At 70.9% G+C, this 53,820-nt stretch carries 64 protein-coding genes (1 of these 64 cut by a window edge); 9 read left to right on the top strand and 55 right to left on the bottom strand.

Translation table 11 applies throughout. The features are described from left to right. The 5 genes from alr to ABZT14_RS02375 form a co-directional block, all read right to left on the bottom strand. Nucleotides 1-934: the 5' portion of an alanine racemase gene (alr, locus tag ABZT14_RS02395; RefSeq protein ID WP_356295687.1), read on the bottom strand. Its footprint begins 350 nt before the window's first position; 934 of the gene's 1,284 nt are visible here — the first part of the coding sequence; it begins with the start codon at nt 932-934; the stop codon falls past the left edge of the window. 360 nt (nt 935-1,294) lie between these two features. Beyond that, a complete protein-coding gene (locus ABZT14_RS02390; RefSeq protein ID WP_356295684.1) occupies nt 1,295-2,776 on the bottom strand; it encodes an NAD(P)H-hydrate dehydratase in 1,482 nt (493 codons plus the stop codon). 69 nt (nt 2,777-2,845) lie between these two features. Beyond that, nucleotides 2,846-3,214: a holo-ACP synthase gene (locus tag ABZT14_RS02385; RefSeq protein ID WP_356295683.1), complete on the bottom strand. Its 369-nt coding sequence runs from the start codon at nt 3,212-3,214 to the stop codon at nt 2,846-2,848. Between the two features lie 16 nt (nt 3,215-3,230). Then, the gene (glmS, locus tag ABZT14_RS02380) at nt 3,231-5,078 is read right to left on the bottom strand and encodes a glutamine--fructose-6-phosphate transaminase (isomerizing) (protein WP_356295680.1); all 1,848 of its coding nucleotides are present in this window, start codon (nt 5,076-5,078) and stop codon (nt 3,231-3,233) included. A 38-nt stretch (nt 5,079-5,116) separates the two neighbouring features. After that, nucleotides 5,117-5,368 (bottom strand): hypothetical protein, encoded by a 252-nt coding sequence (locus ABZT14_RS02375; RefSeq protein WP_356295677.1) that lies wholly within the window; start codon nt 5,366-5,368, stop codon nt 5,117-5,119. Nucleotides 5,369-5,485: 117 nt separating this feature from the next. Here ABZT14_RS02375 and coaA point away from each other — a divergent pair, with 117 nt between their 5' ends. Then, complete coding sequence (gene coaA / locus ABZT14_RS02370) at nt 5,486-6,439, top strand: type I pantothenate kinase (RefSeq protein ID WP_356295674.1); 954 nt, start codon at nt 5,486-5,488, stop codon at nt 6,437-6,439. A gap of 39 nt (nt 6,440-6,478) precedes the next feature. Here the strand turns inward: coaA and glmM are convergent, their stop codons facing one another. The 40 genes from glmM to ABZT14_RS02170 all read right to left on the bottom strand — a co-directional run bounded on the left by glmM (nt 6,479) and on the right by ABZT14_RS02170 (nt 34,379). After that, nucleotides 6,479-7,837: a phosphoglucosamine mutase gene (gene glmM, locus ABZT14_RS02365; RefSeq protein ID WP_356295671.1), complete on the bottom strand. Its 1,359-nt coding sequence runs from the start codon at nt 7,835-7,837 to the stop codon at nt 6,479-6,481. Between the two features lie 347 nt (nt 7,838-8,184). Beyond that, the gene (gene rpsI / locus ABZT14_RS02360; protein ID WP_356295668.1) at nt 8,185-8,688 is read right to left on the bottom strand and encodes a 30S ribosomal protein S9; all 504 of its coding nucleotides are present in this window, start codon (nt 8,686-8,688) and stop codon (nt 8,185-8,187) included. Between the two features lie 39 nt (nt 8,689-8,727). After that, nucleotides 8,728-9,180: a 50S ribosomal protein L13 gene (gene rplM / locus ABZT14_RS02355; protein ID WP_356295666.1), complete on the bottom strand. Its 453-nt coding sequence runs from the start codon at nt 9,178-9,180 to the stop codon at nt 8,728-8,730. A 280-nt stretch (nt 9,181-9,460) separates the two neighbouring features. Beyond that, nucleotides 9,461-10,390 carry a serine hydrolase gene (locus ABZT14_RS02350; protein WP_356295664.1) on the bottom strand — a complete coding sequence of 310 codons (930 nt, stop codon included), beginning with the start codon at nt 10,388-10,390 and terminating at the stop codon, nt 9,461-9,463. Nucleotides 10,391-10,786: 396 nt separating this feature from the next. Further along, nucleotides 10,787-11,659: a tRNA pseudouridine(38-40) synthase TruA gene (gene truA / locus ABZT14_RS02345; protein WP_356295662.1), complete on the bottom strand. Its 873-nt coding sequence runs from the start codon at nt 11,657-11,659 to the stop codon at nt 10,787-10,789. A gap of 107 nt (nt 11,660-11,766) precedes the next feature. After that, entirely contained in the window at nt 11,767-12,303 is a 537-nt protein-coding gene (gene rplQ, locus ABZT14_RS02340) for a 50S ribosomal protein L17 (RefSeq protein ID WP_356295660.1), read from the bottom strand. A gap of 145 nt (nt 12,304-12,448) precedes the next feature. Beyond that, nucleotides 12,449-13,471, bottom strand: coding sequence for a DNA-directed RNA polymerase subunit alpha (locus tag ABZT14_RS02335; protein ID WP_356295658.1), 1,023 nt, complete (start codon nt 13,469-13,471; stop codon nt 12,449-12,451). A gap of 241 nt (nt 13,472-13,712) precedes the next feature. Beyond that, nucleotides 13,713-14,117: a 30S ribosomal protein S11 gene (gene rpsK, locus ABZT14_RS02330; RefSeq protein WP_356295654.1), complete on the bottom strand. Its 405-nt coding sequence runs from the start codon at nt 14,115-14,117 to the stop codon at nt 13,713-13,715. Nucleotides 14,118-14,214: 97 nt separating this feature from the next. Beyond that, a complete protein-coding gene (rpsM, locus tag ABZT14_RS02325; RefSeq protein ID WP_356295651.1) occupies nt 14,215-14,595 on the bottom strand; it encodes a 30S ribosomal protein S13 in 381 nt (126 codons plus the stop codon). A gap of 210 nt (nt 14,596-14,805) precedes the next feature. Further along, nucleotides 14,806-14,919, bottom strand: a complete 114-nt coding sequence (rpmJ, locus tag ABZT14_RS02320) for a 50S ribosomal protein L36 (RefSeq protein ID WP_003956441.1) — start codon at nt 14,917-14,919, stop codon at nt 14,806-14,808. A 52-nt stretch (nt 14,920-14,971) separates the two neighbouring features. Next, entirely contained in the window at nt 14,972-15,193 is a 222-nt protein-coding gene (infA, locus tag ABZT14_RS02315) for a translation initiation factor IF-1 (protein WP_003948620.1), read from the bottom strand. A 223-nt stretch (nt 15,194-15,416) separates the two neighbouring features. Beyond that, complete coding sequence (map, locus tag ABZT14_RS02310) at nt 15,417-16,253, bottom strand: type I methionyl aminopeptidase (RefSeq protein ID WP_356297011.1); 837 nt, start codon at nt 16,251-16,253, stop codon at nt 15,417-15,419. Nucleotides 16,254-16,393: 140 nt separating this feature from the next. Further along, on the bottom strand, nt 16,394-17,050 hold the full coding sequence (locus tag ABZT14_RS02305; protein WP_356295649.1) for an adenylate kinase: 657 nt from the start codon (nt 17,048-17,050) through the stop codon (nt 16,394-16,396). Further along, on the bottom strand, nt 17,050-18,363 hold the full coding sequence (gene secY / locus ABZT14_RS02300) for a preprotein translocase subunit SecY (protein WP_356295646.1): 1,314 nt from the start codon (nt 18,361-18,363) through the stop codon (nt 17,050-17,052). The genes ABZT14_RS02305 and secY overlap by 1 nt, the downstream gene beginning before the upstream one ends. 159 nt (nt 18,364-18,522) lie before the next feature. Further along, entirely contained in the window at nt 18,523-18,975 is a 453-nt protein-coding gene (gene rplO / locus ABZT14_RS02295) for a 50S ribosomal protein L15 (RefSeq protein ID WP_356295643.1), read from the bottom strand. Nucleotide 18,976: 1 nt separating this feature from the next. After that, nucleotides 18,977-19,159 (bottom strand): 50S ribosomal protein L30, encoded by a 183-nt coding sequence (rpmD, locus tag ABZT14_RS02290; protein ID WP_356295640.1) that lies wholly within the window; start codon nt 19,157-19,159, stop codon nt 18,977-18,979. Beyond that, nucleotides 19,159-19,761, bottom strand: coding sequence for a 30S ribosomal protein S5 (rpsE, locus tag ABZT14_RS02285; RefSeq protein WP_356295638.1), 603 nt, complete (start codon nt 19,759-19,761; stop codon nt 19,159-19,161). The genes rpmD and rpsE overlap by 1 nt, the downstream gene beginning before the upstream one ends. Nucleotides 19,762-19,805: 44 nt before the next feature. After that, nucleotides 19,806-20,189, bottom strand: coding sequence for a 50S ribosomal protein L18 (gene rplR / locus ABZT14_RS02280; RefSeq protein WP_356295635.1), 384 nt, complete (start codon nt 20,187-20,189; stop codon nt 19,806-19,808). A 3-nt stretch (nt 20,190-20,192) separates the two neighbouring features. Then, nucleotides 20,193-20,732, bottom strand: coding sequence for a 50S ribosomal protein L6 (rplF, locus tag ABZT14_RS02275; RefSeq protein WP_356295632.1), 540 nt, complete (start codon nt 20,730-20,732; stop codon nt 20,193-20,195). 22 nt (nt 20,733-20,754) lie between these two features. Further along, a complete protein-coding gene (gene rpsH, locus ABZT14_RS02270; RefSeq protein ID WP_356295629.1) occupies nt 20,755-21,153 on the bottom strand; it encodes a 30S ribosomal protein S8 in 399 nt (132 codons plus the stop codon). A 283-nt stretch (nt 21,154-21,436) separates the two neighbouring features. Beyond that, nucleotides 21,437-21,622: a type Z 30S ribosomal protein S14 gene (locus tag ABZT14_RS02265; RefSeq protein WP_071654790.1), complete on the bottom strand. Its 186-nt coding sequence runs from the start codon at nt 21,620-21,622 to the stop codon at nt 21,437-21,439. A gap of 2 nt (nt 21,623-21,624) precedes the next feature. Further along, the gene (gene rplE / locus ABZT14_RS02260; RefSeq protein WP_356295625.1) at nt 21,625-22,188 is read right to left on the bottom strand and encodes a 50S ribosomal protein L5; all 564 of its coding nucleotides are present in this window, start codon (nt 22,186-22,188) and stop codon (nt 21,625-21,627) included. Further along, a complete protein-coding gene (gene rplX / locus ABZT14_RS02255) occupies nt 22,188-22,511 on the bottom strand; it encodes a 50S ribosomal protein L24 (RefSeq protein WP_356295622.1) in 324 nt (107 codons plus the stop codon). Before rplX ends, rplE begins: the two co-directional genes overlap by 1 nt. Before the next feature lie 3 nt (nt 22,512-22,514). Then, nucleotides 22,515-22,883, bottom strand: coding sequence for a 50S ribosomal protein L14 (gene rplN / locus ABZT14_RS02250; protein ID WP_356295619.1), 369 nt, complete (start codon nt 22,881-22,883; stop codon nt 22,515-22,517). A gap of 106 nt (nt 22,884-22,989) precedes the next feature. Further along, on the bottom strand, nt 22,990-23,274 hold the full coding sequence (gene rpsQ / locus ABZT14_RS02245; protein ID WP_356295618.1) for a 30S ribosomal protein S17: 285 nt from the start codon (nt 23,272-23,274) through the stop codon (nt 22,990-22,992). Then, entirely contained in the window at nt 23,271-23,498 is a 228-nt protein-coding gene (rpmC, locus tag ABZT14_RS02240; protein WP_356295615.1) for a 50S ribosomal protein L29, read from the bottom strand. The genes rpsQ and rpmC overlap by 4 nt, the downstream gene beginning before the upstream one ends. Continuing rightward, complete coding sequence (gene rplP / locus ABZT14_RS02235) at nt 23,498-23,917, bottom strand: 50S ribosomal protein L16 (RefSeq protein ID WP_356295612.1); 420 nt, start codon at nt 23,915-23,917, stop codon at nt 23,498-23,500. The genes rpmC and rplP overlap by 1 nt, the downstream gene beginning before the upstream one ends. 5 nt (nt 23,918-23,922) lie before the next feature. Next, the gene (gene rpsC / locus ABZT14_RS02230) at nt 23,923-24,756 is read right to left on the bottom strand and encodes a 30S ribosomal protein S3 (RefSeq protein ID WP_356295609.1); all 834 of its coding nucleotides are present in this window, start codon (nt 24,754-24,756) and stop codon (nt 23,923-23,925) included. Then, a complete protein-coding gene (gene rplV / locus ABZT14_RS02225; RefSeq protein ID WP_356297008.1) occupies nt 24,756-25,103 on the bottom strand; it encodes a 50S ribosomal protein L22 in 348 nt (115 codons plus the stop codon). The genes rpsC and rplV overlap by 1 nt, the downstream gene beginning before the upstream one ends. A 45-nt stretch (nt 25,104-25,148) precedes the next feature. Then, nucleotides 25,149-25,430 carry a 30S ribosomal protein S19 gene (gene rpsS / locus ABZT14_RS02220; RefSeq protein WP_356295607.1) on the bottom strand — a complete coding sequence of 94 codons (282 nt, stop codon included), beginning with the start codon at nt 25,428-25,430 and terminating at the stop codon, nt 25,149-25,151. A gap of 12 nt (nt 25,431-25,442) precedes the next feature. Then, a complete protein-coding gene (gene rplB, locus ABZT14_RS02215) occupies nt 25,443-26,279 on the bottom strand; it encodes a 50S ribosomal protein L2 (RefSeq protein ID WP_356295604.1) in 837 nt (278 codons plus the stop codon). A gap of 39 nt (nt 26,280-26,318) precedes the next feature. Then, nucleotides 26,319-26,738: a 50S ribosomal protein L23 gene (rplW, locus tag ABZT14_RS02210; protein ID WP_356295601.1), complete on the bottom strand. Its 420-nt coding sequence runs from the start codon at nt 26,736-26,738 to the stop codon at nt 26,319-26,321. Next, a complete protein-coding gene (gene rplD, locus ABZT14_RS02205; protein WP_356295599.1) occupies nt 26,738-27,388 on the bottom strand; it encodes a 50S ribosomal protein L4 in 651 nt (216 codons plus the stop codon). Before rplD ends, rplW begins: the two co-directional genes overlap by 1 nt. A gap of 5 nt (nt 27,389-27,393) precedes the next feature. Then, a complete protein-coding gene (rplC, locus tag ABZT14_RS02200) occupies nt 27,394-28,047 on the bottom strand; it encodes a 50S ribosomal protein L3 (protein ID WP_356295596.1) in 654 nt (217 codons plus the stop codon). 14 nt (nt 28,048-28,061) lie between these two features. Beyond that, nucleotides 28,062-28,370: a 30S ribosomal protein S10 gene (gene rpsJ, locus ABZT14_RS02195; RefSeq protein ID WP_016473429.1), complete on the bottom strand. Its 309-nt coding sequence runs from the start codon at nt 28,368-28,370 to the stop codon at nt 28,062-28,064. A 644-nt stretch (nt 28,371-29,014) separates the two neighbouring features. Beyond that, on the bottom strand, nt 29,015-29,824 hold the full coding sequence (locus ABZT14_RS02190; RefSeq protein WP_356295593.1) for an ABC transporter permease: 810 nt from the start codon (nt 29,822-29,824) through the stop codon (nt 29,015-29,017). Further along, nucleotides 29,821-30,687, bottom strand: a complete 867-nt coding sequence (locus tag ABZT14_RS02185) for an ABC transporter permease (protein WP_356295590.1) — start codon at nt 30,685-30,687, stop codon at nt 29,821-29,823. The genes ABZT14_RS02190 and ABZT14_RS02185 overlap by 4 nt, the downstream gene beginning before the upstream one ends. Then, on the bottom strand, nt 30,684-31,661 hold the full coding sequence (locus ABZT14_RS02180; RefSeq protein WP_356295587.1) for an ATP-binding cassette domain-containing protein: 978 nt from the start codon (nt 31,659-31,661) through the stop codon (nt 30,684-30,686). Before ABZT14_RS02180 ends, ABZT14_RS02185 begins: the two co-directional genes overlap by 4 nt. Before the next feature lie 195 nt (nt 31,662-31,856). Beyond that, complete coding sequence (locus tag ABZT14_RS02175; RefSeq protein ID WP_356295584.1) at nt 31,857-33,617, bottom strand: penicillin-binding transpeptidase domain-containing protein; 1,761 nt, start codon at nt 33,615-33,617, stop codon at nt 31,857-31,859. A 465-nt stretch (nt 33,618-34,082) separates the two neighbouring features. After that, nucleotides 34,083-34,379, bottom strand: a complete 297-nt coding sequence (locus ABZT14_RS02170; protein WP_356295582.1) for a hypothetical protein — start codon at nt 34,377-34,379, stop codon at nt 34,083-34,085. Between the two features lie 168 nt (nt 34,380-34,547). Here ABZT14_RS02170 and ABZT14_RS02165 point away from each other — a divergent pair, with 168 nt between their 5' ends. Further along, nucleotides 34,548-35,054, top strand: a complete 507-nt coding sequence (locus ABZT14_RS02165) for a DUF3515 family protein (RefSeq protein WP_356295579.1) — start codon at nt 34,548-34,550, stop codon at nt 35,052-35,054. Between the two features lie 168 nt (nt 35,055-35,222). On the opposite strand, the gene ABZT14_RS02160 is transcribed toward ABZT14_RS02165, so the two are convergent. Continuing rightward, nucleotides 35,223-36,944 (bottom strand): phospholipid carrier-dependent glycosyltransferase, encoded by a 1,722-nt coding sequence (locus tag ABZT14_RS02160; protein WP_356295576.1) that lies wholly within the window; start codon nt 36,942-36,944, stop codon nt 35,223-35,225. Between the two features lie 119 nt (nt 36,945-37,063). Here ABZT14_RS02160 and rsmI point away from each other — a divergent pair, with 119 nt between their 5' ends. From rsmI to ABZT14_RS02145, 3 genes are all read left to right on the top strand, one after another. Continuing rightward, the gene (gene rsmI / locus ABZT14_RS02155) at nt 37,064-37,972 is read left to right on the top strand and encodes a 16S rRNA (cytidine(1402)-2'-O)-methyltransferase (protein WP_356295573.1); all 909 of its coding nucleotides are present in this window, start codon (nt 37,064-37,066) and stop codon (nt 37,970-37,972) included. 453 nt (nt 37,973-38,425) lie between these two features. Beyond that, nucleotides 38,426-38,719: a hypothetical protein gene (locus ABZT14_RS02150; RefSeq protein WP_356295570.1), complete on the top strand. Its 294-nt coding sequence runs from the start codon at nt 38,426-38,428 to the stop codon at nt 38,717-38,719. Between the two features lie 224 nt (nt 38,720-38,943). Then, nucleotides 38,944-39,831, top strand: a complete 888-nt coding sequence (locus ABZT14_RS02145; protein ID WP_356295568.1) for a TatD family hydrolase — start codon at nt 38,944-38,946, stop codon at nt 39,829-39,831. On the opposite strand, the gene ABZT14_RS02140 is transcribed toward ABZT14_RS02145, so the two are convergent. Beyond that, on the bottom strand, nt 39,825-40,238 hold the full coding sequence (locus ABZT14_RS02140; RefSeq protein WP_356295565.1) for a DUF1992 domain-containing protein: 414 nt from the start codon (nt 40,236-40,238) through the stop codon (nt 39,825-39,827). The two genes, ABZT14_RS02145 and ABZT14_RS02140, sit on opposite strands and share 7 nt — an antisense overlap. Before the next feature lie 69 nt (nt 40,239-40,307). On the opposite strand from ABZT14_RS02140, the gene rsmA reads away from it, so the two are divergent. The 3 genes from rsmA (at nt 40,308) to ABZT14_RS02125 (ending at nt 42,778) form a co-directional block, all read left to right on the top strand. Next, nucleotides 40,308-41,195 carry a 16S rRNA (adenine(1518)-N(6)/adenine(1519)-N(6))-dimethyltransferase RsmA gene (gene rsmA / locus ABZT14_RS02135; protein WP_356295563.1) on the top strand — a complete coding sequence of 296 codons (888 nt, stop codon included), beginning with the start codon at nt 40,308-40,310 and terminating at the stop codon, nt 41,193-41,195. Next, nucleotides 41,192-42,121, top strand: a complete 930-nt coding sequence (locus tag ABZT14_RS02130) for a 4-(cytidine 5'-diphospho)-2-C-methyl-D-erythritol kinase (protein ID WP_356295560.1) — start codon at nt 41,192-41,194, stop codon at nt 42,119-42,121. The genes rsmA and ABZT14_RS02130 overlap by 4 nt, the downstream gene beginning before the upstream one ends. A gap of 153 nt (nt 42,122-42,274) precedes the next feature. Next, on the top strand, nt 42,275-42,778 hold the full coding sequence (locus ABZT14_RS02125) for a hypothetical protein (RefSeq protein WP_356295558.1): 504 nt from the start codon (nt 42,275-42,277) through the stop codon (nt 42,776-42,778). Between the two features lie 307 nt (nt 42,779-43,085). Here ABZT14_RS02125 and ABZT14_RS02120 read toward each other — a convergent pair whose 3' ends face one another. The 3 genes from ABZT14_RS02120 to ABZT14_RS02110 all read right to left on the bottom strand — a co-directional run bounded on the left by ABZT14_RS02120 (nt 43,086) and on the right by ABZT14_RS02110 (nt 45,422). After that, complete coding sequence (locus tag ABZT14_RS02120; protein WP_356295555.1) at nt 43,086-43,661, bottom strand: WHG domain-containing protein; 576 nt, start codon at nt 43,659-43,661, stop codon at nt 43,086-43,088. After that, nucleotides 43,654-44,520, bottom strand: a complete 867-nt coding sequence (locus tag ABZT14_RS02115) for an alpha/beta hydrolase (RefSeq protein WP_356295552.1) — start codon at nt 44,518-44,520, stop codon at nt 43,654-43,656. Before ABZT14_RS02115 ends, ABZT14_RS02120 begins: the two co-directional genes overlap by 8 nt. 122 nt (nt 44,521-44,642) lie before the next feature. Then, nucleotides 44,643-45,422 (bottom strand): SDR family NAD(P)-dependent oxidoreductase, encoded by a 780-nt coding sequence (locus ABZT14_RS02110; protein WP_356297005.1) that lies wholly within the window; start codon nt 45,420-45,422, stop codon nt 44,643-44,645. A gap of 394 nt (nt 45,423-45,816) precedes the next feature. Here ABZT14_RS02110 and ABZT14_RS02105 point away from each other — a divergent pair, with 394 nt between their 5' ends. Next, nucleotides 45,817-46,773, top strand: coding sequence for a phosphotransferase (locus ABZT14_RS02105; protein WP_356295549.1), 957 nt, complete (start codon nt 45,817-45,819; stop codon nt 46,771-46,773). Nucleotides 46,774-46,803: 30 nt separating this feature from the next. Here ABZT14_RS02105 and ABZT14_RS02100 read toward each other — a convergent pair whose 3' ends face one another. The 5 genes from ABZT14_RS02100 to ABZT14_RS02080 form a co-directional block, all read right to left on the bottom strand. Then, nucleotides 46,804-48,012, bottom strand: coding sequence for a serine hydrolase domain-containing protein (locus ABZT14_RS02100; RefSeq protein ID WP_356295546.1), 1,209 nt, complete (start codon nt 48,010-48,012; stop codon nt 46,804-46,806). Nucleotides 48,013-48,145: 133 nt separating this feature from the next. After that, nucleotides 48,146-48,946, bottom strand: a complete 801-nt coding sequence (locus tag ABZT14_RS02095; protein ID WP_356295543.1) for an ABC transporter ATP-binding protein — start codon at nt 48,944-48,946, stop codon at nt 48,146-48,148. Continuing rightward, on the bottom strand, nt 48,943-49,686 hold the full coding sequence (cbiQ, locus tag ABZT14_RS02090; RefSeq protein WP_356297002.1) for a cobalt ECF transporter T component CbiQ: 744 nt from the start codon (nt 49,684-49,686) through the stop codon (nt 48,943-48,945). Before cbiQ ends, ABZT14_RS02095 begins: the two co-directional genes overlap by 4 nt. A gap of 56 nt (nt 49,687-49,742) precedes the next feature. Then, nucleotides 49,743-50,852: an energy-coupling factor ABC transporter permease gene (locus ABZT14_RS02085; RefSeq protein WP_356295540.1), complete on the bottom strand. Its 1,110-nt coding sequence runs from the start codon at nt 50,850-50,852 to the stop codon at nt 49,743-49,745. 496 nt (nt 50,853-51,348) lie between these two features. Further along, nucleotides 51,349-53,580 carry an MMPL family transporter gene (locus tag ABZT14_RS02080; RefSeq protein ID WP_356295537.1) on the bottom strand — a complete coding sequence of 744 codons (2,232 nt, stop codon included), beginning with the start codon at nt 53,578-53,580 and terminating at the stop codon, nt 51,349-51,351. Nucleotides 53,581-53,820 lie beyond the last annotated feature (240 nt).

Below are 53,820 nucleotides of genomic sequence, written 5' to 3'. Positions count from 1 at the left end.
GCACCTGGGCCCGGCCGGAGGCGTGCCGGGGCACCCCGTCCGCGTACCCGACCGGCACCAGGGCGAGTTGGGTGGGCTCGGCGGTGCGGTACTGGTGACCGTAGGAGACGCCGTGACCGGCCGGTACCGCCTTGACCAGGGCCACCGAGGCGGCGAGCCGCATCACCGGGCGCAGCCCCCAGTCGGCGGAGGTGCCCAGCTCCGGTGAGGGGCACAGCCCGTACAGGGACACCCCGGTACGGACCAGGTCGAAGTGGGACCGCGGCAGGGTGAGGGTGGCCGGCGAGTTCGCCAGGTGACGCACCTCGGGGCGGATGCCGGCCCGCTCGGCGTACGCCAACGCCTCACCGAACGCGTCCAGTTGGAGTGCGATGGAGGGGTGCCCCGGCTCGTCGGCACAGGCGAAGTGCGACCACAGTCCGGTCACCCGCACGGTGCCCTCGGCCTCGGCCTCCCGGGCCCGGCCCACCAGTCCCGGCCAGTCGGCGGGCTGACAGCCGCCACGGCCCAGCCCGGTGTCCGCCTTCAACTGCACCCGTGCGGTACGGCCGCTGGCGCGGGCGGCGGCCACGATCTCCTCCAGGGCCCACATCCCGCTGACGCCCAGGTCCACCTCGGCCTCGATCGCCTGCCGCCAGGGCCCACCCGGGGTCCACAGCCAGCACATCAGCCGGCCGGTGTCGCCGGCCGCGCGGAGGTCCAGCGCCTCCTGGGGGGTCGCGGTGCCGAGCCAGGTGGCGCCGGCCTCCCGGGCGGCGGCGGCACAGGGCAGCAGCCCGTGCCCGTAGGCGTCGGCCTTGACCACCGCCATCAGTTCCGCACCCGAGGCACGGGCTTTGAGCGTACGGACGTTGGCGCGCAGCGCACCCAGGTCGACCTCGGCCCGAGCGCGTGCGAGCGGTGCGGTGACCTGGGGTTCTGGCTGACTGTTCACCCGCCCAGTGTCGCAGGCGCGTCCGGCCGTCACGGCCCGGGCACACGTGACATGCGGGACACCCCTGGTCATCGGCGACACCGGCGGAGGCCGCGAGGGCGAGGGGGCGCCCAGCCGCCGAGGTTCCCGCCCCGTCCCGGATCAGGGGCCGGGCGGGGACCTGGTCGCCGCCCAGCGCCCTCCGACCCACCGTGGCCGCGACCTCTTGGCGGGTGTACGAGCGACCTGCCGTGGCCGGCTTCCGACCCGGCCGGGCCCCCACGACCGGGCCCGTCTCGGCTGCCGGTGTCCGGGCCGCGCGTGATCCGCGCGCCGCACCCACGCTGGACGCGGCCCCACCGCCCGCACCAGCGGACCGGTTCAGCCGTCCAGGCCACCGGTCAACTCGGCCCAGGCGGCCGGCAGTGCCTCGGCCACCTCGGTGGCGCCTCCCGGGTGTCGGGCCAGCCGGCCGGCCACCCCGTGGAGGTAGGCGCCGACCCCGCCCGCCTGGTAGGCGCTCAGGCCGGTGGCCAGCAGGGAACCGGCCAGCCCGGACAGCACGTCACCGCTGCCGGCCGTGGCCAGCCAGGGGCTGCCGGTGGGGTTGACCAGCACCGGGCGTTCGTCGGGCGGGGCCACCAGGGTGGTCGACCCCTTGAGCAGCACCGTCGCCCCGGTACGCCGTGCCAACTCCCGTACCGAGGACAGCCGTTCGGCCTCCACCCGCTCCCGGGGCACCCCCAGCAGCGCCGCCGCCTCCCCGGCGTGCGGGGTCAGCAGGGTCTCTCCGGTACGGGCCCGCAGGGCGTCGACACCGGCCAGGCGCAACCCGTCCGCGTCCACCAGCAACGGCGGCTCCTCCGCCAGGAGTTCGGCCACCGCCTCCCGGGCCTCCGGCCCGTCGCCCAGCCCCGGGCCCACCACCCAGGACTGCACCCGGCCCGCCCGGCTGGGCCGGCCCCGGGCCACCAGGGTCTCGGGGTGGGCGCGCACCACCTCGTCGGCGCCCTCGCCCACGAAGCGCACCGCTCCGGCGCCCCCGCGCAGAGCACCGGCCACCGCCAGCAGGGCGGCCCCGGGGTAGCGGGCGGAGCCGGCGACCACTCCGACCACACCGCGCCGGTACTTGTCGCTGTCCTCCCCGGGGCGGGGCAACAGGGCCGCCACGTCGGGGTGTTGGTAGGCCACCGCCGCCGTCCGCTCCGGGGGGAGGAAGGGGTCCAGGCCGATGTCCACCAGCCGCAGCGCCCCCATGTGGCTCCGGGCCGGATCGACCAGCAGCCCCGGCTTGTGGGTGCCGAAGGTGACCGTGGCCGCCGCCCGTACCGCCGCGCCGTGCACCTCCCCGGTGTCGGCGTCCACCCCACTGGGCAGGTCCACCGCCACGATCGGCACCCCGGCGCGTTCGGTCAGCCACACCAGGTGCTCCGCGTCGGGGCGCAGCCCTCCCCGGCCACCGATGCCCACGATGCCGTCCACCACCAGGTCGGCGCGTTGCAGCAGCGCCTCCACCGGCGCCGGTTCACCCCCCACGCTGGCCTCCGGCCCGGCCACCGCCCGTCCTCCGGCGGCGCGCAGCGCCCTCAGCCCCCCGGCGTGGGTGCGCTCGGGCGACAGCAGTACGGCGGTGACCCCGGCCCCCCGGCGGGCCAGGCCGGCCCCGGCGTAGAGGGCGTCACCGCCGTTGTCACCGCTGCCCACCAGCAGCACGACGCGGCTGCCGTAGGTGCGGGGCAGCAGTCCACGGCAGGCGGCGGCCAGCCCGGAGGCGGCGCGGGCCATCAGGGTCCCCTCGGGCAGCCGGGCCATCAGCTCGCCCTCGGCGGCCCGTACGGTCTCGACCAGGTACGCGGTTCTCATGTCCCCCAGTGTGGCGAACCCAGGCCCGGCGCCGCCCGGTTGGCGCGCCCACCCGTGGGGCGGCCCCGGTCAGGCCTCGGCGATCACCACCGCCGAGGCGACCCCGGCGTCATGGCTGAGCGACAGGTGCCAGTGCCGTACTCCCAGCTCCTCGGCGCGGGCGGCGACCGTGCCGTACACCCTCAGTTCCGGCCGGCCCCCGGGGGCGGTGACCACCTCGGCGTCCGTCCAGCGCAACCCGGCCGGGGCGGCCAGCGACTTGGCCAGCGCCTCCTTGGCGGCGAACCGGGCGGCCAGCGAGGCCACGCCCCGGCGTTCCCCGTCCGGCAGCCACAGTTCCCGTTCCACGAACAGCCGCCCGGCCAGCGAGGGCGTGCGGTCCAGGGCGGAGGCGAACCGGTCGATCTCCGCCACGTCGATGCCCACCCCGACGATCACCGCGTCTCCCTGTGGGTCACTCCACCGTCACCGACTTGGCGAGGTTGCGGGGCTGGTCCACCTCGTTGCCCCGGGCCGTGGCCAGCTCGCAGGCGAACACCTGCAGGGGCACGGTGGCGACCAGGGGTTGGAGCAGGGTGGGGGTGGCCGGGACGCGGATCAGGTGGTCGGCGTACGGTTCCACCGCCTCGTCGCCCTCCTCGGCGATCACGATGGTGCGGGCGCCCCGGGCACGGATCTCCTGGATGTTGGAGACGATCTTGTCGTGGAGTACCGAACGGCCACGGGGCGAGGGCACCACGACCACCACCGGCAGGTCCTCCTCGATCAGGGCGATCGGCCCGTGCTTCAGCTCGCCGGCCGCGAAGCCCTCGGCGTGCATGTACGCCAGCTCCTTGAGCTTCAACGCCCCCTCCAGGGCCACCGGGAAGCCCACGTGCCGGCCCAGGAACAGCACGGTGTCCTTGTCGGCGAGGGCCCGGGCCAGTTGGCGCACCGGCTCCATGGTCTCCAGCACCCGTTCCACCTCGGTGCCGATCTCGGCCAACTGCCGTACCACAGAGGCCACTTCGTCGCCCCACTTGTGGCCCCGGGTCTGCGCCAGGTACAGCGCGACCAGGTAGCAGGCCACCAGCTGGGTCAGGAAGGCCTTGGTGGAGGCGACCGCCACCTCCGGGCCGGCGTGGGTGTACAGCACCGCGTCGGACTCGCGGGGGATGGTGGAGCCGTTGGTGTTGCAGATGGCCAGCACCTTCGCGCCCTGTTCCCGGGCGTGACGCAGCGCCATCAGGGTGTCCATGGTCTCCCCTGACTGGGAGATGGCGACCACCAGGGTGCGCGGATCCAGGATCGGGTCGCGGTAGCGGAACTCGCTGGCCAGCTCGGTCTCGCAGGGCAACCGGGTCCAGTGCTCGATGGCGTACTTGGCGATCATCCCGGCGTGGAAGGCGGTGCCGCAGGCGACGATCACCACCTTGTCCACCTCCCGTAGCACCGAGTGCGGGATACGGACCTCGTCCAGGGTCAGCTCGCCGGAACCGTCGACCCGGCCCAGCAGGGTGTCGGCGACCGCCTTGGGCTGCTCGGCGATCTCCTTGAGCATGAAGTAGTCGTAGCCGCCCTTCTCGGCGGCCGAGGCGTCCCAGTCCACGTGGTACTCGCGCACCCGCCCGGCCGCGCCGTGGAAGTCGGTCACCGTGACCTGGTCCCGGCGCAGCTCCACCACCTGGTCCTGGCCCAGCTCCACGGCCTGCCGCGTGTGGGCGATGAAGGCCGCCACGTCGGAGGCCAGGAACGCCTCCCCGTCCCCCACCCCGACCACCAGCGGCGAGTTGCGGCGGGCCCCCACCACCACGTCGGGGGCGTCGGCGTGCACCGCGACCAGGGTGAACGCCCCCTCCAGCCGCAGACACACCTGCCGCATGGCCTCGGCCAGGTCGTCACAGGAGGAGTAGTTCTCGGCCAGCAGATGGGCCACGACCTCGCTGTCGGTGTCGGACAGCAACTCGTGGCCCCGGTCGACCAGTTCGGCCCGCAGGGCCGCGAAGTTCTCGATGATGCCGTTGTGCACCACCGCCACCCGGCCCGAGTTGTCCAGGTGCGGATGGGCGTTGGCGTCGCTGGGTCCACCGTGGGTGGCCCAGCGGGTGTGGCCGATACCGGTGGTGCCGGACGGCAGGGGCCGGCCCGCCAGCTCCTTGTCCAGGTTGGCCAGCTTGCCGGCCTTCTTGGAGGCGGCCAGACCACCGTCGGCGAGCACGGCCACCCCGGCCGAGTCGTAGCCCCGGTACTCCAGCCGGCGCAGGCCGGCGGTCACCACATCGAGGGCGGACCGCCCTCCCACGTACCCCACGATGCCGCACATGGGCGGCAGCCTACGACGCCCCCCGACAGGCCGGCGATTCAGCCCTCCTCGGCGAGCCGCTCCCGGGCCTCCTCCAGCAGGGCCAGGTACTCCGCCTCCTCGCAGCGGGGCTTGCTGCCCAGCCGGTAGGAGTCCAGGGCGTCGTCGGGATCCTCGCCCAGGTCCTCGTCCGGCAGGTCGTCGTGCAGGTCGCCCCATATCCGGGCGGAGGCCAGCTCGTTCGGCATGGCCTGACGGGGGACGCGTCTTCGCTGTCCGGCGGCCCGGACGCGGCGTATGAGGTGGCTCATGAGGCGCAAGGTAGTGGGTGACGAGGACGGCCGTACAGAGGTGCGGACGGACCCGATCCGGTCCGTCCGGGCGGACCCGGGGAGAAGGCCCACCGGCGGCCCGCGCACAATGGCCGGGTGTCCACCAAGCCCTACGTCGACCTCACCCGCGCGGAGTGGAGCGCCCTGCGCGAGCGCACCCCCCTGCCCCTGGACGCCAAGGAGGTGGAGCAGCTCCGCGGACTGGGCGACGTCATCGACCTGGACGAGGTGCGGGACATCTACCTGCCGCTGTCCCGGCTGCTCAACCTCTACGTGGCGGCCACCGGCCGGCTCCGCAGCGCGCTCAACAGCTTCCTGGGCGACGAACTGGGCGGGAAGAACATCCCCCGGGGCACGCCCTTCGTGATCGGGCTGGCCGGAAGCGTGGCGGTGGGCAAGTCGACCACCGCCCGACTGCTCCAGGCCCTGCTGGCCCGCTGGCCGGAACACCCCCGGGTGGAGCTGGTCACCACCGACGGATTCCTGCTGCCCAACACCGAGTTGGAGCGCCGGGGGCTGATGCACCGCAAGGGCTTCCCCGAGTCGTACGACCGCCGGGCCCTCACCCGGTTCGTGGCCGAGGTGAAGTCGGGCAAGCGCGAGGTGTCCGCGCCGGTGTACTCACACCTGATCTACGACATCGTGCCCGGGGAACGGCTCACGGTGCGCAACCCGGACATCCTGATCGTGGAGGGGCTCAACGTGCTCCAGCCGGCGCTGCCGGGCAAGGACGGGCGGACCCGGCTGGCGCTGGCGGACTACTTCGACTTCTCGGTGTACGTGGACGCCCACATCGAGGACGTCCACCACTGGTACCTGGACCGGTTCGTGAAGCTGCGCCGGACCGCCTTCCAGAACCCGGACTCCTACTTCCGCCGCTACACCGAGGTCTCCCAGGAGGAGGCACTGGACTACGCCCGCACCACCTGGCGCACCATCAACCGCCCCAACCTGGAACAGAACATCGCCCCCACCCGGGGCCGCGCCACCCTGGTCCTGCGCAAGGGCCCGGACCACAAGGTGCGCCGGCTGTCCCTACGGAAGCTGTGACGGGGAGCCCTACTCCGGGTGCCCGCCCGGGGCACCGGGTCAGCCCAGGGCGCTCTTGACCACGTCGGCCAGCCGACTGGCGACCGTACGGGCCTGTTCGAGGTCGGCGGCCTCCACCATCACCCGCACCAGCGGTTCGGTGCCCGAGGAGCGCAGCAACACCCGTCCGGTGTCGCCCAGTTCCCGCTCCGCCTGGGACACCGCGGCACTGACCTCGCCCGAGGTGTTCACCCGCGACTTGTCCACGTCCGGCACGTTCACCAGGACCTGCGGCAGCCTCCGCATCACCCCGGCCAGCTGGGCCAGCGTCCGGTTGGTGGCGCTCAGCCGGGCGGCCAGCATCAGCCCGGTGAGGGTGCCGTCCCCGGTGGTGGCGTGGTCCAACACGATGACGTGGCCGGACTGTTCGCCGCCGAGGGAGTAGCCGCCGCGCTTCATCTCCTGGAGCACGTAACGGTCACCCACCGCCGTCTGGAGCAGGGTGATCCCCTCCCGCTCCATGGCCAGCTTGAAGCCCAGGTTGGACATCACCGTGGCGACCACGGTGTTCCGCCGCAGGGTGCCGGCCTCCTTCATGCCCATGGCCAGCACGGCCAGGATCTGGTCGCCGTCCACCTCGTTGCCCTCGGCGTCCACGGCGAGGCAGCGGTCGGCGTCCCCGTCGTGCGCCACCCCGAGGTCGGCGCGCTGCTCGACCACGGCGGCCCGCAGCCGCTCCAGGTGGGTGGAGCCGTAACCGTCGTTGATGTTGAGCCCGTCCGGGTCGGTGCCGATGGTGGTCACCTCCGCTCCGGCACGGGCGAACGCCTCCGGGGAGACCCGGGCGGCGGCCCCGTGCGCCCCGTCGATCACCACCCGCAACCCGTCGAGCCGGTTGGGGAGTACGCCGATGAGGTGGGCCACGTAGTTGTCGAAGCCCTCGTCGTAGTCCCGCACCCTCCCGACTCCGGCACCGGTGGGGCGGTTCCAGGACTGCCCGGAGTGGTGCCCGTGGTACAGGGTCTCGATGCGGTCCTCCAACTCGTCGGCCAGCTTGTGGCCGCCCCGGGCGAGGAACTTGATGCCGTTGTCCGGCATGGGGTTGTGGCTGGCCGACAGCATCACCCCGAGGTCGGCGCCGAGGGACCCGGTCAGATAGGCGACCGCCGGGGTGGGCAGCACCCCGACCCGCAGCACGTCCACCCCCGCGCTGGCCAGCCCGGCGACCACGGCCGCCTCCAGGAACTCCCCCGAAGCGCGGGGGTCACGCCCCACCACGGCGACCGGGCGGTGCCCCTCGAACGTGCCGGCCTCCGCCAGCACATGGGCCGCCGCCACGGAAAGGCCCATCGCCATCTCGGCGGTCAGCCCCTCGTTGGCCGTGCCGCGCACCCCGTCGGTACCGAAGAGTCGTCCCACTGTGTTCCTCCGAGTCTGGTGTCGTGTGCGTACGGCCCTGACGGGCTGGTCCGCCGTGGACGGGGTCGGCCCCTGGTCGGTGCGGCTCACCGAGGGCCCTCCCTCGCGTCGCGGGCTCTCCCGGCGCGGCGATTCCTCCCATGGTGCCTGGCCCGCCCCGGTGTGGGGCACGCTGGTCGACCCCGGGCGAGGCGCCGGGCACCGGGTACGGGCGGCGACCGGGGGACTCCCCCGTTCCGGGCCACCCAACGGAGAACGCCCCGGCGGCGGATGCCACCGGGGCGTTCACGCCACGGCCACCGGGGTGGGACCCCGGGTGGCCGGACGGCGTACGGCGAGTACAGCGATCAACGCTTGCTGTACTGGGTGCCCTTACGAGCCTTCTTGAGACCGGCCTTCTTCCGCTCCACGGCACGGGCGTCCCGGGAGAGGAAGCCGGCGCGCTTCAGGGGGCCACGGTTGTTGTCGACGTCGGCCTCGTTCAGCGCGCGGGCCACACCGAGGCGCAGCGCACCGGCCTGGCCGGAGATGCCGCCGCCGTTGATGCGGGCGACGACGTCGTAACGACCGTCCAGCTCCAGCACCTTGAAGGGCTCGTTGACTTCCTGCTGGTGCACCTTGTTGGGGAAGTACCCCTCCAGGGTGCGGCCGTTGATCTTCCACTGGCCGGAGCCGGGGATGATCCGCACACGCGCCACGGCGTTCTTGCGACGCCCGGTGCCGGCGGCCGGCTGGGGGTCACCGAAGGCGGAGGGGAGGGACTCGGAGGTGTACTCCTCCGCCGGGGTCTCGGTGGTGTATTCCTGCACCTCGTCCGTCTCGGAGAGGTTCTCGACGGTGGTCTCGGCCACGATTCTCCTCAGATTCTTCTCGTCTTAGGGTGGCCGGACTTACCGCGCGACCTGGCTGATCTGGGTGATCTCGAACGGTACGGGCTGCTGCGCCCCGTGAGGGTGCTCCGGGCCCGCGTAGACCTTGAGCTTGGAGAGCATCTGGCGCCCGAGGGTGTTCTTGGGGAGCATCCCCTTGACCGCCTTCTCGACGGCCTTCTCGGGGTTCTTCGCCAGCAGCTCGTCATAGCGGATGGACCGCAGGCCGCCCGGGTATCCCGAGTGGCGGTAGGCCATCTTCTGGGTCCGCTTGTTGCCGGACAGGTGCACCTTGTCGGCGTTGACGATGATGACGAAGTCACCAGCGTCAACGTGCGGCGCGTACACCGGCTTGTGCTTGCCCCGCAGAAGGGTGGCGGCCTGGGAGGCCAGCCGGCCCAGGACAACGTCCTGGGCGTCGATGACGTGCCACTGGCGCTGAACGTCGCCGGGCTTAGGGCTGTACGTACGCACGGTTGTAGCCTTCGCTTTTTCAGTGAGAGTGGTCCTGACAAGGCCACCGCCGGACTTCCAGGCTAGGACCGCACGTCGGTGACGCGGCCGAGTGCCGGTCGCCGGTCATCGGCAGGCAGGCCGGTGTAAGAGCCCCTCACGTGAGAATGAGCAACCCAATACACACAACGAAACTGGAGACTACCGGCCGGTGTGGCCGTGGGTCAAAAGCGCCCCCGACCGGCAACCGGCGGGAGCCCGGGACGACCCTTCGCCCCGGGCTCCCCAGCACCGGTACGGGTCAGTCGCGCTGGGCGCCGACCGGGAGCTTCCGCAGGTCCAACGTCTTGCGCTGGTTCTGGTCGAAGGCCCAGTCCAGCATCCGGGCGGCGTCCTGGTACCGCTTCGTGCTGTTGAGAATCACCCCGGTCACGGTCCTGCCGTCCCGGGTGGCGGCGAAGACCAGGCAGGGCCCGGCCTTGGTGCCGGTACCGGTCTTGATTCCGGTGACCCCCTTGTAGGAACCGAGCAGGGTGTTGGTGTTGGTCCAGGTGTAGACCCGGCCGTTGGTGGCCTTCTGCTTGGTGGTCACCGTCTTGGCCACGTCCCGCAGCGTCTTGTGCTTCAACGCCTGGCCGGCGATCTTGGCCAGGTCACCGGGGGTGGTGTAGTTCTTTCCGCCCTGCGAGATGCCGTCGAAGCTGTCGAACCGGGTGTTCTTCAGGCCCAGTTGCCGGGCCTTGGCGTTCATCTTGCCGATGAAGGAGGCGGTCCGCTTCTTGACGGTGTCGCCCTTGCCGAAGGCGTCGGCCAGGGCGTACGCGGCGTCACACCCCGAAGGCAGCATCATCCCGTACAGCAACTGCCGCACGGTCACCTTGTCCCCGGTCCTGAGGTCGGCGGTGCTGGCCCCCTCCCGGGCGACGTAGTCCCGGTAGGTCTTCTTGACGGTGACCTTCCGGCTCAGATCCGGCTTGCCGTCCAGCACCACCGTGGCGGTCATCACCTTGGTGGTGCTGGCCATCTGGCGCCGGGTGTCGGCGCCCTTGCCCCACAGCTTCTTCCCGCTGTCACCGTCCGCCAGGTACGCGCCCTTGGCCACCACGCCGGAGGGCGGGGCCGCCTGCGCGGGCGCCACCAGCACCCCGGTCGCCACCAGTGCGCCGGTCACCGCGACGGCACCGCCGCCGAGGCGCAGTCCCCGCTTGCTGATCTTCAACTGCCGCTCCATGCTCTCTCGTTGCTCCCACCGGCGGGCCGGGGCCGACGACGGAACGCCGACGCCTCCCGGGCCCCCGGAGGAGACGGCCGGTCGACCGTGGACGCGCCGCCCTGGCCGCCTCGCCATGGACACGGGGTTGGACGTACCGGAACGGAGAACGGTTGTCCCGACTCCCGCCCGGACCGACTTCTTCGCACCACCTTCACCCCACACCGCGCTCGCCCAGCACCCACACCACTCCACAAATCGCCTCACCCTATCCCGAACCCCACACAGGTCATGACCGACCGAGAACGTGAGGCACACCCAGGAAAAGGACCGTCAACTCCCCGGTACGGGAACGGCACGAGCGGCCCCACCCCGGAGCGGCACGGGCCCACAGGTCCCACGGGTCCCGCCCACCGCTCAGCAGCAGCCCGAACTCCCCGGCAACGTACGGCGGTTCCGCGCCTCCCGGTTGCGGGCGGCCAACCGGTCGTCTGGCGGGTAACCCACCTCCTCCAGGGTCAGCCCGTGGGGCCGCACCACATGGACGGCCGAGTCCCGTACCCCGGCGGCCAACACCTTGGCCGGCCAGTCCGGCGGGCGGTGGCCGTCCCCGACGAACAGCAGCGCCCCCACCAGGGAGCGCACCATGTTGTGGCAGAAGGCGTCGGCCCGCACCGTCGCCTCCACCACCCCGTCCACCCCGCGTTCCCACCGCAGTTCGCGCAGGGTACGGATGGTGGTGGCCCCCTCTCGGCGCTTGCAGTACGCCGCGAAGTCGTGCTCCCCCAGCAGGCCCCGGGCCGCCTCGTTCATGGCCTGCACGTCCAACGGCCAGTTGTGCCACAGCACATGCCCCCGCCGCAGCGGGTCCACCCCGCCCGGATGGTCACTGACCCGGTACGCGTACCGCCGCCAGATCGCCGAGAAACGGGCGTCGAAGTGCTCCGGCGCCCGCCGGCAGGACCACACCCGTACGTCCATCGGCAGCCGCCCGGCCAGCCGGCGCCGCAGCCGCTCCCCCTCCTCGGCCCACTCCTCCTCCGGCAGGTCCACGTGGGCCACCTGCCCCCGGGCGTGCACCCCGGAGTCGGTCCGCCCGGCCACCGTCAGCTCCGGTGCCTCGGCACGCCGCAGCACCACCCGCAGCGCCTCCTCCAACTCGCCCTGCACGGTGCGCCGCTGGCGCTGGCGGGCCCAGCCGGAGAAGTCACGGCCGTCGTACGACAGATCCAACCGCACCCGTACCAGTCCGGGGCCTGGGGTGCCGTCGTGCGTTCCGGGGGCGTTCACGGTGCTCCTCGTACTCCTGGGTGCTCGACTACTCGCTGCTCGACCGACGAAGAACGGGCCCGCCCCCCGTGAGGGGAGACGGGCCCGTCCACCGGCTGGGGCCGGAATCAGGCGTCCTTGGACTCCTGGGTGTCCTCGGCGTCCTCGGCCTTGTCGGCCTGGGGCTCCTCGGTCTTCTTGACGCTCGCGGCGGCCTCGGCCCCCGCGGCCTCCTTGTCCTTGGCGGCGTCCTTGGCGGCACGCTTGGTGGCGCCCTCCGCCTCGCCGACCGCCTTCTGCTGCACGGTCAGGGCCTCGACCAGCTCGATGACCGCCATGGGGGCGTTGTCGCCCCGACGGTTACCGATCTTGGTGATGCGGGTGTAGCCACCGGGACGGTTCTCGTAACGCGGGCCGATCTCGGTGAACAGGGTGTGGACGACACCCTTGTCCTTGACCGAACGCATCACCTGGCGACGGTTGTGCAGGTCGCCCTTCTTCGCCTTGGTGATCAGCCGCTCGGCGACGGGACGAAGACGGCGCGCACGCGCCTCGGTGGTGGTGATGCGGCCGTGCTCAAAGAGAGCGGTGGCCAGGTTGGACAGCATCGCCTTCTGGTGGGAGGCGCTGCCGCCCATCCGGGCGCCCTTGGTGGGCTTCGGCATTCTCTTTCTCCTTGTGCTCTGCACCGGCCGTACCAGGTACCGGTGTCAGGTCGACGAGGCGGTCGCCCCGCCGAAGTCAGCTGAGCCCTGCGGCTCGCGCCCGGGTCCCGGCCACCACTGTCGGCGACCGGGACCCCGGAACGTCTCAGTACTGCTCGGTCTCCACGAAGCCCGCGTCCGCGTCGTCGTCGGCGCCGAAGGCGTCGGCGGCGGCGGTCGGGTCGAATCCGGGCGGGCTGTCCTTGAGGGCCAGGCCCATGCCGGCCAGCTTCGCCTTGACCTCGTCGATCGACTTGGCGCCGAAGTTGCGGATGTCCAGCAGGTCCGCCTCGCTGCGGGCGACCAGCTCGCCCACGGAGTGGATGCCCTCGCGCTTGAGGCAGTTGTAGGAGCGGACGGTCAGCTCCAACTCCTCGATGGGCAGCGCCAGATCGGCGGCCAGCGCGGCGTCGGTGGGCGAGGGGCCCATGTCGATGCCCTCGGCGTCCACGTTCAGCTCGCGGGCCAGACCGAACAGCTCGACCAGCGTCTTACCGGCCGACGCCATGGCGTCCCGGGGGCGCATGGCCTGCTTGGTCTCGACGTCCACGATCAGCTTGTCGAAGTCGGTGCGCTGCTCGACACGGGTCGCCTCGACCTTGTAGGTGACCTTGAGCACCGGGGAGTAGATGGAGTCCACCGGGATACGGCCGATCTCCTGGCCCACCTGCTTGTTCTGGACGGCGGAGACGTAGCCGCGACCGCGCTCGACGGTCAGCTCCATCTCCAGCTTGCCCTTGCCGTTGAGGGTGGCCAGCAGCAGGTCGGGGTTGTGCACCTCCACACCGGCCGGCGGCGCGATGTCGGCGGCGGTCACCAGACCGGGGCCCTGCTTGCGCAGGTACATCACCACCGGCTCGTCGTGCTCCGAGGAGACGACCAGCTGCTTGATGTTGAGGATCAGGTCGGTGACGTCCTCCTTCACCCCCGGGACGGTGGTGAACTCGTGCAGCACACCGTCGATGCGGATGCTGGTGACGGCGGCACCGGGGATCGAGGAGAGGAGCGTACGGCGGAGGGAGTTGCCGAGGGTGTAACCGAAGCCCGGCTCCAGGGGCTCGATCACGAACCGGGAGCGGAACTCGTCGACGACCTCTTCGGTCAGTGAGGGACGCTGAGCGATCAGCATGGGGTTTAGCCTCCAGTCTTCGGCACCCGCTATTTGATGCCGAGCTGAGCCCCGGGGGTTCCCGGGGTCACTTCCCAGGGTACGGCCGTGGCGCCGGCGCCCTCAGGGGCGAAAGCACCACTCCGTACCCACCCGCCGTTCTCGGCGGGACGGGTCCCGGCCACTCCCGAAGTCGCGGGGAGGACCGGAACCCGAAGACGTCGAGGTCCGCCGCCCCGGTCAGGGCGGCGGACCCGTCACATCAGACCCGGCGCCGCTTCGGGGGACGGCAGCCGTTGTGCGGGGTGGGCGTGACGTCCTGGATGGACCCGACCTCCAGGCCGGTGGCCTGGAGGGAGCGGATCGCGGTCTCACGACCGGAGCCGGGGCCCTTGACGAAGACGTCCACCTTGCGCATCCCGTGCTCCTGCGCACGACGGGCGGCGTTCTCGGCGGCCATCTGCGCGGCGTACGGGGTGGACTTGCGGGACCCCTTGAAGCCGACGTGGCCGGCGGAGGCCCAGGAGATCACGTTCCCGGTGGGGTCGGTGATCGAGACGATGGTGTTGTTGAACGTGCTCTTGATGTGGGCGTGCCCGTGAGCGACGTTCTTCTTTTCCTTGCGGCGCACCTTCTTGGCGCCCGCTGTACGGCCCTTCGGAGGCATATGGATCTACTCCCTGGGAGGTGGTCGGTCCTACAACACGGACCGCGAGGTCATGCGGCGACCGGGAACCCCGGACCGCAGGTGCGTCCGGTGTGGACTACTTCTTGCCCGGCTTCTTCTTGCCGGCGATGGCGCGACGCGGGCCCTTGCGGGTACGCGCGTTGGTCTTGGTGCGCTGACCACGAACCGGGAGGCCCCGGCGGTGACGCAGGCCCTCGTAGTTGCCGATCTCGACCTTGCGGCGGATGTCGGCCTGGATCTCCCGGCGGAGGTCACCCTCGACCCGGAGGTTGTTGTCCACGTAGTCGCGGATCTTGACGAGGTCTTCCTCGGCCAGGTCGCGGACGCGGGTGTCGGGGTTCACCCCGGTGTTCTTGAGGGTCTCCTGGGAACGGGTACGACCGATACCGAAGACGTAGGTGAGAGCGACCTCGACGCGCTTTTCGCGCGGGAGATCTACGCCTGCGAGGCGTGCCATATACGTGGCTCCTGATGCTTGGCGGAGGTCTTCCACAGCACCACTCCCGAAAGCCGGAGCTTGTGCGGGCCGGGTCCCCGGCCTCCGACCGGGGGTGTCGTCCCCGCCGATCCGGCTCCCGGAGGGCCGGCCCGACGGATACGGGTGGCTGTGTATGTGTTGTCTCGTGCGCGTCGCGCGAAGAGGTGCGAGAGGCGAGGCGGTACTACGTCAGCCCTGGCGCTGCTTGTGGCGCAGGTTGTCGCAGATGACCATGACCCGACCGTGACGGCGGATCACCTTGCACTTGTCGCAGATCTTCTTGACGCTCGGCTTGACCTTCATGAAATTGAGGTTCTCCGGGTCAGGCCCGCACCCTGATGAGGTGAGGCGCGATCTACTTGTAGCGGTAGACGATCCGCCCGCGCGTCAGGTCGTAGGGAGACAGCTCCACCACGACCCGGTCGTCGGGAAGGATACGGATGTAGTGCATCCGCATCTTGCCGCTGATGTGCGCGAGAACCTGGTGCCCGTTCTGGAGCTCCACCTTGAACATCGCGTTCGGGAGAGACTCGACGACGGTGCCCTCGATCTCGATGGCCCCTTGTTTTTTGGCCATGCTTGAGCGCTTCACCTTCCGGGATCGGCTACCTGGATCGATCCGCCCGAGACCGTCCCCGAACGTGGACAGGACGTCGACGAACGGGAACATGGATGGACCGACGAGCCAGTCTAGAGTAAGGCCCCCGGAAAGACGAATTCGGGGAGTCTCCCCCGCAGCCAAGATCCTTAAGCCCACCAGGGAAGATCCGGTCACTCACGGACCGATCGGACGTGCGCGCTCAGCCCAGCGGGTCGGGAGCGGTGGTGATCCCCAGCTCCCCCAGCATCGCCTTGCCGCCGTCGGGGGCGGTCAGCACCAGCGGCCCCTCCTCGGTGAGCGCGATGGAGTGCTCCCAGTGCGAGGACCAGGAGCCGTCGTCGGTCTTCACCGTCCAGTCGTCGGACAGTACGTGGGTCCTCGGGGTGCCCAGCGTCAGCATCGGCTCGATGGCCAGGCACATCCCGGGCACCAGCTTGGGCCCCCGGCCCCGGCGCCGTTCCACGTAGTTGAGGACGTGCGGATCCATGTGCATGGCGCTGCCGATGCCGTGGCCGCCGTACTCCTCGACGATGCCGTAGGCACCGGAGGAAGGCCGGGGCTGGCGTCGTACGTAGCTCTCCACCGCCCGGGAGATGTCCACCAGCCGGTTGCCCTTGCGCATCGCGGCCAGGCCGGCCCACATCGAACGCTCGGTGACCCGACTCAGCTCGACGACCTCGTCGGAGTGCCCCTCCCCCACCAGGACGGTGATCGCCGCGTCCCCGTGCCAGCCGTCGATGACGGCGCCGGCGTCGATGGACAGCAGGTCCCCGGACCTGAGCACGTCGTCCTCGCTGGGGATGCCGTGGACGACCACGTCGTTGACGGAGGTGCAGATGTTGCCCGGAAAGCCGCCGTAGCCCAGGAAGTTGGGCTTGGCCCCGTGGTCGGCCAGCACCTTGGCGGCCACCCGGTCCAGGTCCTTGGTGGAGGCGCCCGGTACGGCCGCCTCGGCGCACGCGCGGTGCATCGCGGCCACCACCAGCCCCGCCTGACGCATCTTCGCGATCTGCTCGGGGGTCTTCAGCTCCACCATGGGGCGGCGTCCGCCTTCCTCACTTCGTTCCACGGCCCCTGTCCGTGTCCCGGGGCCGGTGTCGGTTCCGGCAGTCTCGACAGTACGGCCGTGGCGCCCGGGTGGACACCACGGCCGTGCCGTCTCGTGTGGCGGGGGGTCTAGCCGCGCACGCCCGTCAGCGCGCTCATCGCCCGCTCGGTCACGTCCGCGACCTTCCCCAGCGCGGAGATGGTCACGACCAGCCCCTGCGCCTTGTAGTAGTCGATGATCGGCTCGGTCTCACTGTGGTAGACCTCCAGCCGCTTGCGGACGGTGTCCTCGCTGTCGTCGTCGCGCTGGTACAGCTCACCACCGCAGACGTCGCACACCCCGTCGACCTTGGGCTTGTTGTACTCGACGTGGAAGATGTGCGCGCTGTCGTTGCGGCAGCTGCGCCGGCCGGCGATCCGCTTGACGACCTCCGACTCCGCCACTTCCAGGTCCAGCACGGCGTCCAGCCGCTGCTGGGAGTCCCGCAGCATCTCGTCCAGCGCCTGGGCCTGGACGAGGTTGCGCGGGAACCCGTCGAGCAGGAACCCCGCCGTCGCGTCCGGCTCGCCCATCCGGTCCTGCGCCATGCCGATGGTGACCTCGTCGGGCACGAGCTGGCCGGCACGGATGTACTCCTGTGCCTTCTGACCGAGTTCGGTGCCCTGGCTGATGTTCGCCCGGAACAGGTCACCGGTGGCGATATGCGGGATAGACAGGTTCTCGGCAAGGTACGCGGCTTGCGTTCCCTTACCGGCGCCAGGCGGTCCGACGAGGACGATTCGCATTACCGGAGGAACCCTTCGTAATGGCGTTGCTGAAGCTGACTCTCGATCTGCTTCACGGTCTCCAGACCCACACCCACGATGATGAGGATGCTGGTCCCGCCGAACGGGAAGTTCTGATTCGCGTTGAACAACACCAGTGCGACGGTGGGCACCAGGGCGATCAGACCCAGATACAGCGAACCGGGCCACGTGATGCGGTTCAACACGTAGCTCAGGTACTCCGCGGTGGGCCGACCAGCACGGATGCCCGGGATGAAGCCACCATACTTCTTCATGTTGTCGGCGACTTCCTCGGGGTTGAAGGAGATCGCCACATAGAAGAAGGCGAAGAAAACGATGAGCAGGAAGTACGTGGCGATATAAATCGGGTGGTCACCGGTGACGAAGTGGGAGGAAATCCAGTTCGCCCAGCCCGCCTTCGAACCGCTGAACTGAACGATCAACGCCGGAATGTAGAGCAGCGAGGAGGCGAAGATGACGGGAATCACACCCGCCTGGTTCACCTTCAGCGGGATGTAGGTGGAGGTACCGCCGTACGAACGGCGCCCGATCATCCGCTTCGCGTACTGCACCGGGATGCGACGCTGGGCCTGTTCCACGAAGACCACCAGGGCGACCATCGCCAGACCGCAGAGGATCACCGCGCCGAACTCGATCCAACCGTCAGCGAGCTTGCCCTGCTTCTTGATGGCCCACAGCGCGCCGGGGAAGCCGGCCGCGATGGAGACGAACATCAGGATGGACATACCGTTGCCGATACCGCGGTCGGTGATCAGCTCACCCAGCCACATGATGAGGGCGGTGCCCGCGGTCATGCAGATGATCATGGTGACGGTGGTGAACACCGAGTCGTTCGGAATGATCTCGTCACGCAGCTGGCACTGCGGGAAGAGGGTGCCACTGCGCGCGGTCGCCACCAGGCCGGTGCCCTGCAACACCGCCAGCGCCACGGTCAGATAGCGGGTGTACTGGGTGATCTTCGCCTGCCCGGCCTGGCCCTCCTTCTTCAGGGCCTCCAACCGGGGAATCACCACGACCAGCAGCTGCAGAATGATGCTGGCGGTGATGTACGGCATGATCCCGAGCGCGAAGATGGTCAGCTGCAGCAGCGCGCCACCGCTGAACATGTTCACCAGGCCGAACAGCCCCTGGCTGCCTTCGGCCTCCTTCATGCACTGGTTCACGTTCTCGAAGCTCACACCCGGGACCGGGATGTGTGCCCCAAGGCGGAACAGCACCATGATGGCGAGCGTGAACAGCAACTTCTTGCGCAGGTCGGGCGTCTTGAACGCCCGGGCGAACGCGGTGAGCACGGTGCCTCCTGCGCCCCCCGCGTGATGCGAGAGGTGACGGTCTTGTGGTTCGACAGATATGGACAGCGCCCGACACCTTACCGGCGAGAGCGCCCCCCGTGGAACGACCAACCGGGGACGCCCGTTCCTGGACGTCCCCGGTGGGTCACATCAAGCGGTTCAGGCCAGCTCGCTGACACTACCGCCGGCAGCGGTGATCTTCTCCCGGGCGGACCCGGAGAAGGCGTTCACCGAAACCTGCAGAGCCACCGAGATCTCGCCGGTGCCCAGCACCTTGACGGGCTGGTTCTTGCGCACCGCACCCTTGGCGACCAGGTCCTCGACGGTGACCTCGCCACCCTCGGGGTACAGCTTGGCCAGCCGGTCCAGGTTGACGACCTGGTACTCGGTGCGGAACGGGTTCTTGAAACCCTTGAGCTTCGGCAGCCTCATGTGGAGGGGCAACTGCCCACCCTCGAAGCCTGCCGGAACCTGGTAACGGGCCTTCGTGCCCTTGGTGCCACGACCAGCGGTCTTACCCTTGGACGCCTCACCACGACCCACACGGGTCTTGGCGGTCTTGGCGCCAGGGGCGGGCCGGAGGTTGTGGACCTTCAGCGGCTTGTCCGCCATGTCAGTCGACCTCCTCGACCGTCACGAGGTGCCGCACGGTGTGCACCATGCCGCGGAACTCGGGGCGGTCCTCCTTCACGGACACGTCGTTGATCCGCTTCAGACCAAGGGTCCGCAACGTGTCCCGGTGGTTCTGCTTCGTCCCGATCACGGAACGGACCTGGGTGATCTTGAGCTGCGCCATCACGCACTCACCCCGGCCCGGGCCCGCAGCAGAGCGGCGGGCGCCACGTCCTCCAGCGGCAGGCCACGGCGGGCGGCGATCTCCTCGGGGCGCTGCAGGCCCCGCAGAGCGGCCACCGTGGCGTGCACGATGTTGATGGGGTTGTCGGAGCCGAGCGACTTGCTCAGCACGTCGTGGATGCCCGCGCACTCCAGCACGGCACGCACCGGGCCACCGGCGATCACACCGGTACCGGGCGAAGCCGGCTTCAGCAGCACGACACCCGCGGCCTCCTCGCCCTGGATCGGGTGAGGAATGGTGCCCTGGATGCGGGGGACCTTGAAGAACTTCTTCTTCGCTTCCTCCACACCCTTGGCGATCGCGGCCGGCACCTCCTTGGCCTTGCCGTAACCGACACCCACGGTGCCGTCACCGTCGCCCACCACGACCAGCGCGGTGAAGCTGAAGCGACGACCACCCTTCACAACCTTGGCGACTCGGTTGATCGCGACAACGCGCTCAACATACGCGGTCTTCTCGGCGGCAGCGCCGCCGTCCCGGCCCTTACGGTCCCGCCGCTCGCCGCCACCGGCGCCGCCACCGCGGCGCTGGGGTCCAGCCATTGGAATTACCTCTCTCGTTTACGTCCGCTAGCTACGGGACCGACTCAGAACTTGAGTCCGGCCTCGCGGGCGGCATCGGCCAGAGCGGCGACCCGCCCCGCGTACTTGTTGCCGCCGCGATCGAACACCACCGTCTCGATCCCCGCCGCCTTGGCACGCTCGGCGACCAGCGAACCGACCTGCTGGGCCTGCCCGCTCTTGTCGCTGTCGCCACCGCGGATGGAGCTGTCCAGGCTGGACGCGGAGGCCAGGGTGTGGCCCGCCACATCGTCGATCACCTGCGCCACCATGTGACGGTTGGAACGCGTCACCACCAGGCGCGGACGCTCGGCGGTACCCGAGACCTTCTTCCGAATCCTGATGTGACGGCGCTGGGTGGCGGCCCGCTTGCGCGCGTCGCCCTTAGCGATCTTCACGCCAAATGCCATGGCTTACTTACCCGCCTTTCCGACCTTGCGGCGGATGACCTCGCCCGCGTACTTGACGCCCTTGGCCTTGTACGGGTCGGGCTTACGCAGCTTGCGGATGTTCGCGGCGACCTCGCCGACCTTCTGCTTGTCGATGCCCGAGACGCTGAACTTGGTCGGGGACTCGACGTTGAACGAGATGCCCTCGGGGGCCTCGACCAGGATCGGGTGGCTGTAGCCCAGGGAGAACTCCAGGTTGGAGCCCTTGGCCTGGACGCGGTAACCCACCCCGCTGATCTCGAGGTCCTTGCTGAATCCCTGGGTCACGCCAGTGATCATGTTCGCCACCAGCGTGCGGGACAGACCGTGCAGGGCCTTGTTCCGGCTCTCGTCGTTGGGGCGGGAGACGACCAGGGGGCCGTCCTCGTCCCTGGAGATGTCGATGGGCGCGGCGACGGTCTGCGAGAGCGACCCCTTGGGGCCCTTCACGGCGACCGTACGGCCATCGATGGTGACGTCCACACCGGCGGGAACCTGGATGGGGAGCTTGCCAATACGTGACATGAGCTGTACCTCCGTTCCCGAACTACCAGACGTAGGCGAGGACTTCCCCACCCACGCCCTTCTTCTGAGCCTGCTGACCGGTGAGGAGCCCGTGGGAGGTGGAGATGATCGCCACGCCCAGGCCGCCGAGCACCTTCGGCAGGTTGGTGGACTTTGCGTAGACCCGAAGACCCGGCTTCGAGATCCGCTTGATGCCGGCGATCGAGCGCTCGCGGTTGGGGCCGAACTTCAGCTCCAGGACGAGGTTCTTGCCCACCTGGGCGTCCTCGGTCTTCCAGCCGGTGATGTAGCCCTCCTGCTGGAGGATCTCCGCGATGTGCGACTTGATCTTGCTGTGCGGCATCTCGACGGTGTCGTGGTACGCCGAGTTCGCGTTCCGCAGACGAGTCAACATGTCTGCGATCGGATCGGTCATGGTCATGTGATGGCCTTCGGCCTCTCTCGCCGGGGTTTCCTGTCTGCGCTGTCCTTCTCCCCGTGCAGGGACGGGACAGGTGTAGCGCGGGGACCTACGGCGTAGTAAGCGACTTCGTGTGGACCTCGATCGGGTCCACGTGCGGTCACGGGCGGCGGGGCGCCCCACCACAGGCTAGGCCATGTGGAGCGGGCATCCCGCCGTCCGGCTGCTTACCAAGAGTCCGGCGGACCGTCGGCCGGCCCAACTCCCCCCGGCACCAGGCCGGTTGGGGCGGGGCCGGCGACGGTCACCAGGAACTCTTGGTGACGCCCGGCAGCTCGCCGCGGTGCGCCATCTGGCGAAGGCACACACGGCAGAGGCCGAACTTGCGGTAGACGGAGTGCGGCCGACCACAACGCTGGCAGCGGGTGTACGCGCGCACACCGAACTTCGGCTTGCGAGCGGCCTTGGAGATCAGAGCCTTCTTCGCCATGGTCAGTTCTCCTTGAACGGGAAGCCGAGGTGACGCAGGAGAGCGCGGCCCTCATCGTCGTTGGTCGCCGTGGTGACCACGGTGATGTCCATGCCCCGGACCCGGTCGATCTTGTCCTGGTCGATCTCGTGGAACATGACCTGCTCGGTGAGACCGAAGGTGTAGTTGCCACGGCCGTCGAACTGCTTCGGCGACAGACCCCGGAAGTCACGGATACGCGGCAGCGCAAGCGACAGCAGCCGGTCCAGGAACTCCCACATCCGGTCACCGCGCAGGGTGACGTGGGCACCGATCGGCTGACCCTCACGCAGCTTGAACTGCGCGATGGACCTGCGTGCCTTGGTGACGGCCGGCTTCTGACCGGTGATCGTGGTGAGGTCCTTGATGGCCCCCTCGATCAGCTTGGAGTCGCGGGCGGCGTCGCCCACACCCATGTTGACCACGATCTTGGTCAGCCCGGGGATCTGCATGACGTTCTCGTACGAGAACTGCTCACGCAGCTTGCCCTGGATCTCCTCGCGGTACCGCTGCTTCAGGCGCGGCATGTTGCTGGTGGTGGCAGTCATCAGATGTCCTCACCGGTCCGCTTGGCAACGCGGATCTTGTTGCCGTCCTCGTCAAAGCGGTAACCGATACGGGTGGTGACCTTCTGGCCGTCCTTCTCCACCACGAGCTGAACGTTGCTCACGTGGATGGGGGCCTCGGTGGTCACGATGCCGCCGGTCTTGGAACCGCGCGCGGTCTGGCCGGCCTTGGTGTGCTTCTTGACCCGGTTGACACCCTCGACCAGGACGCGGTCCTCGCGGGGGTAGGCCACGATGACCTTGCCCTGCTTGCCCCTGTCCTTACCGGTGATGACCTGTACCAGGTCGCCCTTCTTGATCTTCATCGGTTACAGCACCTCCGGCGCGAGCGAGATGATCTTCATGAACTTCTTCTCGCGCAGCTCACGGCCCACCGGGCCGAAGATACGGGTGCCGCGGGGGTCGCCGTCGTTCTTGAGAATGACGGCGGCGTTCTCGTCGAAGCGGATGTACGAACCGTCGGGGCGCCGGCGCTCCTTGACGGTGCGCACGATGACGGCCTTGACGATGTCGCCCTTCTTCACGTTGCCACCGGGGATCGCATCCTTGACGGTGGCGACGACCACGTCACCGATGCCCGCGTAGCGGCGCCCGGAGCCACCGAGCACACGGATGCAAAGGATCTCCTTCGCACCAGTGTTGTCGGCGACACGCAGTCGCGACTCCTGCTGGATCACGTCTATCTCCTGATCGTCTGCCGGTTCCCGGCGGGGCGGACCTCGGGGGTGCCGCCCCGCCGAGCCTGGCGGAACTGGTCCTGAGGGAAGCTCAGGAACTCCTGAATTACTTCGCCTTCTCGAGGATCTCGACGATGCGCCAGCGCTTGGTCGCGGACAGCGGACGGGTCTCCATCAGAAGGACCCGGTCGCCCACGCCAGCGGAGTTCTGCTCGTCGTGCGCCTTGAGCTTGTTGGTACGGCGGATGACCTTGCCGTACAGGGCGTGCTTGACGCGGTCCTCGACGGCGACGACAACGGTCTTGTCCATCTTGTCGCTGACCACGAGACCCTCACGGGTCTTGCGGAAGCCACGCTGGTTCTGGGTTTCAGTCACATTCTTCTCGCTCATGAGGCGCTCTCCACCGTCTCGATGCCCAGCTCACGCTCGCGCATCAGGGTGTAGATCCGGGCGATGTCCTTGCGGACGGCCTTCAACCGACCGTGGTTCTCAAGCTGTCCGGTCGCCGCCTGGAAGCGGAGGTTGAACAGCTCCTCCTTGGCCTCGCGCAGCTTGCCGACGAGCTCCTCGTCGTTCAGCTCACGCAGATCGGACGCCTTGGTTCCGGCCGCCATCACGACTCACCTGCCTCGCGCCGGACGATCCGGCACTTCATCGGAAGCTTGTGGGAGGCACGGATCAGCGCCTCCTTAGCGACCTTCTCGTTCGGGTAGGACAGCTCGAACATCACCCGTCCCGGCTTGACGTTCGCGATCCACCACTCCGGCGAACCCTTACCGGAACCCATGCGGGTCTCGGCGGGCTTCTTGGTCAGCGGGCGGTCCGGGTAGATGTTGATCCAGACCTTGCCGCCACGCTTGATGTGACGGGTCATCGAGATACGAGCGGCCTCGATCTGACGGTTGGTCACATAGGCGCCGGTGACGGCCTGGATGCCGTACTCGCCGAAAGCAACCTCGGTGCCACCCTTCGCCATGCCCTTGCGCTTGGGGTGGTGCTGCTTGCGGTGCTTGACCCTGCGCGGGATCAGCATGTCGGTCAGGCCTCCTTCCCGGCAGCGCCGGTGTTCTCCGCGGCGGCGGGAGCGGCGGCGGCCTCGGCCTTGGGGGCCTCGGCTGCCGGGGCGCTCTGCTGCTGCGGCTTACGGCCACGGCCGCGCTCGCCGCCCCGACGGGGACGGTCGTTGCCGCCGCGCGAGGGGCGGTTGCCCGCACGGGCGGCGGCGTTCTCGGCGCGCACCTCGGCGATGTTCTTGACGTCGCCCTTGTAGATCCACACCTTCACGCCGATCCGGCCGAAGGTGGTGCGGGCCTCGAAGAAGCCGTAGTCGACGTTCGCCCGGAGGGTGTGCAGGGGCACGCGGCCCTCGCGGTAGAACTCGGAGCGGGACATCTCGGCGCCGCCGAGACGGCCACCGCACTGGATCTTGATGCCCTTGGCGCCGGCCTTCATCGAGGTCTGCATGCTCTTGCGCATCGCACGACGGAAGGAGACACGGGAGGACAGCTGCTCGGCGACGGCCTGGGCCACCAGCTGAGCGTCCGTCTCCGGGTTCTTCACCTCAAGGATGTTGAACTGGATCTGCTTGCCGGTGAGCTTCTCCAGGTTGCCCCGGAGCCGGTCGGCCTCCGCGCCACGGCGGCCGATGACGATGCCCGGCCGGGCGGTGTGGACGTCGACCCGCACCCGGTCGCGGGTGCGCTCGATCTCCACCTTGGAGATGCCGGCCCGCTCCATGCCCTGGGTGAGCATACGGCGGATGGCGACGTCTTCCTTGACGTAGTCCTTGTAGAGCTTGTCGGCGTACCACCGGGACTTGAAGTCGGTGGTGATGCCGAGTCGGAACCCGTGCGGGTTTACCTTCTGGCCCATTACCGGGTTCCTTCCTTGCTGCTGACGACCACCGTGATGTGGCTGGTCCGCTTACGGATCCGGTAGGCACGGCCCTGGGCGCGCGGCCGGAACCGCTTCAGGGTCGGGCCCTCGTCGACGTACGCCTGCGAGATGAACAGGCTGTCGGCGTCGGTGTGGTCGTAGTTGTGCGCGGCGTTGGCGATGGCGCTGTCGAGCACCTTGCCCACCGGCACGCTCGCGGCCTGCGGGGCGAAACGCAGGACCGCCTGAGCCTCCGTGGCGTTCATGCCACGGATGAGGTCCACCACACGGCGGGCCTTCATGGGCGTGACGCGGATGTACCGCGCCTGGGCCCTGGCTTCCATGGTTGTCCCTTCGGTGTCAGTCATGAGGTCTTCGCACTCCGCCGGTCAGCGACGCCGCGACTTGCGGTCGTCCTTCACGTGGCCGCGGAAGGTACGGGTCGGCGCGAACTCGCCGAGCTTGTGGCCGACCATCGACTCGGTGACGAACACCGGGACGTGCTTGCGGCCGTCGTGTACCGCGATCGTGTGGCCGAGCATGGCCGGGACGATCATCGAGCGGCGGGACCAGGTCTTGATGACGTTCTTGGTGCCTGCCTCGTTCTGCACGTCCACCTTCTTGGCGAGGTGGTCGTCGACGAAGGGCCCCTTCTTGAGACTGCGCGGCATCTAAACCCGCTCCTAGCGCTTCTTGTTCGTCTTGCGGCGGCGGACGATGTACTTGTTGCTGGCCTTCTTCGGCGAGCGCGTACGTCCTTCCTTCTGACCCCAGGGGGAGACCGGGTGACGGCCACCGGAGGTCCGGCCCTCACCACCACCGTGCGGGTGGTCGATCGGGTTCATCACCACACCACGGACGGTCGGGCGGACGCCCTTCCAGCGCATACGGCCGGCCTTGCCCCAGTTGATGTTCGACTGCTCGGCGTTGCCGACCTCGCCCACAGTGGCGCGGCAGCGGACGTCGACCAGCCGGATCTCACCGGAGGGCATACGGAGGTGGGCCATGCGGCCCTCCTTCGCCAGCAGCTGCACGGAGGCGCCGGCGGAGCGGGCGAACTTCGCGCCGCCGCCGGGCCGCAGCTCGATGGCGTGGATGACCGTACCGACCGGGATGTAGCGCAGCGGCAGGTTGTTGCCGGGCTTGATGTCGGCGCCCTGGCCGTTCTCCACCCGGTCGCCCTGGCGCAGGCCGGCCGGAGCGAGCACGTAGCGCTTCTCGCCGTCGGCGTAGTGCAGCAGCGCGATGCGCGCGGTGCGGTTCGGGTCGTACTCGATGTGCGCGACCTTGGCCGGCACGCCGTCCTTGTCGTGACGACGGAAGTCGATCACGCGGTAGGCGCGCTTGTGGCCACCGCCCTGGTGACGAACGGTCACACGACCGGCGTTGTTACGGCCGCCCTTGCTGTGCAGCGGGCGGACCAGCGACTTCTCCGGCGTGGACCGCGTGATCTCGACGAAGTCGGCGACGCTGGAGCCACGACGGCCCGGGGTCGTCGGCTTGTACTTGCGGATACCCATTTCTCAGTCCTCGTCCGATATCGGACGACCAGACCTCCGTCAGGAGGTCGGGCCGCCGAAGATGTCGATACGGTCGCCCTCGGCAAGGGTCACGATGGCGCGCTTGGTGTCGGCGCGCTTGCCGTAACCGGTGCGGGTGCGCTTGCGCTTGCCCTGCCGGTTGATGGTGTTGACCCCGATGACCTTGACCGAGAAGACCGACTCGACGGCCTGCTTGATCTGGGTCTTGTTGGTGCGCGGGTCGACGATGAACGTGTACTTGTTCTCGTCCAGCAGCGAGTAGCTCTTCTCCGAGACGACGGGCTTGATCAGCACGTCGCGGTGGTCGGTGAACGCCTTGCTGGGCGGGACCTGGACGGTCTGCTTGCCGTCCCGGGCGATCCGGGCGGCCTTCGCCGCGCGGGCCGCCTTGGCCGCCTTCGCGGCCTTGGAGGCGATGCTCGGGTGTCGCGTAGCCATCAGGCGGCGCTCCCTTCGGTCTTGGCGGCCTTGGGACCGGCCACGAAGGACTCGAAGGCGGCCTGGGTGAAGACCACGTCGTCGGAGACCATCACGTCGTAGGTGTTCAGCTGGCCCGGCTCCAGGATGTGCACCTGGGGCAGGTTGCGAGCCGACAGCCAGGACGTCTTGTCCTCACGGTCGATGACCAGCAACACGTTCTTACGGTCGCTGAGCTTGCCGATCAGGTCCTTGGCGGCCTTGGTGGAGACGTCACCGTCCACGACACCGGTCACCACGTGAACGCGGTCGTGCCGGGCGCGGTCGGTGAGGGCGGCGCGCAGAGCGGCGGCCTTCATCTTCTTCGGGGTCCGCTGGGAGTAGTCACGCGGCACGGGGCCGTGCACCACGCCACCGCCGGCGAACTGCGGTGCGCGGGTGGAGCCCTGACGGGCGCGACCGGTGCCCTTCTGGCGGTACGGCTTGCGCCCACCACCACGGACCTCGCCACGGGTCTTGGTCTTGTGCGTGCCCTGTCGGGCCGCGGCCAGCTGTGCGACGACGACCTGGTGGATCAGCGGGATGCTGACCTTGGCGTCGAAGATCTCCGAGGGGAGTTCGACGGTCCCGGTCTTGTCGCCTGCCGGCGAAAGGATGTCAATGGTGCTCATTTACCTCAAGCCCCCTTGGCCGCGGTACGGACCAGGACGAGGCCGCCGTTCGGACCGGGAACCGCGCCCTTGATGAGCAGCAGACCCTTCTCCGCGTCAACGGCGTGGACGGTCAGGTTCTGGGTGGTGACCCGCTCGTTGCCCATGCGACCGGACATCTTCATGCCCTTGAACACGCGCCCCGGGGTGGCGCAGCCACCGATGGAGCCCGGCTTGCGGTGCACGCGGTGCGCGCCGTGGCTGGCCTTGCCGCCGTGGAAGCCGTGACGCTTCATCACACCGGCGGTGCCCTTGCCCTTGGACTTGCCGGTCACGTCCACCTTCACGCCGGCCTCGAAGGACTCGGCGGTGATCTCCTGGCCGAGCGTGTACTCGCTGGCGTCAGCGGTACGCAGCTCCACCAGGTGGCGGCGGGGGGTGACGTCGGCCTTGGCGAAGTGGCCCTTGAGGGGCTTGTTCACCTTGCGCGGGTCGATCTCGCCAAAGGCGATCTGGACGGCCTCGTAGCCGTCGCTGTCTGCGGTGCGCACCTGGGTCACGACACAGGGACCGGCCTTGACCACGGTGACCGGGACGACGCGGTTGTTCTCGTCCCAGACCTGGGTCATGCCGAGCTTCTCGCCCAGGACGCCCTTGATCTGCTTCGTTTGGTTAGCCATCTCTACCGCGCCCCTCAGAGCTTGATCTCGATGTCGACGCCGGCCGGCAGGTCCAGGCGCATCAGCGAGTCAACGGTCTTGGGAGTCGGGTCGAGGATGTCGATCAAGCGCTTGTGGGTGCGCATCTCGAAGTGCTCGCGCGAGTCCTTGTACTTGTGCGGCGACTTGATGACGCAGTACACGTTCTTCTCAGTGGGCAGCGGCACCGGGCCCGCGACCGACGCACCAGTGCGGGTCACCGTCTCGACGATCTTCTTCGCCGAGTTGTCGATGACCTCGTGGTCGTAGGCCTTGAGCCGGATGCGGATCTTCTGTCCCGCCATGGCTACTTCGTAGTCCTGTCTCTCGTCACGCTCTGGAACCTGGTGGGCACCCCGACCCCTTCCCGACCCACGCGGTCGGGCGTGTCGCACCCCTCCTCGGAGTTCACCAAGGGGGTTTCCGTGAGGAAGGGTTGGGGGAAGTTCCCACCGGTGCCTGGTCGGAGCCCCTCCCGCGCTTCCCGGAAGATTCCCGTACTTCCGCCCCTGATGAGAGGCGACGAGTACGTTGGGACTCGCTTCCAGTCCCCCCGGCGGGAGGCGCACGGCATCGGCACTCAACCGAGCAACCGGGACAGTGTGCCACAGCGGCAACGGCGCCGGCCAATCGGGTACCACAGGGCCGACCAGCAACGGAAACCCGGCCCCCCACCCCGGCCGACCGGGGTGTGAGCACCCTCACGTCCACGCGCACCGGGCGGCCCGTCTCCCGCGACCTCCAGCGCCCTCCCCGATCCGGCGCACCCGCGAACTGACGTACCCCTCCGACCAGTTCGCCTCCGACCGACCGGGCCGGACCGACCGGAGGACGACGACCGCACGGGGGCCAAGAGACGACCGCACGGCGACCGCATGGCGCACCGAACGGCGCACCGCGTGGCAGCCCCGATCACCGCCCCCTCAACTCCGGGCGCGGGACGGGGGGTTCAGCGCGGGCCCCGTCGGCGGTACCCCCGGACCGCGAGGCTGGCGAAGACCAGGGTGAGGCCCAGGATCCAGGCGAGGGACTCCAGCAGCGGCTCGGCCACCGGCCCGGAGTGGGCGAAGCCCCGCATGGTCTCGACCACACAGGAGACGGGGTTGACCTCGGCCAGCGGCTGCGCCCAGCCCGGCAGGTCCCGCAGCGGTACGAAGCCGGTGGACAGGAAGGACAGCAGCAGGAACACCGCGTTCATGCTGGCGCCGACCGACTCGGCCGACCTGGCCCGTACCGCCAGGGCCACCACCAGCCAGGCCAGGGCACTGCCGAAAAGCAGCGGCAGCAGGAAGTACCCCAGGACGGACAACGGGCCGGTGTCGAACCGGAAGCCCATCACGAAACCGACCAGGGTGACGATCAGCAGGCTGGCGAGGTTGCGGGCCGCGTCCCCGAGGATGCGCCCGGTCAGCGGGGCCGACCGGGCCATGGGCAGGGTGCGCAGCCGGGCGTCGAAGCCGGTCTGGAGGTCGGTGTGGGCCGCCGTACCGGTGGCCAGGGCGGAGAAGGCGATGCCCATCACCGCGAACAGGGGCAGGGACTCGTCGACGTAGCCCCGGTAGCTGCCGTTGTCGTCGATCAGCGCCCCGAAGCTGGCGGTCATCAGCATCAGCAGCAACAGGGGCAGCAGGGTGGCCGTGCCCAGCGCGGTGGGGCTGCGCAGGGTCAGTCGTACGGACCGTACGGTCATGATCCAGCTGTCGGTGAGGAGTTGGGCGCGGGGAGCGGGCGCCCCCGTCACCGTGGGGGTCGTCGTCATCGGTTCCTCCCGAGGGCGCGGCCGGCCAGCGGTACGCAGACCAACAGGCCGCCGGCCAGCCAGGCGAGGGCGATCAGCAGGGTGTCCGCCGGTGCGGCGCCCTCGTCGGTGAGCGCGCGGAGCGCGTCGGCGACCCGGCTGATGGGCTGCTGGGTGACGACCGGTTCCAGCCAGTCGGGGAAGGCCTCGCTGGGCACGAAGGCGTTGGACAGCAACAGCAGGGGGAAGAAGATCAGGTTCGCCAGGACGCTCACGCTCTCCGCTCGGGCGATGGCCAGGCCCATGGTGGCGAAGCCGACGCAGACCACCAGCGCGAAGGCGAGGGCGAACAGCAGGAAGCCGAGGGCGCCCCAGGCACCGTGGAAGCGGAAGCCGACCAGCAGCCCGAAGAGGGTGAGGGCGACGGTGGCGGCGAGTACCCGGCACAGTTCGGCGCCGACCAGGCCCAGCACCGGTGAGCTGCGGGCCACGGACATGCCGCGCAGGCGTCGGACCATCCCGCCGGTGACGTCCTCCACGGCCAGGATGGCGGCGGACATCGCGGCGAACAGGATGGCCTGGATCACCACGGCGGGCAGCAGGTACTGCTCGTAGCCCAGACCGGTACGGCGTTCCACGACCTTGCCGAAGACCACGAAGAACAGGAAGGCGAACACCAGCGGGAGGACGAGCGCGCCCATCAGGGAGGCGGGGCGCCGGCTCATCAGCAGCAGGTGCCGGCGGGCCAGCAGCGCGCTGTCGACCAGCAGGGAGGGGCGGGTGACCGTACCGACCGTGGGTCGGGCTCCCTGGGCGCCCGGGGCGACCTCGGTGTCCCTGGCCTCCCTGGCGCCGTGGGGACTCTCGGGGCTCTCGGGGCTCATGCGGTGCCACCCCCCGGGGCCGCCCCGGCGCGGTCGGCCTGGTCCTCGGCGCCGTGTCCGGTCAGCTGGAAGAACACGTCGTCGAGGGTGGGCCGCCGGAGGGTGAGGTCGTCGACGGTGACCTCGGCCGCGTCCAGGTGCCGTACGACCTCGATGAGGGTGCCGGAACCGTGGGTGGCCGGCACGGTCAGCCCGTCGTCGACCGTGGTGACCGGGCCGAGCGGGGCCAGCGCGGTGGCGATGCGTTCCCGGTCCCGGTCCTCGGCGACGGCCAGGTGGCAGACGGAGCCGCCGACCCGCTTCTTCAGCTCCTCGGCGGTGCCCTCGGCCGCCACCCGGCCACGGTCGACGACCACGATGCGGTCGGCCAACTCGTCGGCCTCGGCGAGGTACTGGGTGGTGAGCAGGATGGTCATGCCCTCGTCGCGCAGACCCCGGACCACCTCCCACAGCACCGAGCGGCTGCGGGGGTCGAGGCCGGTGGTGGGCTCGTCCAGGAAGAGGACGGCCGGGTCGCCGATGAGGGAGGCGGCCAGGTCCAGGCGACGGCGCATCCCCCCGGAGAAGGTGCCGGTACGGCGCAGGGCGGCGTCGGTCAGCTCGAAGCGGGCCAGCAGGTCCTCGGCCCGCTGCCGCGCCGTTCGCCGTCCGAGTTTGAGCAGCCGGCCGAACAGTTCCAGGTTCTCCCTGGCGGTGAGGTTGGCGTCCAGGGCCGCGAACTGGCCGGTGAGTCCGATGAGTGCCCTCACCTCGTGGGGGCTGCGCACCACGTCGTACCCGGCCACACTGGCGTGCCCCTCGTCCGGGGTGAGCAGGGTGGTGAGTACGTCGATGGTGGTCGTCTTGCCCGCACCGTTCGGTCCCAGTACGCCCAGGATGGTGCCCCGCTCCACGCTGAGGGAGAGCCTGTCCAACGCGGTCACCGAGCCGTACCGCTTGGTCAGCTCGTGCGCTTCGATCATTGCCGCCGTCATGCGAAGTTAGGTTAGCCTAACTTCACCTGTGCGTCATGGTCCCTCCCGAGGCCCCGAGGGCGCCCCGACCCCCGACTCCCCCGCCCGTACGGCGAACCCGGGCCGACCGCCCGAGGGCCAGCTCGGGAACCGCCCGGACACGACGACGGGGTGCCCGGGTACGAGACCCGGGCACCCCGTCGGGCGTCGAAACGGTCAGCTACCGGAGAGCACGTTCCGTACCACCGGGCCGGCGTTGTCACCGCCGTGACCCGAGGAGGGCACCACGGCCGCCACCGCGAGGTCACCCCGGTACGCGGTGAACCAGGCGTCGGGCTTCTTCTGGCCGTCCACCTCGGCGGAGCCGGTCTTGGCGCCGGCACCGGACAGCCCGGCCATCGCCTTGGCCGCCGTACCGCTGCTCGCGGTCAGCCGCATCAGCCCCTGCAACTCCTGGGCCACCTTCGGCTTCATGGCGCGCGGCGCCTTGGCCAGGGTGCGGTTGTCCAGGGAGGGGGACACGATCACCGGCTGCCGGAAGGTGCCGGACTGTACGGTCGCCGCGACCGAGGCCATGGTCAGCGGGTTCATGCGCACCCCGCCCTGGCCGATCAGCGAGGCGGCCATCTGGGCACCGGACTGGGTGGGGACCCGGCCGTCGAAGGTGGAGGTGCCCACCTGCCAGTTGAGGCCGATACCGAACACGTCCCGCGCCTCCTTGCCCAGGTCGTCCGGGGACAGCTTCTTGGCCTGGGTGATGAACGCGGTGTTGCAGGAGCGGGCGAAGCTCTGGGAGAAGGTGCCGCCCTTGATCTGGAACTTGTCGAGGTTCTGGAACTTCCAGCCGCCGAAGGTGGCGTACTTGGGGCAGGGGTGGGCGCGGCCCGGGGAGGCCAGCCCCTTGTCGAGCAGCATCGCGCTGGACACCACCTTCATGGTGGAGCCGGGCGCGTAGGAGCCGTTCAGGGCGGTGTTGAAGCCGCCCGCCGGCGCGTTGGCGACCGCGAGTATCTCGCCGGTGCTGGGCTTGACCGCCACCACCGCCGCCTTGGACTTGCCGGCCACCGCGCGCTCGGCGGTCTTCTGCAGGTTCAGGTCGATGGTGGTCTTCAGGGTGCCGGGAGTGCCCTTGGAGTGCTCGCGGAGGGTCAGCCCGGCCTTGCCCTTGCTGTCCACGACGTGGGTGGTGACACCGGGCTCGCCGTCGGTCTTCTTGCCGTAGCGCTTCCTCAGGTCGGCCAGTACGCCCGCCAACGAGGGGTGGTCCTCCTTGGTCAGCTCCTTGCCCGAACGGTCCACGGCCTTGATCGGAGGGGTGCCGGTGGCGTCGGTGGTGATCCGCTCCCCGGACTTCAACTTGGGGTGCAGCACGGAGGGTTGCCACCGCACGACCGGGTCGCCGCTGCCCTTCTTCCGCACCACGGTGAGCGAGGAGTCGTAGGACCAGTTGGCGGCGCCGCGCGCGGAGACCCCCTCGCCGGCCTCGCCCGTCTCACCGGCGTCTCCGCCCTTGCCGGCCAGCTTCAGGGAGGCGGTGACCGCGAACGGCACGGTGGTACGGGGCTGCTTGGCCGCACTCAGGGCGGCCTGGTCGGCGTCGTCACCCTCGGCCTTGTTCGCCTTGTCGTCCTTGTCGTCCTTCGGGGTGGCCACCGCCGGCTTCTGACTGAGCGTCACCTTGGCGAGCCTGGCCTCCTTGGACAACCGCGACAGCGCCTTGGCGGCGGCCGGCCGGTCGTCGGTGAGGCGCGCGGCCTTGGCGGTGTCCCCCGCACCCCAGGCCTTGAGGAAGTCACTCGCGGTGGTGCGCACCTCGGTGGCGGTGAGCGGTCCGGTACGGGGCTTGTCCTCGGACCCGCCCCCTCCCAACGGAGAGTTGGCGCTGTCGCCCCCCTTGCCGTCACCGCTGACCACGGTGTACGCCCCGATGCCGGTACCGGCCACCACCAGGGCCACCGCCCCACCGATCAGGGCCATTCTCCGATTGTCACGCATACCTTCTGCTGCCCCTCCACCCCTGCTGTTGACCCTGGCCCCGTTGCCCCTCGACCAGGTCCCGTAGGAGGGCACACTAGAGCACCAAAACGTCCAACTGGCCCCCCAATCCCGGATAGTGACCTACCTGACCGTCACCTACCGATCGGTCACCCGTAACCGCTCCCCGAGCCCCCCTCTGCCCCCGGCTCCCACCACCGCCCGGGCCCCTCCGGGACCAGCCGTCACAGCGGCCACGAGCGCCCTCGTCGGGTGGCCGGCACCGGGGACGGGGAGCACGCCGAACCGGACGACCACGCGGGCGGTCGGGGGCTCACGGACCGCTTTCCACAGGCCGTTGATGATCGCCGGGTTCGCCCTCCGGGGCGCATTGTTCCGCGGCACGATTCCGCCCCGTACTCCTGGCTGCTGAGTACGGGGCGAACTGGCTGCTGTGACGCCGGGATATCAGTCGTACGTAACGGCGCGATATGCCTTGGAGTCGTTGGTGGCGATGTAGACCTCGGCCTTGCCGTTCTTTCCGTCGGTGTAACCGGAAACGTTCCAGACTTCGCAGCCACCGGCCTTCTGCCGACGGACGCTGCCGATTCGCTGGTCGTCATAGACCTTGTCGAACTCGTACAGGGCGTAGGACTTGGTGCCGGTCTCCTTGGTGGAGACGCACACCTTTACCTTTCCACCACTGGAGTACTTGGCGTGGGAGTAGTAGACCCCGTTGACCGCGTAGAAACCGCTGGTCCCCACCTTGTCCCATTCCCCCGCTCCCCGAGGACCGGGCACGCCATCGGCGGTGGCGGTGGGAGCGAGAACCGTCATGGCCGCGGTAGCGGCTAACGCGCACACAGGCAGGATTCGACGGTGTGTTTTCATCATGAGCGGGACCATGTCACGCAGAGGTGAACGGAAGCAACCATGAATCGGCGGCTGTTGGCTGGGCTGGCCACGGCGACGTGTGCGGCGGTCGGGCTCACGTGGTGGCTGGCCATCGGTGACGAATCCGTGCCCGTAGCCGGTACGCCACGGGGGGACGACGCCCGTTGCGAGAAGGTGCTGGACAGGCTGCCGCGTGACCTCATGGGTGAGTCACGTCGATCCACCACCAACCCGGGAACGGCGGCGTGGGGCGGCAAGGGACAGGTCCGGCTCCGGTGCGGACTCCCACCGACCGCCCCGTCCCCGAACCAGTGCTTCCGCGTGAGCGGCGCCGACTGGGTTGTCGACGAGCCCAGTCTTGCCAACGGCGTGTGGAAGGCCGTGTCGTACGGCACTGATCCAGCGGTGCAGGTGCGGTTCCCGGGCGCGGACGCGTCGGGTTCGGCGTGGGTGGAGGTCTCGGAGGCGCTGAAGCCGCTGAAGAGCACCGGCCGCCGCTGCATCGACAACGAGGACGTGCCGCTGCCCTCGCCCGACCATCACTGAGCCGCGCCTCGTGGTCCGAACAGCGCTGGTCGTGCCGGGAGTTGCGTCCTCAGACGCCGGAACGGTCCGCCCTCGCCGGGTGGCCGGCACCGGGTACGGGAAGCACGCCGAACCGGACGACCACGCGGGCGGTCGGGGGCTCACGGACGCGGGTAGCCCGCTCCCCATCTAGACCCAGGTATCGAGCCACATCCTCGACCGCCAGGAGTCGGTGGGGATCATGTGGCCGGTGTAGAGCGGCCAGAAGTAGACGAAGTTCCAGGCGATCAGCAACAGCAGGGCGCCGATCTGGATCAGGGCGACCGTTCTGCGGCGTTCGCTGGACCCCGGTGGTCCGGCCAGGGCTCCGAGGGCCATGGCCAGGGCCAGGCAGAGGAACGGCACGAACACCACGGCGTAGAAGTAGAAGATGGTCCGCTCCTGGTACAGGAACCAGGGCAGGTAGCAGGCACCCAGCCCGCACAGGATGGCGCCGGCGCGCCAGTCGCGGCGCATCAGCCAGCGGTAGGCCACGTAGACCAGGGCGGCGCAGCCGGCCCACCACAGCAGGGGCGTGCCCAGGGCGAGGACCTCGCGGGCGCAGCCGCCGGAGGCGTCACAGCCGTGCTCGCCGGGCTTGTAGGACTTGTAGAAGTACGAGACCGGCCGTCCGGCGACCAGCCAGCTCCAGGGGTTGGAGTCGTAGGTGTGGCCGGAGGTGAGGTTGACGTGGAACTTGTAGACCTCCTGCTCGTAGTGCCACAGGCTGCGCAGGGAGCCGGGCAGCCAGCCCCAGGGGCCGGAGGCGCCCTCGTTCTCGGCCCAGTCGCGGTAGTAGCCGCCCTTGGTGGCGAACCAGCCGGTCCAGGAGGCGAGGTAGACCAGCAGGGCCACCGGGATCAGTGAGGTGAAGGCGGGCAGGGTGTCGCGGCGCAGGGTCGCCAGGTGGGGGCGGGTGGCTCCGGCGGTACGGCGGGCGCCGGCGTCCCAGAGGACGGTCAGCAGTCCGAAGGCGGCCAGGACGTAGAGGCCGTTCCACTTGGTGGCGCAGGCCAGGCCGAGGCAGATCCCGGCGGCCAACCGCCAGGGGCGCCAGCCCAGGCCCAGCCGGTCGGCGACCTCGGGGTCGGGTCTGGCCTCGCCGTTCTCGTCCTCCGGCAGCGCCTTGGCCAGGCGCTCTCGGCTGCGGTCGCGGTCGATCAGCAGGGCGCCGAAGGCGGCCAGCACCCAGAACATCACCACCAGGTCGAGCAGGGCGGCCCGGCTCATCACGAAGTGCAGCCCGTCCACCGCCATCAGCGCGCCGGCCAGGCAGCCGAGGGTGGTCGAGCGGAACAGTCGGCGGCCGATGCGGCAGAGCATCAGGACCGACAGGGTCCCCAGGACCGCCGTCATGAAGCGCCAGCCCAGGGGGTTGAGGCCGAACATGGCCTCCCCCAGGGCAATGATCCACTTCCCCACCGGGGGGTGGACGACGTAGGAGGCCTTGTCGGAGAGCGGGATGCTCTGGGGGTCGCCCAGGATCTGGTCGTCGGCCTTCTTCGGCCAGGTGCCCTCGTAGCCCTGCTGCCACAGGGACCAGGCGTCCTTGGCGTAGTAGGTCTCGTCGAATATCAGGGCGTGCGGGGACCCCAGGTTGTGGAACCGCAGTACGCCGGCGACCAGGGCCACCAGCAGCGGGCCCAGCCAGGCGTAGCTGCGGGCCCACAGCAAGGCCGCCGTGGGGGAGAACCCCCACCAGGAGCCCGGGTCGGGCTTCGGGAACGGAGGTACCAGTCGCTCGCGTACGCCCAGGCGTGCCGGTGTGCGATACCCGAAGCGACCCAGCCTCCGCTGCCAGGGGGGTTGGGGGTCCGGGTCGGATCCGGGCCGTACCTCGGCGGCGGTGTCACTGGTCGTCACGCCGCACATCGTAGGGAACGGGGAGGGGCCGTGGTGCCGGCGCGGGGGTTCGGCGCCCCCGCACGGTACGGTCGCCGGCCTCGTCACCGACGTTCGGACGGCCCCGGCGGCCCTGCCAAGATGGGGGCGTGACCGAACGCGAGACACCGACCACGCACGCCCCCGAACCCCACCCCGAGGGGCTGTTGGTCCTGGCCGGCACCCCGATCGGCGAGGTGGCCGACGCCCCGCCCCGGCTGGCCGGGGAACTGGCCGAGGCGGACGTGGTCGCCGCCGAGGACACCCGGCGGCTGCGGCGGCTGACCCAGGCCCTGGGGGTACGGACCGGGGGCCGGGTGGTGTCCTACTTCGAGGGCAACGAGGCCGCGCGTACCCCGGAGTTGGTGGAGGCGCTGCGTACCGGGTCGCGGGTGCTGCTGGTGACCGACGCCGGGATGCCCTCGGTGTCCGACCCCGGCTACCGGCTGGTGGCGGCGGCCGTGGAGGCAGGGGTGCGGATCACCGCCGTACCGGGTCCGTCGGCCGTGCTGACGGCGCTGGCCCTGTCCGGGCTGCCGGTGGACCGGTTCTGCTTCGAGGGGTTCCTGCCCCGCAAGCGGGGTGAGCGGCGGGCCCGGCTGGAGGAGGGCGCGGAGGAGCGGCGGACCCTGGTGTACTTCGAGTCGCCCCGGCGGCTCGCGGAGACCCTGCGGATGATGGCCGAGTCCTTCGGCCCGGAACGCAGGGCGGCGGTGTGCCGGGAGTTGACCAAGACCTACGAGGAGGTCCGGCGCGGTTCGCTGGAGGAGTTGGCGGACTGGGCGGAGCCGGGTGTGCTGGGCGAGATCACGGTGGTGGTCGAGGGCGCCGCGCGGGGTGGTCCGGTACGTCTGGAGCCGGCCGCCCTCGCCGAACGGGTCGCGGTACGGGAGGAGGCCGGGGAGCACCGCAAGGAGGCGATCGCCTCGGTGGCCCGGGAGTTGGGGCTGCCCAAGCGGGAGGTCTTCGACGCCGTGGTGGCCGCCAAGACCGGGTCCGGGAAGGGCCAGGCCGGCTAGGACGGGCCGGCTGGGGCACGGTGCGGACCGCTGGGCGGGGACGCGCGGGTTCTGGCTCCGCGCCTCGCCAGGTGGGCGCCCCGCGGGTGGTCGTAGCCGGTCGCGGTCGTTGACGCGGCGCGGCGGGCCCCCTGCCCCTGCTCCGCCCTGCGGCACAGGGCGCACGCGCTCGCCTCCTCCCCTCTCCCCCGAGGTCCGTTACGGCACCTCCCGGGGCCCGAGGGTGGGCGGCCGTAAACGCCGAAGCCTCGAACGCCGACGAGAAAAGGTCGGCGCGGAAGCCAACCGGCGGGTAAAGGGCTACCGTGAAAAGCAAAGGTTCGGGCAGTTTCACCGACCGCTGTCTCACCGGCTCGTCAAATGTCTCCCAACAAGGAGAAGGGCGGCTGCTTTTCCCCTGGTTTCGGAGTCCACTGGGAGTGAGCCCTCCGAGAAAGCCGGAAGGAGCCAGGCATGAGCGACTCCCCTTCCCCCACTCCACCGCCGACCAGGTCCACCTCCCCTCCGCTGGCGCACGAGGAGTACTCCTTCGCCTGTATGCGCTGCGGGTTCGCGTGGGAGACGGCCTACGACATCAAGCATCTGCGCGGCGTGGACGGCACCCCTCTGGTCGTCTACTACGTACAGGGGGAACGGGTGCCGTCACCCCTCACCCACCCACGGTGCGCGTTCTGTGACGGCACCAAGGTGCGGATCATGGAGGCGGGAAAGGTCTCCGCCCTCAGAAAGGCGCAGCCCTGGAGCTGATCGGAAATCGCGGGGCCGAGAACACGGGCCCCGTCATTCCGGCGGGGAAGGATCTCCACGCCCTTCCGCAACACGTGAACTCCGGGAAACGGGCCGGGAATACGGACGCCCCGATCGGGAAACCGACCGGGGCGCCTGCCGTGCGTCCGGGCACCGGTACGGCCTCCCGTCGGACGTCCGGCCCGACGCGGTGGGGGCCGGGTGGGGCGCCGTATCATCGCGCCATGTCCCGCGCGTCCACCCGTGATTCCGACCGTTCCCCGCAGCCACCCCCGTTGCCGGAGCCGCTGGCGGTGCCGGTGGCCGACTCCCACACCCACCTCGACATGCAGCGGACCGAGGTGGGCGAGGCGCTGGAGGCCGCCGAGCGGGTCGGGGTACGCACGGTGATCCAGGTGGGCTGTGACGTGGAGCGTTCCCGTTGGGCGGCGGAGGTCGCCGCCGAGTGGCCCCGGGTGTGGGCGGCGGTGGCGCTGCACCCCAACGAGGCGCCCCGGCTGGTGCACGGTACGGAGGAGTCCTGGGACGGTCCCCGGCCGGCCGGTGGGCAGGCGGCTCTGGACGAGGCGCTGGCGGAGATCGAGAAGCTGGCGGCCCTGCCCCAGGTGCGGGCGGTCGGCGAGACCGGGCTGGACTACTTCCGTACCGGTGAGGAGGGGATCGCCGCCCAGCAGCGGTCCTTCCGGGAGCACGTGGCGCTGGCCAAGCGGTACGACAAGGCGCTGGTGATCCACGACCGGGAGGCGCACGCGGACGTACTGCGGGTGCTGGAGGAGGAGGGCGCCCCGGAGCGCACCGTCTTCCACTGCTACTCCGGCGACGCGGAGATGGCCCGGGTGTGCGCGGCCCGGGGGTACTTCATGTCCTTCGCCGGCAACGTGACCTTCAAGAACGCCCAGCCGCTGCGGGACGCCCTGGCCGTGGCCCCGCCGGAACTGGTGCTGGTGGAGACCGACGCGCCCTTCCTGACACCGGCGCCCTACCGTGGCCGGCCCAACGCCCCGTACCTGATCCCGGTGACCCTGCGGGCCATGGCGGAGGTCAAGGGGATGTCGGAGGCGGAGTTGGGCACCCACGTGGCGGCCAACACCGCCCGCGCCTTCGGTTACTGAGCGGCCCGCCGCCGGACCCGGTCCCGCCAGCGGGAGACCACGTCCTCCTCGTCCAGGAGTTCCAGCCGCAGGGGCGGGCCCTCCAGGGGTTGCCGCCGGGCCTGCTCGACACGGGTGTTGATCTCCCGGACCAGCTCGCGGACCCGGCGTTCGGAGGGCGCCTCCAGGGCGGCCCGCTCCGCTTCCTGGGCGTCCCGGCGCAGTTGGAGGCTGGGCGGCAGCGCGGACAGGCCCTCGCGGGCCATCTTGCGGCGCACCCACCACAGCTCGTCGTAGGGCTGGTCGGCGTCGGGGAGGGGCTTGCCGGCTCCCGGCAGGTCGTCGAAGGCGCCGCGCTCGCCGGCCTCCCGGATCTGCCGTTCCACCCAGGACTCGAAGTCCAGGCCCGGGGGCTTGCGTTCGGTCATCAGCGCCTCCCTCGTGGTGGGGGGTTCCACGGTACCGGCCCGCTGGTGGCGGGTGAGAAACTACCGCCTGTGAACCAAGTCCCCTCCCCCGACTCCGACGCCCTGCTGGGCCCCTCCGAGGTACGTGAGCTGGCCGGCGCCCTGGGTGTGCGGCCCACCAAGCAACGTGGCCAGAACTTCGTGATCGACGCCAACACGGTGCGCCGCATCGTACGGACGGCCGAGGTGCGGCCCGAGGACGTGGTGGTGGAGGTCGGGCCGGGGCTGGGCTCGCTGACCCTGGGCCTGTTGGAGGCGGCCCGCCATGTGACGGCGGTGGAGGTCGACGACCTGTTGGCCGGGGCCCTGCCGGCCACCGTGGCGACACGGCTGCCGCACCGGGTGGACCACTTCTCGCTGGTGCACCAGGACGCGTTGCGGGTCACCGAGCTGCCCGGGCCGGCACCGACCGCCCTGGTGGCCAACCTGCCGTACAACGTGGCGGTACCGGTGCTGCTGCACATGCTGGCCACCTTCCCCACCCTCGAACGGGTCCTGGTGATGGTGCAGTCCGAGGTCGCCGACCGCCTGGCGGCCACCCCCGGTTCCAAGGTGTACGGGGTGCCCTCGGTGAAGGCCCGCTGGTACGCCGACGTACGCCGGGCCGGGGCGATCGGCCGCACGGTGTTCTGGCCGGCGCCCCGGGTGGACTCCGGGCTGGTGGCCCTGACACGTCGGGAGCCGCCGGCCACCTCCGCGTCCCGGCAGGAGGTGTTCGCCCTGGTGGACGCCGCCTTCGCGCAGCGCCGCAAGACACTGCGGGCGGCCCTGACCCAGTGGGCCGGCTCGGCGGAGGCGGCCGAGCGCGCCCTGACGGCGGCCGGGGTGTCCACCCGGGCGCGGGGAGAGGCGTTGACGGTGGAGGACTTCGCCGCCATCGCGGCACAGCGGCCGAGGGCCGGAGAGGGAGCGGCGTGAGCGTCACGGTACGGGTGCCGGCCAAGGTCAACGTCCAGCTGGCGGTGGGGGGCGCGCGCCCGGACGGCTTCCACGAGCTGGCCAACGTCTTCCTGGCGGTGGGGCTGTACGACGAGGTGACGGCCACCGAGTCCACCGCGCTGGAGGTGGTCGTCGAGGGGCGGGACGCCGACCGGGTGCCGGCCGACTCCTCCAACCTCGCCGCCCGGGCGGCCACCGCGCTGGCACACCGGCTGGGGCGGGAGCCGACGGTACGGCTGCGCCTGGTGAAGGACATCCCGGTGGCCGGGGGGATGGCCGGGGGCAGCGCGGACGCGGCCGGCGCCCTGTTGGCCTGCGACGCCCTGTGGGGTGCCGGCCTCAGCCGTACCGAACTGCTGGGGATCTGCGCCGAGTTGGGCTCGGACGTGCCGTTCAGCCTGGTCGGAGGCGCCGCCCTGGGCCGGGGTCGGGGCGAGCGACTGACCACGCTGGAGGTGGGCGGGCCCCTGCACTGGGTGTTCGCCGTCGCGGACGGTGGCCTGTCCACCCCCGAGGTGTACCGGGAGTGCGACCGGCTGCGGGACGCCTCCGGTCAGGGCGCCGGGGTGGCCGACGTCCCCGAACCCCAGGCCTCGCCCGCCCTGCTCGCGGCCCTGGCCTCCGGGGACGCTCCCGCCCTGGCGGGGCTGCTGGACAACGACCTCCAGCCGGCCGCCCTGTCCCTGCGCCCGTCCCTGCGCCGGACCCTGGAGACGGGGCGGGAGGCCGGTGCCCTGGCGGGTCTGGTGTCGGGGTCGGGGCCCACCTGCGCCTTCCTGGTCGCCGACGCGGAGGCCGGCCGGACCGTGGCGGCGGCCCTGGAGTCCTCGGGTCACTGCCGTACCGCCCGTCACACGCTGTCACCCGCCGAGGGAGCGCGTCTCCTGACCGCCCCGTCACGCTGAGGGGCACGCCCGGGGCGCGCTCCGGGGGCACCGGGCACGCGTCCGCGGGAGGACCACGGGACCGTTCCGTCACCGTCCGTGGCGTCGGCAACTCGCCCCGGAACGCGTAGCCTTGAACGACATCGTGACCGTCTGCTCGCGGGAGGCCATGCCATGACGAGTGTTCCGCTCAGTCTTCAGCGGGAGAACGAGGCCACGACACAGGACGACCTCTCGCTGCGACTGGGGAACCACGTCACGCGCTGTGACTCCTCCCTGCTGGCCACGAGCGACAGCCCGCACACCGCCCGGGGGGTACGCGAGGGCCTGGCCGACCTGCTCGGTCAGTGGCTGGCCCAACTGGAGCCCCTCCGTGCCCGGTCGGGCACCGTGTTCCTGCCCTTCGCCCTGTACGACCAGTGCTCGGGCTGGCTGAGGGTGACCTCCTTCGACAGCCGTACGGCGGTGGTGGAGGTCGGTTGGAGCGGTATCGAGGGGTGGAGCTTCCAGCCCTCGGACTTCGCGTCCACCGCCCGTGCGATGACGGACTTCGAACCCTCCCTGGGGACCGCCCTGCGCTGCGGGTTGGGGGAACTGATCGCCACGGTGCGGCAGAACCACGAGGACGTTCGGCTGGGCTTCCGCCGCCCTCGCGGCGACCCGGCCCCCGAGCGCTAGAAGCGTGTCGCTCGCCCCCGCGAGGTCCGTTCGGCCCCCGGGAGGTGAACGCGCCCTGGTGGCGTGTACCGCCGTCGGACAGCGCGAGGCGGAGGAGGCGATGCGGGCGCATCGGCGACCCAGACCGCCTTAGCGACCACACGGCGACCACACGGCGAGGTACGCGCCACCGGCGGGGGTGCCGCGCCCCGCCGTGGCTGGCGTCGTCACGAACCCCTCGGCGTCCGTCGCGGTCGCGAGAGGGCGGAGCCGGGGTTCGTCGCCCAACTCGCCCGCGCACGCCGCCACCTGGACGGGGACGCGGCTGTCAGGCGCCGGCGCCGCCACCGTGGTCAGGCCGGGGCAGTCCGGCCAGGACCATGTCGACCAGCAACTCGTAGCTGCGGTCCAGGCCCTGCGCCAACTGGAAGCCCCCGGCCGCCTCCAGCACGGCGAAGCCGTGCGCGGCGGAACGTACGCAGCGGGCCACGTGCACCGTGTCGTCCTCGTCCAGTCCGTAGCCGCGCAGGGAGTCGGTGAGGACCCGCAGCAGCCGGTCCCCCGCCTCGGCGGTGCCCGGGCGGGGCCGCTGCACCAGCGCGGCGTACCGGTGGGGGTGGTCGACCACGTAGCCACGGTAGGCCCGCATCAGCCGGCGGAGAGCCTCGTCCCTGGAGTGGCCCAGCACCGCGCCGGCCACCCGCCCGGACAGCTCGTCCAGGACCCGGACCGACAGCAGGGTGCGCAGTTCCTCCAGCCCGCCGACGTGCTTGTACAGCGAGGGTGTGGAGACCCCGGCGGCCTGGGCCACCGCCGCCAGGGTCAGCGCCTCCGGCCCCTTGCGGTCGACCAGTCCCAGGGCGTGGTCGACCACGGCGTCCCTGCTGAGTCCGGCCCTAGGCATCGGTGACCTCCGCGAGGAACGGCAGCAGGGCGTCGGCCACCCGGTCCGGGACCTGGGAGTGGGGGTAGTGGCCGGTCCCCTCGATCATGGCCACCCGGGCGCCGGCCGGAGCCGGCCCCTCGGGGACGGTACGGGCGATGCCCTCGGCCTCCTTGGCGGGGTCGGGGAAGTCCGGGTCGAGGTCGCCCATCACGATCAGGGCGGGGCGGGTCAGCCGGGACAGCGCCGCCTCGGCGTCGGCGGGCGAGGCCATGCCCATGGCGGAGGCGGCGGCCATCCGTCCGGGCTCGGCCAGGTTGTCCAGGGTCCGGCGGAGTGCCGCGTCGAAGTCGTCCGGCCGTGGGCCGGGGTTGGCGTGCCGGAGGAACCGTCCCCACATCCGGGTGCTGCGCAGGGTCATGGCGGTGGCCAGCAGGGCGATGCCCTTCAGGAAGCGGGGGTTGAGGTCGCGGACCGCGACGCGGGGCTTGCGGGTGCCGGGGCCGAGTCCGACCACGGCCCGTACCCGTGCGGGTTCCCGGTCGGCGGCGATCACCGCCGAGCCGGCCGCGAAGGAGGCGCCGACCAGGACGGCGGGGCCGCCCAGGTGCCGTACCAGGGCCAGCAGGTCCTCGGCGGTGTCGGTACGGGTGTGGCGGGGCCAGCCGGTGCTGGAGTCGCCGTGGCCGCGCAGGTCGACGGTGGCCACCCGGTAGCCGGCGTGGACGAGTCGGGGCGCCAGGTGCCGGTAGGCGGAGCGCAGGTCACCGAGTCCGGGGGCGAGGACCACCAGCGGGCCCTCGCCCTGGACGTCGTAGCCGAGGATGCCCTCGTCGCGTCGTAGGTGCTGGGTGGTGTGGGTGCTGGCCATGGTCGTCATCCCGCCTCCTGGCTGGCCGCGCTGACTATGATCCGTCACCAAAAAGCTAATGGCATTAACTTGTGGCCGTCAAGAGCCCACCCACGCTCGTGGTGCACAGGACGGCCGGTGCCCGGAGTCGGTCAGTCGGAGAGCGCCCGCTTGAGCCCCAGGTTGCTGACCGACAGCCCGCCGTCCACCGGCAGGCTGATACCGGTGATCCAGGCGGCGTCCTCGGAGGCTAGGAAGGCCACGGCGGCGGCGATGTCCTCCGGCCGGCCCACCCGACCCAGCGGATAGTGCTCGGCCGCGCGCTCCAGGGCCTCCTGCCGACCGATCCAGTTGGGGGTGTGGACGGTTCCCGGGGCCACCAGGTTCACCCGTACCCCCTGGGCGGCGTACTGGCCGGCGAGGGTGCGGGTGAAGCTCTCCAGCCCGGCCTTGGCGGCGCTGTAGGCGTGCTGGCCGAAGTCCATGGCGGCGTTCACCGAACCGATGTTGACGACCGAGCCCCTCCCCTCGGCCAGCAGCAGGTACGGCAGGGCGGCCCGGCAGCAGCGCAGCGCCCCGTACAGGGTCACGTCCAGGTTCTTCGCCCACTGCTCGTCGGTCTCCTCGATCAGCGACCCGGGGTCGGGGTCACCGTCGAAGGCGTTGTTCACCAGCAGTTCCAGGCCGCCGAGTTGGGCACCCGCCCGCCGTACCACCTCGTCCACGGCCTCCCGGTCGCGGACGTCGCAGACCTCGCCCCGGGCCCACCCCCCGTCCGCGCGGATCGTCGCCGCCACCGCCCGGGCGCTGGCCTCGTCCCGGTCGGTCACCAGGACCCTGGCCCCCTCGGCGGCCAGGCGTACCGCGATCGCCTCTCCGATGCCCCTGCCGGCACCGGTCACCAACGCCCGGTAACCCCGGAGACGGCCCACCTCCGGGGGCTCGTCCACCGTGTCCGGCGCCAACTCGCCGACGGTGAGGTCGGGTTCGGGCAGGTCGGGAACCGGAACGTCGGGGATGGCGACCGGCTCCGGCGCCACCGGTTCCGGCGCCGGTGTCGGCGCGGTGGCGACGACGGTGCCCGTGGGGTCCGTCGTACCCGGCTCGGAGGCGGGCGTGTGCTGGTGCGCGGCACTGTGGCTGGCGGCTTCCCTGTGTCCCATCCCTCGACCCTAAGGGCACCCGGCGGCTGTGCGTCCGGTTCGGGGAGACCCGGGGCCCGAACTCGCGGTGTACACCCGGCCGTTGGCCCCGGTACGGGGAACGCCCGCGACCACGGCGCCGTCCGCGAACGGGGACTAGCCTGCCGCCGTGGGGGAGAACCGGATGAGCGCGGACGCCGACCTCCAGGACTGGAGCGCCACCCGTTCCTGGGTGGAGGAGGGCCTGTCCGAGGGGGAGCGCGTCGACGGGGTCGTACGGCTGCGCGGCGGCTGGACCTCGACGATGCGCCGACTGGACGTCCGGGGCCCGACCCGGCGCCGTTCCCTCGTCCTCCGGTCGTTCGTCAGGCCCTTCTTCGTCCGGCACGCGGAGGGCCTGCTGACCCGTGAGGCGGAGGTCCTACGGTTCCTCGCGGACACCGGGGTGCCCGCGCCCACCCTGCTCGGGGTGGACCCGACGGCACGCCGGTGCACCCATCCCTCGTTGCTGATGTCCCTCCTGCCGGGGTCGGTCCGCCTGGACGACGCCGGCGCCGAGGGCCGCGCCGAGGCGCTGGCCCGGCAACTGGTCCAGCTCCACCGGCTGCCGGTGGCCGGGGACCGACGGCCCCGCGCCTACCAGGCCTGGGCCTCCCCCGAGTCGGTGGTCGTACCCGCCGGCACCGAGCGGCCGGACCTCTGGCGGCGGGCCGTCGACGTCATCCGCCAGAATCCCCCCGCCTTCCGGGGGTGCTTCCTGCACCGGGACTTCCACCCCGGCAACGTCCTGTTCACCGGTGACGCCTCCGACCCCCGGGTCAGCGGTGTCGTCGACTGGGTGGAGACCTCCTGGGGGCCGGCCGACCTGGACGTGGCCCACTGCTCCACCGCCCTCGCCCTGTTGCACGGGGTGGAGGCGGGGACGGGGTTCGCCGACCGCTACCTCGCCGCCGGCGGCGGCCTGGCCGAGGAGGACGGCGCCCACCTCCACTGGCGTGTGCTGGACGCCCTGGGCTTCGCCCCCGACGCGGAGAAGGTGGCCGTTCCCTGGCGGGAGTTGGGCCGGACCGACCTGACTCCCGAGCTGCTGTCCCACCGGCTGGAGGAGTACCTCGACCGGCTGCTGCGCAGGTACTCCTGAGCGGCTGGGGCCGGCCCCGGACCGGGGCGCTCAGTCGCGGAGCACCCGGCGGAGCGCGGCCAGTACGGCCTGGGCCCGGGGGTCGGAGGTGACCGACTTCTGGAGGGCGGCGGTGACGTAGCTGAGGGCCAGGCCGGACTCGGGGTCCGCGAAGCCCAGCGAGCCGCCCCGGCCGGGGTGGCCGAACGAGCCCGGGCCCCACATCGGCGAACCGGGGGCGTGGAGCATGTACCCCAGCCCGAAGCGGGTGTTGACCACCAGCACCCGGTCCGGGCCCTGGCTCTCCAGGGAGCGGGCCTGGGTCAGGGTGGCCGGGGTGAACAGCCGGCGCCCCCCGTCCGGCGGCGGGCCGATCAGAGCCGCGTAGAAGGCGGCCAGCGACCGCGCGGTGGTGATCCCCGCGGAGGAGGACAGACCGGCCCTGTGGTAGTGGGGGTCGTTGTCGTCGGGCAGCGGGTCGATGGCGCCGAAGGCCCTGCGGGTGAGCGACTCCGGGTCGCGGTACGCCTCCACCACGGCGGGCTTGGCCCGCACCTTGAGCCCCTGGGCGGGGCGCTGTTCGGGGGTGGGGACCGGGCCGACCCGGGCGATCCGGGGGGCCACCCGCTGGTAGGCCGCCTCGTCGGGGAACCCCAGCCACAGGTCGAGGCCGAGCGGGCGGGCCACCTCGGTGGCGAACCAGTCCCGCAGGGTGCGGCCGGTGGCCCGGCGTACGAGTTCGCCCAGCAGCCAGCCGTAGGTGTGGGGGTGGTAGCCGTGGGCCTGCCCCGGCTCCCAGAGGGGCCGTTGGGCGGCGAGGGCGGCCGGCCCGCTGACCCCGTCGATGGCCTGCTCGGGGGTGAGGGGGCGGTCCAGCACCGGCAGCCCGGCGCGGTGCGCCAGCAGGTGGCGGACCAGCAGCCGTTCCTTGCCCTGGGCCTTGAACTCCGGCCAGTAGCTGCTGACCGGGGCGTCCAGGTCCAACTGGCCGCGCTGGTGCAGCAGATGGGGCACCGCCGCCGCGACGCCCTTGGTCGCGGAGCGCACCAGTACGGCGGTGTCCTCCGCCCAGGGGGCCGGCTCCCGTCCGTGGTCCCGCTCCCCCGCCGGGTCGGTACTGCCGCCCCACAGGTCGACCACCTTGTGGCCGTCCCGGTAGACGGTCACCGCCGCGCCCAGCTCCCCGCGCTCCACGAAGTTGCTCGCGAAGGCGTCCCGTACCGGCTCGAAGCCGTCGGCCACCGTGCCCTGGACGTCCACACTCCGCTCCCGCCTGACCCGCCCTGCCACCGGGTCCGGTGACCACGGCGGCGACCTCCCCGCTCCGTCGGCTTGCCGCCTCCCCTGGGGCGGGGACGACGGCGTACCGGAACGGGGTGCCAGGAACATGGTCCTATGCCGTGCTCCGGGGCACCGCCCTGGGGTCGAATCCCCAGGGAAGCTCCAGCCGGTGGGCGGCCATCAGCTCGTGGTCGGCGAGCAGTTCGCCGGTGTCACCGTCGGCGACGATCACCCCCCGGTCCAGCACCACCGAGCGAGGGCACAGCCGCAGCGCGTACGGCAGGTCGTGGGTGACCATCAGGACCGTGACCGGCAACGCGTCGACGATCTCGGCGAGTTCACGTCGGGCCAGCGGGTCGAGGTTGGACGAGGGCTCGTCCAACACCAGGATCTCCGGCCGCATGGACAGCACGGTGGCCACCGCCACCCGCCGACGCTGGCCGAACGACAGGTGGTGGGGCGCCCGGTCGGCGTACTCCGCCATCCCGACCCGGGTCAGGGCCTCCTCCACCCGTTCCGCCAACTCGGCGCCCCGCAGGCCCGCGTTGGCCGGGCCGAAGGCCACGTCCTCCCGGACCGTCGGCATGAACAACTGGTCGTCGGGGTCCTGGAACACCACCCCCACCCGCTGCCGGACCGTCCGCAGGTGGGGTTCGGTGACCGGCGTCCCGGCGACCCGCACCGTGCCGGCGCCGGGGGTGAGGATGCCGTTGAGGTGGAGCACCAGGGTGGTCTTGCCGGCGCCGTTGGGCCCGAGCAGGGCCACCCGCTGCCCCCTGGGGACCGTGAGGTCCACTCCGAACAGGGCCTGGTGGCCGTCCGGGTAGGCGTAGGCGAGGCCGGCGACCTCCAGGGACGGCTCCCGCTCCGGTGGTTCGGCGCCACCGGTTCCGGCCCGCTCCGGTCCGCTCACCCCAGCCACCCCCACAGGCACAGCAGGGTGGCGGCCAGTGGCGGCACGGCCGAGGTCAGCCACTGACGCCGGGTGGCGCGGGCGGTGTCCCAGTGGGGCATGGCCCCCCGGTAACCACGGCTGAGCATCGCCAGGTGCACACGTTCCCCTCTCTCGTAGGCCCGCAGGAACAGGGCGGCGGCGCTCTTGGCCAGCACGCCCCAGGACCGTACGCCCCGGGCGGTGAAGCCCCTGGAGAGCCGGGCGACGCGCATCCTGCGCATCTCCTCGGTGACCACCTGGAGGTACCGCACCATGAAACCGGCGATCTCCACCAGCAGCGCGGGCAGCCTCAACGTCCGCAGGCCGCGCAGCAGTTCGGGCACCGGGGTGGTGGCCGCCAGCACCTGGGAGGCGGCCACCCCGAGGGTGCCCTTGGCGAGGATGTTCCAGGCCGCCCAGAGCCCCGGCCCGCTGAGGCTCAGCCCCCACCAGTGGACCCGGGGCCCCTCCGCCACCCAGGGCAGCAGCAGGGCGAAGGCCACGAAGGGCAGTTCGACCAGCAGTCGGCGGGCCAGCACCCGGAACGGCAGCCGGGCCGACCGCACCACCAGGGCGACCAGCAGGGCGTACCCCCCGAAGACCCAGAGCGCCTCCCTGGGGGTGGCGACCACGGCCAGGACGAAGCCCACCACCGCCACGGTCTTGCAGTGAGCCGGCAGCCGGTGCACCACCGAGTCGCCGGGGAGGTACAGGCTCAGGGGGCGGACCGGTCCGGTGAGGTCGGGTGCCCGGCGGTGCCGACGTGCCAGTGCGGTCAGGACGTCTCCCCGGTGCTCGACGACCCCGGTCCGGGCTCGGTCCGGGAGCGTCCACGCCCCAGCAGGACGAAGGCGCCGGTACCCAGGGCCAGGGTGCCACCGGCCCCCACCAGTCCGGCCAGACCACCGGAGAGGCGGTCACCGGACACGCCCTTCACCCCGTAGTCGGCCAGGAGGGAGTCGGCCGCCGCGTGGTCCTCCTCCTTGTCGGCGATGCCCTGGTCGGCGGCCACCTTCTCCAGCCCGTCGGGGTGCGCGGAGGCGTAGAAGCTGAGCACTCCCGCACACAGCAGGGTGGCCCCCAGCCCGACCAGCCACACCGACCGGAGCCCCCCGGGGTGGTGCGCCGGCCCCGGGGGGACGGTGGTCGCCCGCTCGTCCCGTACCGGCTCGGCGGCGGCCGGTGCCGGCCCCTGCCCCGGGGTGGCGGGGGTGACCGTGTGGCGGGTGAGGGAGGGGCGCGGGCCCCGGGCCGCGTACACCAGGTCGGGCCGTACGCTCAGCACCGCCCCGACGGTGAGGGTGGTGATGACGGCCTCCCCCAGGCCGATCAGCAGGTGCACCCCGACCATGGCGGTGAACACCTTGCCCAGGGACACCTCCGCGGTGCCCCCCAGGGCGTACACGCCGGTGAAGGCGACGGCGGAGACCGGGACCGACAGGAACGCGGCGAGGAAGGTCGCGCCCAGTACGGAGGCCCGGCCGGCCGGCAGCACCCCGGAGAGCAGCCGGAAGGTGGCGTAGGCGACCAGCACGGTGACCACCCCCATCAGGGAGATGTTCACCCCCAGCGCGGTCAGCCCGCCGTCGGCGAACAGCAGCCCCTGCACCAGCAGCACCACCGCCACACAGAGCACCCCGGTGGCCGGGCCGACCAGTACGGCGGCCAGGGCACCGCCCAGCAGATGGCCGCTGGTACCACCGGCGACCGGGAAGTTGAGCATCTGCACCGCGAACACGAAGGCGGCCACCAGGCCGGCCAACGGGGCCGCGCGGTCGCGGAGTTCGAAGCGCGCGCCGCGCAACGCGCCCGCTACGGCGCCGGCCGCCACGACTCCGGCGGCCACGGACACCGGGGCGTTGATGAATCCATCGGGAACATGCACGGGCGCATCCCTCGCGGTCGATGAACTGTTCGACTGGTCGAGGATAGGCTCTACCTGCCAATGACTCGCAAGAGCGCAAAGTTGTCAACAGAGGCGCGCACACCCCCGGCACGACCCGGGTACGCCCCTCCCCGCGAGCCTGACCACGGCGTACGTCGTCACCACGCCGGGCCTCCACCTCGGTACCGCGCCAGCACACCGCTCGCCCCACTCCCCCGCGCGCACCGCCACCTGAGGGGCCCCGGGCGAGCAGGTCGCCGCCGGGCTACGGACCCGCGCACCAGCGCCCCGCCGTACGCGGCCCCCGGACGGGCGGACAAGCCCCTCCGGCAGCCCACCGGGGGTCCACCGGCCTTCCGATCCGCACCCCGGGCGGACCCCACTCTGGGCGGCCCCGCGTCGGGGTACGACGCCGCGCGCCCACCCACGGCGGAGGGCCCGCCCCCGGCCGGAAACCGGGGTGCGGGCCCTCCAGGACATGTCGGAGTACGCGGGGTCAGCGCCCCGAGGTCCGTTCCAACCTCCGGTCGTCCACCGCGCCCGGGGCCTGCTCCGGCTCCAGGTGCTGACGCAGCTTCTCGCCCTCCACGTCCACGTTGGGCAACGCCCGGTCCAGCCAACGGGGCAGCCACCAGGCCTTCTCCCCGAGCAGGGCCAGTACGGCCGGCACCACGGCCATCCGCACCAGGAAGGCGTCCAGCAGGATGGCCACCGCGAGGCCGAAGCCCATCATCTTGATCATGGGCTCCGAGGCGCCGATGAACCCGGCGAAGACGCTGATCATGATGATCGCGGCGGCCGTGACCACCCGGGCTCCCAGCTTGAAGCCCGAGGTGATGGCCTCGTCCGGGGACTCCCCGTGGACATGGGCCTCCCTCATGCGGGTGACCAGGAAGACCTCGTAGTCCATGGCCAGGCCGAAGATCACGCCCACCATGAAGATCGGCATCAGGCTCATGATCGGCCCGGTCTGCTCCACGCCGATGAGGTTGGCCAGCCAGCCCCACTGGAAGACCGCGACCACCGTGCCCAGCGCGGCGAGCACCGAGAACAGGAAGCCCAGGGCCGCCTTCACCGGCACCAGCACCGAACGGAACACCAGGATCAGCAGGAGGAAGGCGAGTCCGACCACCAGGGCCAGGTAGGGAGCCAGGGCGTCGTTCAGCTGTACCGAGAAGTCCACACCGGCGGCGGTCATGCCGCCCACCCGCACCTCGGCGCCGGTGTCCGAACGGAGCTTGTCGGCACGGTCCCGGATGTCGTGGACGATGTCCTCGGTCTCGGCGTCCCCCGGGCCGGTCTTGGGGATGACCGGGATGGTGGCCGCGTCGCGGTTCTTGTTGAACTGCGCCGGGGGCACCTGGGCGACCCCCTTGACCCGCTTCACGGTCTGGGTGACCTGCTCGGTGGCCCGCTGGGGGTTCTCGCTGTCCTTGAGGTCCAGCACCACCAGCAGAGGGCCGTTGACCCCGGGGCCGAAGTTCTTCGACACCAGGTCGTAGGCCTTGCGCTGGGTGGTGTCCTCGGGCTGGCTGCCCTCGTCCGGCAGGCCCAGGGTCATGCTGGCGACCGGAACCGCCAGGACGCCCAGCGACAGGACGGCGGTCACCAGCACCATGATCGGGCGCCGGAGCACGAAGCCGGCCCAGCGCTCGCCCGCGCCCCGCTTGGAGTGGGAGTCCGTGGCCGGCACCCCGGTCTCGGGGTTGGCCTTGCGTACCCGGCGTCCGAAGATGCGCTTGCCGACCAGCCCCAGGGCGGCGGGCACCAGGGTGATGGCCACCAGTACCGCGATCACCACGGTGCCGGCCGCTGCCAGACCCATCTTGGTCAGCAGCGGGATGTTGACCACGGCGAGGCCGGTCAGGGCGATGACGACGGTCAGGCCGGCGAACACCACGGCCGACCCGGCCGTACCCACGGCACGTCCGACGGCCTCCTCGTGGTCCCGGCCCTCCTGGAGTTCGGCGCGGTAGCGGGAGGCGATGAACAGGGCGTAGTCGATACCGACCGCCAGCCCGATCATCATCGCCAGGGTGTTGGTGATGGCGGACAGGCCCAGGGTGGCGCCGAGGGCGGTGATGCACATGACACCGATTCCGACGCCGACCAGGGCGGTGATCAGCGGCAGACCGGCGGCCACCAGGGAGCCGAAGGTGATGATGAGGACCACGGCCGCCACGGCGATGCCGATGATCTCACCGTGGCCCATGTCGGGCTCGGCGAACAGGGCGTCACCGCCGGTCTCGACGGTCAGCCCGGCCTTCCGCCCGCTCTCCGCGGCGTCCTTGATCTGGTCCCGGGTGCTGTCCTCCAGCTCGTTGCCGGGCACCTTGTAGGTGACCTGGGCGTAGGCGGTACGACCGTCCTTGCTGATGGTCTTGCCCTGGTAGGGGTCGGCGATGTTCGCCGTCTCCTTGCCCTTGAGCTGGCCGAGGGTGTCGCGCACCGCCTCCTTGTTGTCGGTGGCGGTGATCTTCTGCCCGTCGGGAGCCTGGAAGACGATGCGCGCGGTGCCGCCGTCGGAGGCGGCGCCCGGGAAGCGTTCGTCGAGCAGGTCGAAGACCTCCTGCGACTCGGTGCCGGGCAACGTGAACTCGTCGTCGGGTGGGGTGGATGCGGTCGATGCGCCGACTCCGGCCCCGATCAACAGCGCCACCCAGGCAAGGGCGACGATGATGCGTCGTCGGAACGCGAGTCGGCCAAGCCTGTAGAGAAACGTGGCCACGTCTGTGAGTCTCCGGTCTCCGAGGTGCGGGGGTACGGGAGTGGACGCACCCAGCGGGATCCGACGACGGGCGGCAGCTCTCGCAAGGTGGCGTCACTCCATGTCAAATGACGCCAGCTTGTGGGAATCTGGATGACAAGCGCGCCGCAACGTGAGTCAGATCACAAGTTGCCGCCTGAGGCGTCCGCACCAAGCATGGTACGCGTGACGAAAGCACCAGGAGAGGCGAAGCAGGCGAAG

Origin of the sequence: Streptomyces sp. NPDC005438 (assembly GCF_040606315.1) — a bacterium.
In the GTDB taxonomy this organism is placed as follows: domain Bacteria; phylum Actinomycetota; class Actinomycetes; order Streptomycetales; family Streptomycetaceae; genus Streptomyces.
This window is presented reverse-complemented; position numbering and strand designations above follow the sequence as displayed.

Excerpts from the sequence above, each read along its gene's own strand:
- ABZT14_RS02390 (WP_356295684.1), bottom strand. The coding sequence starts at position 2,776 with ATGAGAACCGCGTACCTGGTCGAGACCGTACGGGCCGCCGAGGGCGAG.
- glmS (WP_356295680.1), bottom strand. The coding sequence starts at position 5,078 with ATGTGCGGCATCGTGGGGTACGTGGGAGGGCGGTCCGCCCTCGATGTG.
- ABZT14_RS02375 (WP_356295677.1), bottom strand. The coding sequence starts at position 5,368 with ATGAGCCACCTCATACGCCGCGTCCGGGCCGCCGGACAGCGAAGACGC.
- ABZT14_RS02350 (WP_356295664.1), bottom strand. The coding sequence starts at position 10,390 with ATGGAGCGGCAGTTGAAGATCAGCAAGCGGGGACTGCGCCTCGGCGGC.
- rplQ (WP_356295660.1), bottom strand. The coding sequence starts at position 12,303 with ATGCCGAAGCCCACCAAGGGCGCCCGGATGGGCGGCAGCGCCTCCCAC.
- ABZT14_RS02335 (WP_356295658.1), bottom strand. The coding sequence starts at position 13,471 with ATGCTGATCGCTCAGCGTCCCTCACTGACCGAAGAGGTCGTCGACGAG.
- rpsK (WP_356295654.1), bottom strand. The coding sequence starts at position 14,117 with ATGCCTCCGAAGGGCCGTACAGCGGGCGCCAAGAAGGTGCGCCGCAAG.
- rpsM (WP_356295651.1), bottom strand. The coding sequence starts at position 14,595 with ATGGCACGCCTCGCAGGCGTAGATCTCCCGCGCGAAAAGCGCGTCGAG.
- rpmJ (WP_003956441.1), bottom strand. The coding sequence starts at position 14,919 with ATGAAGGTCAAGCCGAGCGTCAAGAAGATCTGCGACAAGTGCAAGGTG.
- infA (WP_003948620.1), bottom strand. The coding sequence starts at position 15,193 with ATGGCCAAAAAACAAGGGGCCATCGAGATCGAGGGCACCGTCGTCGAG.
- map (WP_356297011.1), bottom strand. The coding sequence starts at position 16,253 with ATGGTGGAGCTGAAGACCCCCGAGCAGATCGCGAAGATGCGTCAGGCG.
- ABZT14_RS02305 (WP_356295649.1), bottom strand. The coding sequence starts at position 17,050 with ATGCGAATCGTCCTCGTCGGACCGCCTGGCGCCGGTAAGGGAACGCAA.
- rplO (WP_356295643.1), bottom strand. The coding sequence starts at position 18,975 with ATGGCGGACAAGCCGCTGAAGGTCCACAACCTCCGGCCCGCCCCTGGC.
- rpmD (WP_356295640.1), bottom strand. The coding sequence starts at position 19,159 with ATGGCGCAGCTCAAGATCACCCAGGTCCGTTCCGTGATCGGGACGAAG.
- rpsE (WP_356295638.1), bottom strand. The coding sequence starts at position 19,761 with ATGGCTGGACCCCAGCGCCGCGGTGGCGGCGCCGGTGGCGGCGAGCGG.
- rplR (WP_356295635.1), bottom strand. The coding sequence starts at position 20,189 with ATGGCATTTGGCGTGAAGATCGCTAAGGGCGACGCGCGCAAGCGGGCC.
- rplF (WP_356295632.1), bottom strand. The coding sequence starts at position 20,732 with ATGTCACGTATTGGCAAGCTCCCCATCCAGGTTCCCGCCGGTGTGGAC.
- rpsH (WP_356295629.1), bottom strand. The coding sequence starts at position 21,153 with ATGACCATGACCGATCCGATCGCAGACATGTTGACTCGTCTGCGGAAC.
- ABZT14_RS02265 (WP_071654790.1), bottom strand. The coding sequence starts at position 21,622 with ATGGCGAAGAAGGCTCTGATCTCCAAGGCCGCTCGCAAGCCGAAGTTC.
- rplE (WP_356295625.1), bottom strand. The coding sequence starts at position 22,188 with ATGACTGCCACCACCAGCAACATGCCGCGCCTGAAGCAGCGGTACCGC.
- rplX (WP_356295622.1), bottom strand. The coding sequence starts at position 22,511 with ATGAAGATCAAGAAGGGCGACCTGGTACAGGTCATCACCGGTAAGGAC.
- rpsQ (WP_356295618.1), bottom strand. The coding sequence starts at position 23,274 with ATGAGCGAGAAGAATGTGACTGAAACCCAGAACCAGCGTGGCTTCCGC.
- rpmC (WP_356295615.1), bottom strand. The coding sequence starts at position 23,498 with ATGGCGGCCGGAACCAAGGCGTCCGATCTGCGTGAGCTGAACGACGAG.
- rplP (WP_356295612.1), bottom strand. The coding sequence starts at position 23,917 with ATGCTGATCCCGCGCAGGGTCAAGCACCGCAAGCAGCACCACCCCAAG.
- rpsC (WP_356295609.1), bottom strand. The coding sequence starts at position 24,756 with ATGGGCCAGAAGGTAAACCCGCACGGGTTCCGACTCGGCATCACCACC.
- rplV (WP_356297008.1), bottom strand. The coding sequence starts at position 25,103 with ATGGAAGCCAGGGCCCAGGCGCGGTACATCCGCGTCACGCCCATGAAG.
- rpsS (WP_356295607.1), bottom strand. The coding sequence starts at position 25,430 with ATGCCGCGCAGTCTCAAGAAGGGGCCCTTCGTCGACGACCACCTCGCC.
- rplB (WP_356295604.1), bottom strand. The coding sequence starts at position 26,279 with ATGGGTATCCGCAAGTACAAGCCGACGACCCCGGGCCGTCGTGGCTCC.
- rplW (WP_356295601.1), bottom strand. The coding sequence starts at position 26,738 with ATGGCTACGCGACACCCGAGCATCGCCTCCAAGGCCGCGAAGGCGGCC.
- rplD (WP_356295599.1), bottom strand. The coding sequence starts at position 27,388 with ATGAGCACCATTGACATCCTTTCGCCGGCAGGCGACAAGACCGGGACC.
- rplC (WP_356295596.1), bottom strand. The coding sequence starts at position 28,047 with ATGGCTAACCAAACGAAGCAGATCAAGGGCGTCCTGGGCGAGAAGCTC.
- rpsJ (WP_016473429.1), bottom strand. The coding sequence starts at position 28,370 with ATGGCGGGACAGAAGATCCGCATCCGGCTCAAGGCCTACGACCACGAG.
- ABZT14_RS02190 (WP_356295593.1), bottom strand. The coding sequence starts at position 29,824 with ATGACGACGACCCCCACGGTGACGGGGGCGCCCGCTCCCCGCGCCCAA.
- ABZT14_RS02185 (WP_356295590.1), bottom strand. The coding sequence starts at position 30,687 with ATGAGCCCCGAGAGCCCCGAGAGTCCCCACGGCGCCAGGGAGGCCAGG.
- ABZT14_RS02180 (WP_356295587.1), bottom strand. The coding sequence starts at position 31,661 with ATGACGGCGGCAATGATCGAAGCGCACGAGCTGACCAAGCGGTACGGC.
- ABZT14_RS02175 (WP_356295584.1), bottom strand. The coding sequence starts at position 33,617 with ATGGCCCTGATCGGTGGGGCGGTGGCCCTGGTGGTGGCCGGTACCGGC.
- ABZT14_RS02165 (WP_356295579.1), top strand. The coding sequence starts at position 34,548 with ATGAATCGGCGGCTGTTGGCTGGGCTGGCCACGGCGACGTGTGCGGCG.
- ABZT14_RS02160 (WP_356295576.1), bottom strand. The coding sequence starts at position 36,944 with ATGTGCGGCGTGACGACCAGTGACACCGCCGCCGAGGTACGGCCCGGA.
- ABZT14_RS02150 (WP_356295570.1), top strand. The coding sequence starts at position 38,426 with ATGAGCGACTCCCCTTCCCCCACTCCACCGCCGACCAGGTCCACCTCC.
- ABZT14_RS02145 (WP_356295568.1), top strand. The coding sequence starts at position 38,944 with ATGTCCCGCGCGTCCACCCGTGATTCCGACCGTTCCCCGCAGCCACCC.
- ABZT14_RS02140 (WP_356295565.1), bottom strand. The coding sequence starts at position 40,238 with ATGACCGAACGCAAGCCCCCGGGCCTGGACTTCGAGTCCTGGGTGGAA.
- ABZT14_RS02125 (WP_356295558.1), top strand. The coding sequence starts at position 42,275 with ATGACGAGTGTTCCGCTCAGTCTTCAGCGGGAGAACGAGGCCACGACA.
- ABZT14_RS02120 (WP_356295555.1), bottom strand. The coding sequence starts at position 43,661 with ATGCCTAGGGCCGGACTCAGCAGGGACGCCGTGGTCGACCACGCCCTG.
- ABZT14_RS02115 (WP_356295552.1), bottom strand. The coding sequence starts at position 44,520 with ATGACGACCATGGCCAGCACCCACACCACCCAGCACCTACGACGCGAC.
- ABZT14_RS02105 (WP_356295549.1), top strand. The coding sequence starts at position 45,817 with ATGAGCGCGGACGCCGACCTCCAGGACTGGAGCGCCACCCGTTCCTGG.